This is a genomic window from Micromonospora sp. NPDC049171 (assembly GCF_040648275.1).
Classification (GTDB): domain Bacteria; phylum Actinomycetota; class Actinomycetes; order Mycobacteriales; family Micromonosporaceae; genus Micromonospora.
Genome location: NZ_JBEZDJ010000020.1, coordinates 115,343 through 167,888, shown reverse-complemented (window position 1 = coordinate 167,888; position 52,546 = coordinate 115,343). Strand labels below are relative to the sequence as shown.

52 protein-coding genes (1 of these 52 only partly in view) are annotated in these 52,546 nt (G+C 71.5%); 23 read left to right on the top strand and 29 right to left on the bottom strand.

Features of this window, described 5'->3' with window-relative positions:
• Positions 1–559 precede the first annotated feature (559 nt).
• The 6 genes from AB0B14_RS24760 to AB0B14_RS24735 all read left to right on the top strand — a co-directional run bounded on the left by AB0B14_RS24760 (position 560) and on the right by AB0B14_RS24735 (position 8,354).
• Positions 560–3,628 (top strand): S8 family serine peptidase, encoded by a 3,069-nt coding sequence (locus tag AB0B14_RS24760; RefSeq protein ID WP_357524433.1) that lies wholly within the window; start codon positions 560–562, stop codon positions 3,626–3,628.
• 383 nt (positions 3,629–4,011) lie between these two features.
• Positions 4,012–5,346 carry a transcriptional regulator gene (locus AB0B14_RS24755; protein WP_357063495.1) on the top strand — a complete coding sequence of 445 codons (1,335 nt, stop codon included), beginning with the start codon at positions 4,012–4,014 and terminating at the stop codon, positions 5,344–5,346.
• A 17-nt stretch (positions 5,347–5,363) separates the two neighbouring features.
• On the top strand, positions 5,364–5,738 hold the full coding sequence (locus tag AB0B14_RS24750; RefSeq protein WP_357063492.1) for a hypothetical protein: 375 nt from the start codon (positions 5,364–5,366) through the stop codon (positions 5,736–5,738).
• A gap of 237 nt (positions 5,739–5,975) precedes the next feature.
• Positions 5,976–6,212 (top strand): hypothetical protein, encoded by a 237-nt coding sequence (locus AB0B14_RS24745; RefSeq protein ID WP_357524431.1) that lies wholly within the window; start codon positions 5,976–5,978, stop codon positions 6,210–6,212.
• A 137-nt stretch (positions 6,213–6,349) separates the two neighbouring features.
• Entirely contained in the window at positions 6,350–7,693 is a 1,344-nt protein-coding gene (locus AB0B14_RS24740; protein WP_357524429.1) for a serine hydrolase domain-containing protein, read from the top strand.
• Between the two features lie 46 nt (positions 7,694–7,739).
• Entirely contained in the window at positions 7,740–8,354 is a 615-nt protein-coding gene (locus AB0B14_RS24735; protein WP_357063483.1) for a hypothetical protein, read from the top strand.
• A 45-nt stretch (positions 8,355–8,399) separates the two neighbouring features.
• Here AB0B14_RS24735 and AB0B14_RS24730 read toward each other — a convergent pair whose 3' ends face one another.
• Genes AB0B14_RS24730 through AB0B14_RS24720 form a run of 3 tightly spaced genes read right to left on the bottom strand, consistent with a single transcriptional unit; the run spans position 8,400 to position 10,245 of the window.
• Entirely contained in the window at positions 8,400–8,981 is a 582-nt protein-coding gene (locus AB0B14_RS24730; protein WP_357524427.1) for a DUF4291 domain-containing protein, read from the bottom strand.
• 45 nt (positions 8,982–9,026) lie between these two features.
• A complete protein-coding gene (locus AB0B14_RS24725) occupies positions 9,027–9,263 on the bottom strand; it encodes a pyridoxamine 5'-phosphate oxidase family protein (RefSeq protein ID WP_357524425.1) in 237 nt (78 codons plus the stop codon).
• 49 nt (positions 9,264–9,312) lie between these two features.
• Positions 9,313–10,245, bottom strand: coding sequence for a LysR family transcriptional regulator (locus AB0B14_RS24720; RefSeq protein ID WP_357524423.1), 933 nt, complete (start codon positions 10,243–10,245; stop codon positions 9,313–9,315).
• A 122-nt stretch (positions 10,246–10,367) separates the two neighbouring features.
• Between AB0B14_RS24720 and AB0B14_RS24715 the strand changes: the two genes are divergently transcribed.
• On the top strand, positions 10,368–11,630 hold the full coding sequence (locus AB0B14_RS24715; RefSeq protein WP_357524421.1) for an MFS transporter: 1,263 nt from the start codon (positions 10,368–10,370) through the stop codon (positions 11,628–11,630).
• Between the two features lie 7 nt (positions 11,631–11,637).
• Complete coding sequence (locus AB0B14_RS24710; protein WP_357524419.1) at positions 11,638–12,378, top strand: hypothetical protein; 741 nt, start codon at positions 11,638–11,640, stop codon at positions 12,376–12,378.
• Between the two features lie 24 nt (positions 12,379–12,402).
• Here the strand turns inward: AB0B14_RS24710 and AB0B14_RS24705 are convergent, their stop codons facing one another.
• Positions 12,403–13,305 carry a hypothetical protein gene (locus AB0B14_RS24705; RefSeq protein ID WP_357524417.1) on the bottom strand — a complete coding sequence of 301 codons (903 nt, stop codon included), beginning with the start codon at positions 13,303–13,305 and terminating at the stop codon, positions 12,403–12,405.
• Entirely contained in the window at positions 13,302–13,703 is a 402-nt protein-coding gene (locus AB0B14_RS24700; RefSeq protein ID WP_357524415.1) for a hypothetical protein, read from the bottom strand. The genes AB0B14_RS24705 and AB0B14_RS24700 overlap by 4 nt, the downstream gene beginning before the upstream one ends.
• Positions 13,704–13,775: 72 nt before the next feature.
• On the opposite strand from AB0B14_RS24700, the gene AB0B14_RS24695 reads away from it, so the two are divergent.
• Positions 13,776–16,574, top strand: a complete 2,799-nt coding sequence (locus AB0B14_RS24695) for a CHAT domain-containing protein (protein WP_357524413.1) — start codon at positions 13,776–13,778, stop codon at positions 16,572–16,574.
• A 31-nt stretch (positions 16,575–16,605) separates the two neighbouring features.
• Here the strand turns inward: AB0B14_RS24695 and AB0B14_RS24690 are convergent, their stop codons facing one another.
• The gene (locus AB0B14_RS24690; RefSeq protein ID WP_357524411.1) at positions 16,606–17,748 is read right to left on the bottom strand and encodes a tetratricopeptide repeat protein; all 1,143 of its coding nucleotides are present in this window, start codon (positions 17,746–17,748) and stop codon (positions 16,606–16,608) included.
• Between the two features lie 91 nt (positions 17,749–17,839).
• Here AB0B14_RS24690 and AB0B14_RS24685 point away from each other — a divergent pair, with 91 nt between their 5' ends.
• Entirely contained in the window at positions 17,840–18,652 is an 813-nt protein-coding gene (locus AB0B14_RS24685; RefSeq protein ID WP_357524409.1) for a hypothetical protein, read from the top strand.
• Positions 18,653–18,676: 24 nt separating this feature from the next.
• Here AB0B14_RS24685 and AB0B14_RS24680 read toward each other — a convergent pair whose 3' ends face one another.
• Entirely contained in the window at positions 18,677–19,672 is a 996-nt protein-coding gene (locus tag AB0B14_RS24680; RefSeq protein ID WP_357524407.1) for a hypothetical protein, read from the bottom strand.
• Between the two features lie 219 nt (positions 19,673–19,891).
• On the opposite strand from AB0B14_RS24680, the gene AB0B14_RS24675 reads away from it, so the two are divergent.
• On the top strand, positions 19,892–20,728 hold the full coding sequence (locus tag AB0B14_RS24675; RefSeq protein WP_357524446.1) for an RNA methyltransferase: 837 nt from the start codon (positions 19,892–19,894) through the stop codon (positions 20,726–20,728).
• On the opposite strand, the gene AB0B14_RS24670 is transcribed toward AB0B14_RS24675, so the two are convergent.
• Both AB0B14_RS24670 and AB0B14_RS24665 read right to left on the bottom strand, forming a co-directional pair.
• The gene (locus AB0B14_RS24670; RefSeq protein WP_357524405.1) at positions 20,718–21,254 is read right to left on the bottom strand and encodes an alpha/beta hydrolase; all 537 of its coding nucleotides are present in this window, start codon (positions 21,252–21,254) and stop codon (positions 20,718–20,720) included. The genes AB0B14_RS24675 and AB0B14_RS24670 overlap by 11 nt on opposite strands.
• 51 nt (positions 21,255–21,305) lie before the next feature.
• Positions 21,306–22,886, bottom strand: a complete 1,581-nt coding sequence (locus tag AB0B14_RS24665) for an NAD(P)/FAD-dependent oxidoreductase (protein WP_357524444.1) — start codon at positions 22,884–22,886, stop codon at positions 21,306–21,308.
• A 125-nt stretch (positions 22,887–23,011) separates the two neighbouring features.
• On the opposite strand from AB0B14_RS24665, the gene AB0B14_RS24660 reads away from it, so the two are divergent.
• The 5 genes from AB0B14_RS24660 (at position 23,012) to AB0B14_RS24640 (ending at position 26,637) form a co-directional block, all read left to right on the top strand.
• Entirely contained in the window at positions 23,012–24,268 is a 1,257-nt protein-coding gene (locus AB0B14_RS24660) for a hypothetical protein (RefSeq protein ID WP_357524403.1), read from the top strand.
• A gap of 33 nt (positions 24,269–24,301) precedes the next feature.
• The gene (locus AB0B14_RS24655) at positions 24,302–24,742 is read left to right on the top strand and encodes a hypothetical protein (RefSeq protein WP_357063446.1); all 441 of its coding nucleotides are present in this window, start codon (positions 24,302–24,304) and stop codon (positions 24,740–24,742) included.
• Between the two features lie 68 nt (positions 24,743–24,810).
• A complete protein-coding gene (locus tag AB0B14_RS24650; RefSeq protein ID WP_357063444.1) occupies positions 24,811–25,383 on the top strand; it encodes a GNAT family protein in 573 nt (190 codons plus the stop codon).
• A 29-nt stretch (positions 25,384–25,412) separates the two neighbouring features.
• A complete protein-coding gene (locus AB0B14_RS24645) occupies positions 25,413–25,826 on the top strand; it encodes a type II toxin-antitoxin system Phd/YefM family antitoxin (RefSeq protein ID WP_357063442.1) in 414 nt (137 codons plus the stop codon).
• A gap of 100 nt (positions 25,827–25,926) precedes the next feature.
• Positions 25,927–26,637 carry a helix-turn-helix domain-containing protein gene (locus AB0B14_RS24640; RefSeq protein WP_357524401.1) on the top strand — a complete coding sequence of 237 codons (711 nt, stop codon included), beginning with the start codon at positions 25,927–25,929 and terminating at the stop codon, positions 26,635–26,637.
• Here AB0B14_RS24640 and AB0B14_RS24635 read toward each other — a convergent pair.
• The 6 genes from AB0B14_RS24635 to AB0B14_RS24610 all read right to left on the bottom strand — a co-directional run bounded on the left by AB0B14_RS24635 (position 26,619) and on the right by AB0B14_RS24610 (position 30,976).
• Positions 26,619–27,197, bottom strand: a complete 579-nt coding sequence (locus AB0B14_RS24635; RefSeq protein ID WP_357524399.1) for a dihydrofolate reductase family protein — start codon at positions 27,195–27,197, stop codon at positions 26,619–26,621. The two genes, AB0B14_RS24640 and AB0B14_RS24635, sit on opposite strands and share 19 nt — an antisense overlap.
• Before the next feature lie 154 nt (positions 27,198–27,351).
• Entirely contained in the window at positions 27,352–28,419 is a 1,068-nt protein-coding gene (locus AB0B14_RS24630) for an ABC transporter ATP-binding protein (RefSeq protein ID WP_357524397.1), read from the bottom strand.
• Positions 28,416–29,231, bottom strand: a complete 816-nt coding sequence (locus AB0B14_RS24625) for an ABC transporter permease (RefSeq protein WP_357063431.1) — start codon at positions 29,229–29,231, stop codon at positions 28,416–28,418. The genes AB0B14_RS24630 and AB0B14_RS24625 overlap by 4 nt, the downstream gene beginning before the upstream one ends.
• Positions 29,228–30,013: a molybdate ABC transporter substrate-binding protein gene (modA, locus tag AB0B14_RS24620; RefSeq protein ID WP_357524395.1), complete on the bottom strand. Its 786-nt coding sequence runs from the start codon at positions 30,011–30,013 to the stop codon at positions 29,228–29,230. The genes AB0B14_RS24625 and modA overlap by 4 nt, the downstream gene beginning before the upstream one ends.
• Entirely contained in the window at positions 30,010–30,432 is a 423-nt protein-coding gene (locus AB0B14_RS24615) for a TOBE domain-containing protein (RefSeq protein ID WP_357524393.1), read from the bottom strand. The genes modA and AB0B14_RS24615 overlap by 4 nt, the downstream gene beginning before the upstream one ends.
• A 100-nt stretch (positions 30,433–30,532) precedes the next feature.
• Positions 30,533–30,976 (bottom strand): helix-turn-helix domain-containing protein, encoded by a 444-nt coding sequence (locus AB0B14_RS24610; RefSeq protein WP_357524391.1) that lies wholly within the window; start codon positions 30,974–30,976, stop codon positions 30,533–30,535.
• A gap of 138 nt (positions 30,977–31,114) precedes the next feature.
• Between AB0B14_RS24610 and AB0B14_RS24605 the strand changes: the two genes are divergently transcribed.
• Positions 31,115–31,981 carry an aldo/keto reductase family oxidoreductase gene (locus tag AB0B14_RS24605; protein ID WP_357524389.1) on the top strand — a complete coding sequence of 289 codons (867 nt, stop codon included), beginning with the start codon at positions 31,115–31,117 and terminating at the stop codon, positions 31,979–31,981.
• Positions 31,982–32,083: 102 nt separating this feature from the next.
• Here the strand turns inward: AB0B14_RS24605 and AB0B14_RS24600 are convergent, their stop codons facing one another.
• The gene (locus AB0B14_RS24600) at positions 32,084–32,911 is read right to left on the bottom strand and encodes a hypothetical protein (RefSeq protein ID WP_357063416.1); all 828 of its coding nucleotides are present in this window, start codon (positions 32,909–32,911) and stop codon (positions 32,084–32,086) included.
• Between the two features lie 85 nt (positions 32,912–32,996).
• Here AB0B14_RS24600 and AB0B14_RS24595 point away from each other — a divergent pair, with 85 nt between their 5' ends.
• Positions 32,997–33,578, top strand: coding sequence for a helix-turn-helix domain-containing protein (locus AB0B14_RS24595; RefSeq protein WP_357524442.1), 582 nt, complete (start codon positions 32,997–32,999; stop codon positions 33,576–33,578).
• Positions 33,579–33,764: 186 nt separating this feature from the next.
• Here AB0B14_RS24595 and AB0B14_RS24590 read toward each other — a convergent pair whose 3' ends face one another.
• Together AB0B14_RS24590 and AB0B14_RS24585 are read right to left on the bottom strand one after the other, a co-directional pair.
• Complete coding sequence (locus AB0B14_RS24590; RefSeq protein WP_357063413.1) at positions 33,765–34,220, bottom strand: DUF1772 domain-containing protein; 456 nt, start codon at positions 34,218–34,220, stop codon at positions 33,765–33,767.
• 172 nt (positions 34,221–34,392) lie between these two features.
• Entirely contained in the window at positions 34,393–35,265 is an 873-nt protein-coding gene (locus AB0B14_RS24585; RefSeq protein WP_357524387.1) for an SGNH/GDSL hydrolase family protein, read from the bottom strand.
• Positions 35,266–35,321: 56 nt separating this feature from the next.
• Here AB0B14_RS24585 and AB0B14_RS24580 point away from each other — a divergent pair, with 56 nt between their 5' ends.
• On the top strand, positions 35,322–35,963 hold the full coding sequence (locus tag AB0B14_RS24580) for a TetR/AcrR family transcriptional regulator (RefSeq protein WP_357524385.1): 642 nt from the start codon (positions 35,322–35,324) through the stop codon (positions 35,961–35,963).
• Between the two features lie 106 nt (positions 35,964–36,069).
• Here the strand turns inward: AB0B14_RS24580 and AB0B14_RS24575 are convergent, their stop codons facing one another.
• From AB0B14_RS24575 to AB0B14_RS24565, 3 genes are all read right to left on the bottom strand, one after another.
• The gene (locus AB0B14_RS24575; protein WP_357063405.1) at positions 36,070–36,462 is read right to left on the bottom strand and encodes an SCO5389 family protein; all 393 of its coding nucleotides are present in this window, start codon (positions 36,460–36,462) and stop codon (positions 36,070–36,072) included.
• A gap of 129 nt (positions 36,463–36,591) precedes the next feature.
• Positions 36,592–37,083, bottom strand: a complete 492-nt coding sequence (smpB, locus tag AB0B14_RS24570; protein ID WP_357063402.1) for an SsrA-binding protein SmpB — start codon at positions 37,081–37,083, stop codon at positions 36,592–36,594.
• Positions 37,084–37,113: 30 nt separating this feature from the next.
• A complete protein-coding gene (locus tag AB0B14_RS24565; protein WP_357524384.1) occupies positions 37,114–39,366 on the bottom strand; it encodes a hypothetical protein in 2,253 nt (750 codons plus the stop codon).
• A gap of 151 nt (positions 39,367–39,517) precedes the next feature.
• Between AB0B14_RS24565 and AB0B14_RS24560 the strand changes: the two genes are divergently transcribed.
• The 3 genes from AB0B14_RS24560 (at position 39,518) to AB0B14_RS24550 (ending at position 44,824) form a co-directional block, all read left to right on the top strand.
• Positions 39,518–41,176, top strand: a complete 1,659-nt coding sequence (locus tag AB0B14_RS24560) for an FAD-dependent oxidoreductase (RefSeq protein WP_357063396.1) — start codon at positions 39,518–39,520, stop codon at positions 41,174–41,176.
• Between the two features lie 173 nt (positions 41,177–41,349).
• Positions 41,350–42,807, top strand: a complete 1,458-nt coding sequence (locus AB0B14_RS24555) for an ATP-binding protein (protein ID WP_357063393.1) — start codon at positions 41,350–41,352, stop codon at positions 42,805–42,807.
• 76 nt (positions 42,808–42,883) lie between these two features.
• Positions 42,884–44,824 carry an ABC transporter ATP-binding protein gene (locus tag AB0B14_RS24550; RefSeq protein WP_357524440.1) on the top strand — a complete coding sequence of 647 codons (1,941 nt, stop codon included), beginning with the start codon at positions 42,884–42,886 and terminating at the stop codon, positions 44,822–44,824.
• Between the two features lie 430 nt (positions 44,825–45,254).
• Here AB0B14_RS24550 and AB0B14_RS24545 read toward each other — a convergent pair whose 3' ends face one another.
• From AB0B14_RS24545 to AB0B14_RS24520, 6 genes are all read right to left on the bottom strand, one after another.
• Entirely contained in the window at positions 45,255–45,770 is a 516-nt protein-coding gene (locus AB0B14_RS24545) for an NUDIX domain-containing protein (RefSeq protein WP_357524382.1), read from the bottom strand.
• A gap of 132 nt (positions 45,771–45,902) precedes the next feature.
• Positions 45,903–46,544 (bottom strand): SRPBCC domain-containing protein, encoded by a 642-nt coding sequence (locus tag AB0B14_RS24540; RefSeq protein ID WP_357524380.1) that lies wholly within the window; start codon positions 46,542–46,544, stop codon positions 45,903–45,905.
• Positions 46,544–46,909, bottom strand: coding sequence for a metalloregulator ArsR/SmtB family transcription factor (locus AB0B14_RS24535; protein WP_357524378.1), 366 nt, complete (start codon positions 46,907–46,909; stop codon positions 46,544–46,546). Before AB0B14_RS24535 ends, AB0B14_RS24540 begins: the two co-directional genes overlap by 1 nt.
• A gap of 28 nt (positions 46,910–46,937) precedes the next feature.
• The gene (locus AB0B14_RS24530; RefSeq protein WP_357524376.1) at positions 46,938–49,028 is read right to left on the bottom strand and encodes a xanthine dehydrogenase family protein molybdopterin-binding subunit; all 2,091 of its coding nucleotides are present in this window, start codon (positions 49,026–49,028) and stop codon (positions 46,938–46,940) included.
• The gene (locus tag AB0B14_RS24525) at positions 49,025–50,008 is read right to left on the bottom strand and encodes a xanthine dehydrogenase family protein subunit M (RefSeq protein WP_357524374.1); all 984 of its coding nucleotides are present in this window, start codon (positions 50,006–50,008) and stop codon (positions 49,025–49,027) included. Before AB0B14_RS24525 ends, AB0B14_RS24530 begins: the two co-directional genes overlap by 4 nt.
• On the bottom strand, positions 50,005–50,502 hold the full coding sequence (locus AB0B14_RS24520) for a 2Fe-2S iron-sulfur cluster-binding protein (RefSeq protein ID WP_357524438.1): 498 nt from the start codon (positions 50,500–50,502) through the stop codon (positions 50,005–50,007). The genes AB0B14_RS24525 and AB0B14_RS24520 overlap by 4 nt, the downstream gene beginning before the upstream one ends.
• 125 nt (positions 50,503–50,627) lie before the next feature.
• Between AB0B14_RS24520 and AB0B14_RS24515 the strand changes: the two genes are divergently transcribed.
• Positions 50,628–51,203, top strand: a complete 576-nt coding sequence (locus tag AB0B14_RS24515; protein ID WP_357524372.1) for a nucleotidyltransferase family protein — start codon at positions 50,628–50,630, stop codon at positions 51,201–51,203.
• Here AB0B14_RS24515 and AB0B14_RS24510 read toward each other — a convergent pair.
• Both AB0B14_RS24510 and AB0B14_RS24505 read right to left on the bottom strand, forming a co-directional pair.
• Positions 51,190–51,858 (bottom strand): TMEM175 family protein, encoded by a 669-nt coding sequence (locus AB0B14_RS24510; protein ID WP_357524370.1) that lies wholly within the window; start codon positions 51,856–51,858, stop codon positions 51,190–51,192. The genes AB0B14_RS24515 and AB0B14_RS24510 overlap by 14 nt on opposite strands.
• A gap of 121 nt (positions 51,859–51,979) precedes the next feature.
• Positions 51,980–52,546, bottom strand: partial view of a GH1 family beta-glucosidase gene (locus tag AB0B14_RS24505; protein WP_357524368.1) — the end only. 831 nt of this gene lie beyond the right edge of the window; 567 of the gene's 1,398 nt are visible here — the last part of the coding sequence; the start codon falls outside the window, past its right edge — the gene reads right to left on this strand; its stop codon occupies positions 51,980–51,982.

Below are 52,546 nucleotides of genomic sequence, written 5' to 3'. Positions count from 1 at the left end.
GACCGGCACCACCTACAACGAGACCACCGCCTGGACACATCACCCCAACACCGCCACTGCTTGACACCTAAGCACCTGGGATGTCTTTGCTCTGCACCCGCGGATGCGACGGCCACGGTCCGTCACTGGCGCGTATCGGGGTGCAGAGCAAAGGCAGTCAGGAGCCGTCCGGCGATGTGCCCTGATGTTCGCTCAGGCGATCGTCTCTGCCACGAAGATCCCTCTGCCGGCGCGGCCGACGGGCTCACCACTTTCGATCATGGTGTCGACGCTTGCACAGGCAGGGCTGTTTGCCGCGTACCCCTCGGGGTTCTTTCGGTCGTCCTGCTGGCGGTGGGGGAGTGCCCGCGAGGCTTTGCCCAGGTGTTCGCCCTGCTCCGGGGGCATCGGGAAAACTTGATCTAGGCGCGGCCGACAGATCGTGATCTTATACGCACCGGCGATCCGTAACACCGTGCAAACCGTCGATTAACCGTCGGCGGCTTAGGTGGGGGAGCGCTCCCATGAGCGGGTCGCGATCGAGGAACAGCTCCACAAGGGAGCCATTGAAAGGAGCCTCGTGGCTACAGGCACGAGCGGAAGCAGGCTGCGGAGACTGGCGATACCGTCGCTGGTCGTCGCGCTGATCACCGGCACCACAGGCGTTGCGGGACCGGCATCGGCGGCCCCAGCGGGCAGCGGCACCAGCTACTTCACCGCTGGGCACGACAAGAAGGTCACCCTGACCGACGGGGCTGATCGCCGACCCGGCGGCCGGAACGCGGCCAGCCAACGGGCCGCGGTGGACGAGACCGGTTCGGGCATGTACGTCGTCGAGCTGGCCGAGGACCCGCTGACCGCGTACACCGGCGGTGTGGCCGGGCTGGCGCGGACCCGTCCGGAGGCCGGCAGCCGGCTGGACGCGACGTCGTCGCCCTCGCGGGCGTACCGCGGACACCTCGACGCGCAGCGCAAGGCCGTCGCGGACGCCGCTGGCGTCACGGTCAAGGCGGCGTACACCGCCGCCTTCAACGGGTTCTCGGCGAAGCTGACCGCACGGCAGGCGACCACCCTGCGGGCGGACAAGCGGGTCCGCGCGGTGACCGCCGCGCGGGCCCTCGGCACCCCGACGCCGCCGCCCACCGCGCCGTCGCCGACCGCCCCGAGCGCCGGTGCCCCGGCCGCCACCGCTCCGGCCGCGCCGGAGCGCGCCCCGGCGGGAGGTCCCGCCGGCAAACCGGCCAAGCCTGGCCCCGGTACGGGCGCGGGCATGGTGATCGGTGTCCTGGACACCGGCATCTGGCCGGAGAGCGAGTCGTTCGCCAAGAAGATGACGGCCCCCTCGACCTGGCACGGCACCTGCCAGACCGGTGTGGCCTTCGTGGCCGAGCACTGCAACGGCAAGATCGTCGGAGCCCGGTACTTCGCCGACACGTGGCTCGCGGACGGCGGCTCGGTGCCCGACGGCGAGGTGCTGTCCCCCCGTGACATGTCCGGGCACGGCACGCACACCGCCTCCACGGCCGCCGGTCTGCCGATTCCGAACGTCACGATCGACGGTCGGCGCTTCGGCCCCGTCTCCGGGGTGGCGCCGGACGCCCAGATCGCCGTCTACAAGGTGCTCTGGGGCGGCATGGGCTACGACGCCGACATCATCGCCGGCATCGACGCCGCCGTCGCCGACGGCGTGCAGGTCCTGAACTTCTCGATCGGCAGCGAGCTGGGTGACTGGGAGGCCAACACCCCCATCGGCACCGCCTTCCTCAACGCCACGTTGGCGGGAGTCTTCGTGGCGGCGTCGGCCGGCAACACCGGCATCGTGAGCGGGGCGATCAGTAACGCGGCACCCTGGGTGACCACGGTCGGCGCGGCGGTGACGAACCTCGACGAGGCCACCGTCAAGCTGGGCGACGGCACGAAGCTCGTGGGTGGTTCGCTGGACGCACTGCCCGGCGGCGCCTCGCGGTCGATGGTCTTCGGCGAGCAGGCCGGTACGCCGGATCTGGGTGCGGTCTACTGCGAACCGGGCAGCCTCGACCCCGCCAAGATCAAGGGCAAGGTCGTCGCCTGCGCGCTGTCCGACATGTTCGGTTCCGCAGCCGAGATCAAGGCCAAGGGCGGAGCGGCGATGGTGGTCTTCGACCCGGTCGGCAACTACCGGATCAACTCCATCTTCAACTTCCCGGTCGTCTACCTGCCGACCGAGAAGCAGGCCGGCACGCTGTTCAACTACCTGATGCGCCACCCCACCGACGCGACGGTGTCCCTGCGCACCGGCGGTGACGGCTCCAGCGTCCCGGGCGTGCCCAGCGTCGCGGACTTCTCCTCCACCGGCCCGGACAGCGTGGCCGTCGGCGTCGTCAAGCCGGACCTGGTCGCGCCGGGTTCGGACATCATCGCCGCGGTCTCACCGGCGGGCAACTTCGGGCGGGCGTACGACGCGTACTCCGGCACCTCGATGGCCTCACCGTACGTAGCCGGCGCGGCCGCCGTTCTGCGTGCCACGCATCCGACCTGGTCCCCGGGCCGGGTCGCCTCGGCGCTGCGCACCACCGCCACCGACACGGTCGGCACCAGCAGCCCCCTGGACCAGGGCAGCGGTTTCATCAACCTGGCCGGGGCCACCGATCCCGGGCTGGTCATCGAGCCGACCGTGGCCGACCTGGTCGCCTTCAGCGAGACGGCCGTGCCGGACGGCAAGGAGCTCAACCTGCCGGGCATCTCGCTGCGCGAGTACGACGGGACCCGCCCGGTGACACTCACCCGCACCCTGACCAACGTGGGCAAGGAGCGGGAGACCTACCGTTCGTCGGTGTCCGGCCTGAAGGGCATGAAGGTCACCGTGTCGCCGGCATCGGTGACGGTGGCGCCCGGCAAGTCCGCGACCGTGACCATCACGCTGCGTCGCGGCAGCGCGCCCTGGGACCGGTACGTGACCGGGTCGATCGGCTGGCGCGGCAAGGCCCACAGTGCCCGGATCCCGGTCACCGCCCGTCCGTGGGGCATCATGCCCCGACCGTACGGTGACGACGGGGAGGAGTTCGGCCGGATGACCAGCGGTGCGTTCGGCTTCGTCCAGCCCGGCTTCAGCGGACCGCTCGCCGGTCGCAGCACCGGTTACGCGCCGATGCAGCGCGAGTCGTACTCGATCCCGGCGGGCGTCTACGGCGGCGTGTTCGACCCGAAGGCCGCTGGCGTGAAGAAGTTCGACTTCACCGTGCCGGCGAACACCGCCGGCATCATGGTCGAGACCAACGCCGACGACCCGAACACCAACCTGGACCTCTACCTGTACCGGGGCGACACCCTGGTCTACAGCAGTGACAGGTACTGGACCAGCACGGAGCAGGCGTACAAGTTCCTGCCCGAGCCGGGGCGCTACACCGCGTACGTGTTCGCACAGTACCCCGGTGGCCCGGTCGTCGACTTCCAGTTCGGTCACGCCATCATCGGCCGCAACGCGAAGTACACGGGTGCCACGCTGACGCTTCCCCACACGGTGGAGCGCGGCTCGTCGCAGCAGTTCAACCTCAAGCCGAACAAGCCGCTGCCCGCTGGCGACTTCTGGGCGTACACCGAGTACAGCAGCACCAACGGAACGGTCATCCCCGGCAACCTCGTCTACACCCAGCAGAGTGCCTGGGAGTAACGGGTAGCTGAGCGTGGGGCGGTGCCGAGCGGCACCGCCCCACGGTCCTTTCCGGCACCCGGCCCACCGGTTAGGTCATGACGTACGCCGGCCGGCGTCGGTCACTCATTGGTCGAGCCCGCGCCGCACCATCGACGCGTCTTGTGGTCAGCCCCTCGTACTGGCATTCTGACGTGGCATTCCGGCATTCCGGACCACCGCGTATCCGTCGGGTGCGGGTAGGGCGCGCAGGTAGCTTCTCTTACTGTTGGCGTGCACGTCGGCGAGGCTCGGTGGGCGGTGAGGGGATCATCATGCCGCGGTCGGTTGATCCGGTTGACCCCAACACGTTGCTCAGCGACGCCCGACGCCGACTCCTGTCACCGAGTGGTTCGGGGCGGCGGATGTCTCGGCAGGAGGTTGCCGAGGCGGTCAACAACTACCTGTGGGTTACCTACGGCATACGAACCTGCCTGGACGGCAACCACGTGGGAAAGCTTGAACGTGGGCAGTATCGATGGCCGCAAACCGCGACCCGGGAGGCCTTCCGGGCGGTATTGAACGCAGCTCACGATGCTGACCTGGGCTTCTACATCAACCGTAGAGAACGTCACGCTGACAACTTCGGGGGCGGGATGCCCCCAGGTGTGGCCGCCGTGGCCGATGAAAACCGCGATGCCGGGTCGCCGGCAGGCGCGGAGATCACGGACACTGGCGATATGAACCGCCGTGAGTTGCTACGCCTGCTTAGCCTGACGGGAACGCTCCTCGCCGCGCCCGTTCCTGGCGGCCAGCTCGATTGGGCGCGCATCGAATCTTCCAGGGACGGATCCAAGCGTCTTTCTTCAGCCACTCTGCGCGAGTTTGAAGGGCTGAACGCCCACCTGTGGACGGTCTTCGGCGCAGCCGGCTCCAAGACGGCAGTGGCACCGCTGGTGAACAGTCAGCTCAGCACGCTCACGGCCAACCTACGTCGCCCTCAGACGACTGCCGTACGCCGACGGCTCTGCGAGATCGCTGCCGATTTGCTTCAGTTGGCCGGTGAGATCGCCTTCGACGCAAGCGCGTACGACGAGGCGGCCCACTGCTACACCTTGGCCGGGGCGGCTGCTAGGGAGGCGGGTGCCTACGACCTCTGGGCGTGCGCGATGATTCGTCACGCTTTCATCAGCGTCTACGAGCGCGACTTCCGGCAGGCCATGCCGATGCTTGAGGCTGCGGCTGGCTTGGCGGTCAACGGTGACAGCGGGTTGTCGACCCGTCAGTGGGCACATGCCGTGCGGGCGCAGGCGTTCGCGGGCCTGGGAAACCTTGGTGACTGTCGACGGGCGCTCGGCCAGGCCGAGGAAGTCGAGGCCCTACCTGGGCGGGTCCACAACGGTGGATGGTTGCGCTTCGACGGGTCGCGGCTCGCCGAGGAGAGCGGAGCCTGCTACGCCGAACTGGGGCACCCGGACCTGGCTGAACCGATTCTGTCCGCCGCGCTGTCGCAAGAGCTCTCCGTACGGCGGCGTGGAACCGTTCTAGCGGATCTCGCGCTGGTCGGGATCCAGCGGGGCGACGTGCATCAGGTTGTGCTATACGGTGGCGCCGTTCTTGATGTTGCCCGGCAAAGCCGCTCGGGTGTGGTCGCGGCCAAGCTGAGTCGGCTTCAGCACCACCTGCGGCCGTTTCTTCGTGACAGTCATGTTCAGAACCTCGACAGACAGATCAGTGTCTTGACAAGGGCATCTAACTGATCGACCAGGGGGACCAGGTGCAGGTTGAGGAAGCGGGACGAGTCTTCCGCGAGGCGTGGGTTGCTGGAGTCCACAGGCACTACCCCGGCGAGCCGAAGCCGGGCTACACCGCGCCCTGGGAGGATATGCCCGAGTGGGAACGGGAGAGCGCTGCGGCCTGCTTCGAGCAGGTCCGCCACTTCATCGAGTTGGCTCGGGGAGCAACCGCGAACCTGACCCGCGAGCAGAAGAGCCGTTTCGTCGCCCTGTGCTGGATCGCGCAGATTTTCAGGCACTTTCCAAACCCCAAGGCTTCTTATGTCGCCGACTGGCCCGACATGCCGGTGTGGCAGCGAGAGACAGACGCGGACATCTTCGAGCACATCGAGCGACTGGTCAGCTCCTCGTCCTGACGTCGCGACGTGCCCCGCATCGTCTTGTTCGCGTCTTGCGATTCTCCCGCCGACCGATAAATCTCCCCGCAACCCTCCCCCTTGATCGACGTTCCCGACACGTCCACGATCCGTGATGGTTGACGTGCCGTCAGCGATGTTCCGGTGCGCCGGTGCGCGGCATGAGCGGTGACGGGACGTGCCTCAGCGAGGGGTGTTCGTGATTACCCGTCGGCGAGAACGAGAGGAACTGCGGCGATGACCGAACCGTCGATGCCCGAGATCCCAACCGTTGTCGTGGCGCAAGTGCCACAGGTCTTCATCCTCATCAGGGAAGAGGCGACAGTCGGATACCTGTTCGACCTTCCTTCCGGCGCGGTGGCGCTCCTGGACGGCGCCAGGGAGATCTTCCGATCGGACTCCCTGGCAGACTTCACCAGGTTCTTCGGCCCGTTGCTGGACCTGAACATTGCGAGAGTCCGACAAGACCTCTAGACGTAGCATCTCGGATGGTCTGGGCTATGGACGGTGGCGGACGTGTCGATTGCCCGCCCGCCACCGGTCGCCTCGACGGGCGTGCCGCTTGTTCGAGTCTCTTGAACCATCCGTGTAACTGGTCAAGAATCGGCGCGGTGGACGACGTGGACTTCTCGTACGGCTGGGCCCCGTTGCTGGGCCACCTCGACCGGCAGGTGTCCTCCGGGCTGCTGTCGCCGGACACGGCGGCGTTGACCGATCTGATGAGCAGCTACCAGGTGCCGGGGGTCAGCATCGCCGTCGGGCACCTGGACGGGCAGGTGTGGGCTGCGGGGTACGGCGTCACCGGTGGCGCGACATCGACCCCGGTGACCGCCGGCACCGCGTTCGCGGCCTGTTCGATAAGTAAGCACGTCGCCGCGTTCGGCGCACTGCGACTGGTCCAGGACGGTGTGCTGGCTCTGGACACCGACATCCGCGCGTACCTCACCTCCTGGCGACTGTTCGACCGCGCGGGCCGGCAACCCGCGGTCACCGTACGGCAGCTGCTGGCGCACACGGCGGGCCTGTCCGACACCTGGTACCGGGGCTATGCCGCGGATCGCGCCCCTTCGCTGTTGCAGGTCCTGGACGGCAGCGGCCCGACGATCACCGCACCGGTCCGGTCGACCCTGTTGCCGGGGAGCCGTTTCCGTTACTCGGGCAGCCACTACTGCGTGCTTCAGCAGTTGCTGGTGGATGTGACAGGCACGGCGTTCGAGGACCTGATGCGCACGCTGGTGCTGGACCCGGTGGCGATGGCCGACAGTAGCTTCGACCAGCGGTTTCCGCACCAGCGGCCGGATCTGGTGGCGCGGGGCCACCACGGCGGCGGCACCGCGGTCCCCGGCGGGTGGCGTACGCAACCGGAGCTGGCGGCGGCGGGACTGTGGAGCACACCGACCGACCTGCTCCGGCTCGACCTCGAGATCGCCCGAGCGGTCTCGGGAGACTCGCGGCTGCTCGACCGCGACCTGGCCACCGAGATGTGCAAGCCGCAGATCCCGGGCGGCGCCTACGGGCTCGGCACCGAGGTCGAGGACCGCGCCGGGTGCCGGCGATTCGGACACACCGGGTTGAACGTCGGCTACACCTGCTTCTCGTACGTGTGGCCGGACAGCGGCATCGCGGTCGCGGCGATGACCAACTCCGAGGACGGCTGGGAGACGCTGGTCAGCATCCGCGCCGCCGCGGACCGTCGGTACGCCACAGGTGTCACCACCGCACCGCCGGGTGACGTGTCGGGCCGCTACGTCCTGCGCGACGACTATCCGATCGACGTCGCGGTCTCCGACGGTCACCTGACCTTCTCCGCGGCTGGGCAGCAACCGGTGGTGCTGCGCGCGGAGCCGGACGGTCGCTACCTCCACCCAGGACTCGACCTGGCGATCCGGTTCCTACCGGCCGACGTCCTGGAACTGCGGCAGGAAGGAATGACCCAAACCGCGAAACGGTCGTGACGGTGACGGATAGCGATTCGATCTTGGTTGCACTACTCTTCCCGCCATGGCCCTGAGTCCAGACCAGTTCTATGACCACGCGATCTCCGTCGCGGACGGCGAACGGCGGCTTCCGCTGGCGGCGGGCATGACCGGATGGGACATCAGCCCATTCGACCAGGACGGGCTACGCGCCGCGCCGCTGCGCCCCCCGGTGGTGCCCGACCCCGCCCGACACGGCGAGGATCCGGCGGAGTGCCGCAACTGCCAGGAGCGTGACGAGGGAATCTGGTTCAACGATCACTGGCGGCTGGCCCGTATCACGGGCGTGGGCGTGCCGCTGGCCCTGATGCTGTACCCGCGCGACCACTACGACATGGCCGACCTCCCCGACGATCTCGCCGCGGAGCTGGGCCTGCTGAGCACGCGGATCGTCCGCCACGTGCAGGCCCTGCCGCACATCTCGCGGGCGCACGTCTACCGCGTCGGAGACGGCGCCGCCCACCTGCACGTCTGGTTCTTCGCGCGGCCCGAGGGCCAGGCGCAGCTCTTCGGATCCTGGCTTGTCGTCTGGGACGACCTCCTGCCGGAGTATCCCGCCGACATCGCCGAGGCGGACGCCGCGATCGTGGCCGACGCCCTGGTCGCCTCGCACGGGGGCCGTCGAACGGCCGCCCCGTGACCGCCCGCCCGCCCGGCTGATCCGGCCGGAGGGCCAGCGCGGTCCTTACTGTCGCTCGGGCACGTCTATGGCGGTGGCGTGCGGGTCGATGTGCAGACCTGCGGCAGCCGCTTCGTCGCCACCGCGCAGCAGGTCTCTGACGCGGTGAACGGTGGGGGTGATGTCCGTGACGGCAACCGTCCACTCGTCGACGTACCGGTCGACAGCCTCGTCGGACAACCCAACCTGTAGCGACCGGTACGGCAGCGCCTTCAGGTGCAGTGACCGTTCCAGATCCCACTGCACCCGTACCGGGCTGGCCTTCAGTTGCCGGCTCCAGGTCGCCCTGTCACCGTGCAGGTCTCGGTCGTAGTGGCTGAGGCAGGCTCGTGCCAGCGCCCACTCGAACCCTTCCCGCGTGATGTCGATCGACAACACGCGTTCCTGCCCTGGCTTGGTGGCCCAGCCGCAGCGGTACATCATCCACAGGAATGACGGCTTGATCCACGTCATCCGGTCCCGCTTGAAGGGGGCCACGAGACGTCCGGCCGCCACCGCTGGCAGCGCGATCTGCGGAGGGTACGCCTGGTACACGGTGATGGTGTCGGCCGAGTGGCGTGCGCGGATCTGCCGGGTGGGGACGGACACGGCCCGATCGTCACCGACCGAGAGTTGACCGCGCAACCGAGATAGCTACTGCGCGGTGCCGGCGAGCAGCCACCGCCGGACGGGGATCTCCAGAAGCACCCGGTCGCTTCCCGTGCTGACGTCCCAGCCGCAGCCGATCCACCAGGTCTCGTCGGCGTAGACGAACCAGACCGGCGTCAGGTGCGGGGAGCCGTCGCGCCGCAACGTACACAGCCAGACGTTCCACTCCCGCGACAGGCGTAGCGCAACGTCCGTCGATGGCATGGTGCGGGGCTCGGTCACCTGGCAAGTCGATCACACCGAGGAGCCGGGGTGCCGGGCACCCGCGCCGTCAGGTGGTCGGTGCCCAGGAGGGGCGCCAGGTCGTCGCGGGGAGCGCAGCCAGGCTTGCGACGTGGTCGATGACCGCCCGCAGGCCGGGGTGCGGGTTCGCCCGGGGGAGGAGAAGCGACAGCGGGTACGCGAGCGTCGGATTCACGATCGGGATGCGGCGTAGGTCGTGGTTCGCCGGCCAGAGGTACCTGTCGCGCGAGCCCACCAGGGTTGCCACGTCGGCGGAGTCCGCGAGGATGTCGAGGAGCACCTCGTCGCCGAAGTGCGGGCCCGCCGCGTCGATGCGCAGGTCGAAGTGGGTTGCGAGCTGGTCGTAGAAGTCCGCCCATTCGCTGCGCGGCGCGATGCCCGGCACCCAGATCCGATGCCCGCGCAGCCGCTGCGGTGTCAGTGATCGGGCGGAGGCGAGCGGGTGCCTCGGGCCGACGAGGAGTTCCAGCGGGGAGTCGAACGCGGGGACCATCCGCACGTCGCGCGGTAGGGCGGCGGGGTCGGTGACCGAGCGGAACGAGGCGTCGATGTCGCCGGCCTGGACGGCGGCGGCCGCCTCGCGCGGGTCGGCGACCCGCAGGGTCACCACGTCGAGGTTGGTCTCCGGATGTGACCGCCAGTAGTCGTGCAGGACGACGGCCTGCGCGGATCGCAGGCCGAGCACGTCGATCCGCAGGGCCCGCGAGCCCGGCCTGATCGCGGCGACGGCACGGTCGACCCCGGCGACGACGTCTCGGGCGTGCGGGAGGAACGCCTGGCCGTCGAGTGTCAGCTCGACTCCTCGGGCGGTACGGGTGAACAGCCGGACGTCGAGCTCACGTTCGAGGGCGGCGATCCGCTTCGACACGGCCTGTTGGGTCACGCCGAGCTCGTCGGCAGCCTGTTGCAGCTGCCCGAGCTCCGACGCCCGGACGAACGATCGCACCGCCTCGGTATCCACGCACCCATTATGCGCACGCACAACCGGCGGTTGTGGCTCGCCCGGGAGTCGGTTGTTTGCTCCCACGGCGGTCGAAGCGGTGGGATGCCCGGATCCGAACACGCTTGTCAGGAGGGAGCCGCATGCGCGTGCGATTGGGGCCCGACTTCGGCTGGCTGTGGTCGGCGTACGGGGTCAGCGCGTACGGCACGTGGCTCGCCTTCGGCGCGTTTCCGCTGCTCGCGGTGCGAGTGCTGGACGCGTCGGCATTCGCCGTGTCGCTGCTGGAGGCGGCGGGGCTCGCCGTCGCGGCGATCGTCGCCGTCTCGCTCGGGCCGTGGGTCGAGCACCGGGCCAAGCGCCCCGTGATGATCACGATGGACCTGGTCCGGTTCGCGGCGATGGCCAGTGTCCCGGTCGCGTACCTTCTCGGCGTGCTGTCGTACGGCCAACTGTTGGTTGTCTCGGTGGTCTGCGGGACGGCGAGCATCGCGTTCACCGCGGCGTCTGGCGCGTACCTGAAATATCTGGTCCGTGGTGAGCATCTCCTGGTGGCGAACGGGAGGTTCGAGGGCACGACCTGGACGGCGATCGCGGCGGGCCCGCCGCTGGGCGGTGCGCTTGTCGGGTTGCTCGGCCCGGTCGTCACGGTCCTGGCCGACGCGCTCAGCTATTTGCTGTCCGCGCTCGCGGTCCTGCGCATCCGGGGCGGCGACGTCGCGGCGCCCCGTGACCGGGTCACCCGGCTGCGCCCGGCCGACCTGCCGCACGGCTGGCGACTCATCCTCGGCGACCGCGTCCTGCGGGGTCTGTTTCTCAACTCGGTGCTGGTCGGCGGCCTCATCATGGCCACCGCCCCGCTGTTGGCCGTTCTCCTGCTCGGCGAGTACCACACGCCGGCCTGGCAGTACGGTCTCGCGTTCGGCATCCCGGCGCTCGGCGGGTTCCTGGGTGCCCGCCTGTCCGCGCGTCTCGTGCGCCGCCACGGCCGACGCCGCGTCATGATCGTCTCCGGGTGGCTGCGCTCGGTGTTCCCCCTCGGTCTCGCGTTCGTCCAGCCCGGCATCCCCGGGCTGGTCACCGTGGTCGTCGTCGAGAGCCTGCTGATCACCTGTATGGGCATCTTCAACCCGATCTACGCGACCGAACGACTGCAACGGACTCCGGTGTCGCACACCGCCCGGGTGCTCAGCACCTGGACTGCCAGCAGCAGACTCCTGCAGGCTGTCCTGATGGTGATCTGGGGTGTGCTCGCCACCCGCACCAGCCCGCTTGCCGCGATCGCCGTCTCCGGCGTACTCCTGCTCGCCACCCCGCTGCTGCTGCCCGACCGGAAGGACTGGTCGGCCCCGGAGCCCGTCGGGCCGGCCGAGCCCGTCCGCGTCGGCCGGGGCGTCAGTGAATGATGGGCGGATGGAGGGACGGGCGTACCTGGAGAAGTACATTGTCGATCGACTGCCGGCCGGAGCTGGTCAGCCGCCGCACGGGCGGACGGTGGACCGTTCGGAGATCCGCGGCGTGGCGGTGGGACTGGTGGCGGCCGGTGCCCTGGCTCAGGAGGAGATGGAACGCATCCTCGCCGACCTGGATCGGGAGTTGGAGCGACGTGGCCGGTTCACCCGCGTCGTGAGGCACATGGCGACCGAGAAGCGCATGTCGACCGAGGGTCGCCTGACGCCCGATCACTGGGCGCCGCTGTCGGTCGAGGCCCGGCAACAGTTGGTGTTACAGCACGGTCGTGACCGCGCGCGGTGGCAGCAGCCGGTTGTCGAGCCTGCCCGGTTGCGGGAGGTGATCTCGCTGGCCGGTCGCACGCTGACGCTTGACGCGGTGCCCGCCACGCTGATCAGCCTGGAACGCTGGTCGACGATGGTCGTGGTGCGGCTGGCGTACGCCGGCACCGACGCCCGTGATCCGGGTTCGCTGGACGGCATGCACGCCCGACTGGGGCGGTGGCGCGGGTGGGACGACGCGGGAACGCAGTACCGGGCCGGCGGCGGCAGCGGCGAAGGGCGCGGGGGCCTGTTCGTGGAGACGGTGGTCTTCGAACCCGGCCCTCCGGACGAGGCGCGCACGCTGACGCTGGCGTACGACCGGGACGGTGGGTCGGAACGCTGCACAGTCGCCCTCGGCGACCCGACGACGCCAGCCTGATCGGGAGCACTCCCGGCTCCGGGATCACCGGTCCTTGCGCAGCAGGACCGTCACCGCCTGTCCGTCGGCCGTGCCGAAGGTGCCGTCGGTGGGATGCCCCAGCGCGGCGCCGAGGGCGCGGACGTGCAGATCGACAACCGCCTCCACCAGGTCGGCCAGCACCGACACCGTGCCGCGGCCCTGTCGCCAACCCGCCACGCCCAGACCGAGGCCGATGACCGCCGCGGGCCACCACAGCAGGCCGAGCGCCAGGTACAGCAGCCCCCAGCCCACCCGTCGGGCGGCCGCGGTGAAGTCGGCCTGGGCGAGGGCGAGCGGGTCCCGGGTCTCCTCGGGCAGCAGCAACCACAGCCGGGGCCAGGCGGCGGCCAGGTCCAGGTCGTAGCAGGCCCGCACCCGTACCGCCGTGGCGAGCATGCGGTCACCGATCCAGGTCGGCCGGTCCGGCTCGGTCAACGCGATCCGGTCGCAGGCGCGGGCGAGCGCCTGGGTGTCCGGCAGCGGCCCGGTGGCGCCGTCGGCGGACCGCAACCGGCGTGCCTTGTCCCGCAGGGCGGCCTCGTAGCGGGCCACGGCGGCGTGCCACCGGCGCCGCCGCCGGCGGGTCACCGCCTCGCCGGCCCGGCCCCAGCCCTGGGTCCACAGGGCCACGACCAGGCGTTCCAGGCTCTGAGCGGCCGTCGCGGCGACGACGCTGGCCAGCACGACACCGAGGACGATCAGCAGCGCGGAGCCGGTGCCCGGGGCCGGTGACCCGAGGGCGAGCCGGTCGATCTCCCGCGCCAGCAGCCACAGGTCCCACCAGTGGGCGTGGCCGAGTCGCACCGCCACGGCGGCCACCGCCACGAACACCACACCGGGCAGCGCCAGGCCGGCGAGCCACCGCTCCGCCAGCTTTCCGCCGAGCGAGGCGATGACCGCGTTCACCGGTCCATCCGAAACGTCGGCAGCGGGCAGTCCCACACGGCGCAGCGCGGCGGCGGGCCAGCGTACGGCCGGGGGATCTCCACCCGGTCGCACAGGTCACCGGGGCACACCTGGACGACCTCCGGGCGGCGGCCGTGGACGCCGGCCAGCGGCAGGTAGTGGTGGCCCCGGACGGCCGTGTCGCCACCGACCAGCCCGCCGAGGCGCATCAACTCGGTCACCTCCGCGAGCACCGCGTCCACGCCCGGGTCGGACACCGGCCCGTCCCGCAGCCGCGCCAGGGCCTGGGCTGGTTCCGGCCCGAGCAGGTCGCCCACCTGCGCGATGTCCGCGCAGATCCGGGCCAGCCGGGCCGCCCGGTCGCCGTCGAGTCGCCTGTCCGGCGCCGATTGACTCATCGGCTGATTATCTCCTGTCGATGTGGCGCGCGGCTGGCAGGCTGGGGGCAACCGCGACGGGGAGGTGCGCCGGTGGGTCGCTTTTCGAGAGACGCCGTCGACCAGTGGCGTCGTGCCGCGGCCAGGCAGCCGCGCGGCGACCGGCGGTGGGCCGAGGCCCAGGTCGAGCTGGGGGCCGCGCTGCTCGACCGGTACCACGCGGGCCAGGCGCGGCAGGACCTGATCGAGGCCACCGTCGTGCTGGAGGCCGCGATCCGCACGATGGCCGACTCCTTTCTGGCCGAGGAGTTGGGTACGCCGCACGGTGTGCGCGCGCTTGCCACGTACACCGACGTGCTGCTGGCCAGAGCCCGGATCGAGAGTGAGCCGCAGCTCCTGGACATCGCCGAGCGGTATCTACGGTTCGCGGAGGACGCCTCGGCCGACCTCGGCAACAGCGCGGTGCTGGGGCTGAAGACCTGCCAGGTCTATCGGGTCCGGCACGACTTCGACGGCTCGGTCGACACGCTCTACCGGCTCACGGCCATCGCCAAGATGGCCGAGCGGTGGATCAGCGAGGAGCAGCTGCCCGTGTTGCGGGGCATCCACGCGGAGGCGCTGTTGCGCGCCCACCAGCTCACCGGTGTGGAGGACTACGTCGACGAGGCGTTGGAGCTGGTGTCCTCGGTGGATACCACCGGGCCCAATCAGGACCAGATCGTCATGCTGCGAGCCCGGTGCCTGCTGGCCCGGGCGGCCGGGACCACCCACACGGCAGATGTCGAACGGGCCGTCGCGATGCTGCGCGACCACAGCCCGCAGAGCATCGACGCACGGTTCCTGGCCGGGCAGACGCTGCTCACCCTGGTCGACCGCACCGGCCGCGCCGAGCTGCTCGGCCAGGCCTGGGAGGAGTTCGCCGCCGCGCTGAACACCGTCGGTGAGCGGCATCCGCACCATCGGACGGCGCTCGCCAGCCTCTCCACCGTCGGCATGAAGACGCACCAACTGACCGGCGACCTCTCCGCCCTGGAGACGGCGATCGGCCTGCTGCGCCGGGCGCTCGCCCTCTCCGTGCGCGGGGAGCCCAACCATGCGTTGTACTCAGACCAGTTGGGTTACAGCCTCCGGTTGCTCTACGACGCCACCGGGGAACCCGCCTACCTGGAGGAGTCGCTCGTCCTGCTGCGGCGGGCGCTGGACGCTCTGCCCGCGCGTGATCCGCACCGCGCCGAGACCGGGTTGTCCATCGCCCAGGCGTTGCGGGCGACCTATCTGCGTACCGGTGAGAAGGCACTGCTCACCGAGGCCGCCGAGCGGGCGCGCGCCGCCGGCCGCGTCGACTCCGGCGCCGTGCCGGTCCGGATCCAGGCCTTCGACAAGGCGGCCTACACGCTGACCGCGCTGGGCCGGTGGAAGGAGGCGACGGAGGCCTTCGACGAGGCCATCACGCTGCTGCCCCGGCTGGCCTCCCGGGGGCGCACCCGACGCGACCAGTACGCCGACCTCGGCTCGACGGCCGGGTTGGCGGCGACGGCCGCCTCCTGCGCCATCGGCGCCGGGCAGCCGGAGCGGGCCCTGGAGCTGCTGGAGCGTGGCCGGGGCCTGCTGCTGCACCAGCGGTTGACGGCGGACGGCGAGTGGGCGGCGCTGCAACGCGCCGACGGGCGTCTGGCGGGCGACTTCCAGCGGATGCGCCGGGACTTCGAAGCACCCGCCCCCGAAACGCCGCGGCCCACCACCTTCGGCCGGGACCGGGAAACCGAGTGGAACGTGCTGCTGGCGACGATCCGGGAGCTGCCCGGCCTGGGCGACTTCCTGCGCCCGCCCAGCGCCCGGCAGTTGCTCGACCAGGTCGACGGCACCGTGATCGTGCCGATCGTGAGCGAGTTGCGCTGCGACGCGCTCATCCTGCGGCAGCACCGCGTGACGGTGCTGCCGCTGCCGGATCTGACGCTGACCGAGGCCATGACGCAGCTGCGCCTGCTCCAGGAGGCCACCACCACGGCCTACGATCCGGCGGCGGACGCGCGGAGCCGGCTGCGCGCCCAGTCGGTGCTCACCGGCGTACTGGAATGGTTGTGGCATGCCCTCGTCGGGCCGGTCCTGGAGCACGTGGACGCGCCCGGGGCGGCCGGCGAGCTGCCGCGTGTCTGGTGGTGCCCGGTCGGCCCGCTGGCGTTCTTCCCCCTGCACGCCGCCCAGGCCGGCGCCGGCCGGTCCGCCCTCGACCGGGTGGTCTCCTCCTACACCCCGACCGTGACCGCGCTCGCCCGCAAACGCACCGGGCCGCGCAGAGCCCGGCCCGACGCCCGGTCCTGCGTCGTGGCGATGCGCGCCACCCCCGGCGGCCCGGGAGCGCTGCCCAGCGCCGAACGCGAGGCCGCGTCGGCGGCGCGGGCGCTGCCCCGAGCGTGGCTCGGGCTGGACGCGACAGCCACCCGGCAGCAGATCCTGGACCGGCTGACCGACTCGGCGTACGCGCACTTCGCGTGCCACGCGGTGGCCGATCCGCACGACCCGGCGCAGGGCCGGCTCCTCGTCCACGACCACCAGGACAACCCGCTCACCGTGACCGACGTGTCCCAGCTCGACCTGGACGCGGAGTTCGCCTTCCTGTCGGCCTGCGCGACCGCCCAGGCCCCGCCGACCCTTGTCGACGAGTCGCTGCACATCACCGGCGCCTTCCAACTCGCCGGGTTCCGGCACGTCATCGGCACCCTGTGGGAGATCGACGACGCGGTCTCCCTCGCCCTGACCACCGCCTTCTACCAGCACGCCGACCCGACCGGGGCGGCGGCGTACGCGCTGCACTCGGCCGTGCGAGGGCTGCGGGACCGCTACCCGCTGGCGCCGACGCTGTGGGCGGCGCACATCCACACCGGCGGCTGAACGCCGCGCACCGGGCCACCGCCCGTCGGCGTCAGCGGGTGAGCCGGACCAGCGCCCGGGCCTTCTCCGTGTGGGGATGAGTCGGGCCGTGTACGCGTTCACATGCGGCAAGCGCGGCCCGCGCCTCCCGACCCGCCCGCGGGTCACCCTGCTCGACCAGCAGCAGGGCGAACAGCGTCCGCATCTCCAGGGTCGCGGGATGGTCGGCGCCCCGGCCCCGTTCGCTGTCCGGCAGCGTGTCGGCCAGCAACCGGATCGCCTCGGCCCGCCGGCCCACTCCGTCCAGCGCCCTGGCCAGGGAGTGCTGGGCGTGCAGGCGTACACCGTCGGTGTTGCTCAGGGCGCGCCCGGCGTCGTCCGCCAGCGTCCGGGCGGCGTCGACCGCCTCGGCCGCCCGGCCGTTGTCGAGCAGGACGACGAGCAGGTTGCTGCGGGCCTGGAGCGACACCGGGCTGATGGGCCCCAACGTCCTGGTCATCCGCTTGACCACGTCCCGTAGGGCCTGCTCGGCCTGCTGGCTGCGGCCCTGCAGGTGCTGGATCCCGGCAAGCTTCAGCTGGCAGGTCAGGGTGTCCGCGTCGTCCCTGCCCAGCGTCCGGGCCATGCCGTCGGCGACCCGCCGCAGCAGCGGCTCGGCCTCGTCGAGGCGACCCAGCTCGATCAGCAACCAGCCGAGGTTGTTGCCGCTGCGCAGCGTCTCGGCGTCCTCGTCGCCCAGCACCCGGCGCCGGGCCGCGTAGACGTCTCGTTGCACCCGCTCCGCCTCGGCGTGGGAGCCGCGCTGCCAGAGCGCGAAGGCCAGGCTGTGCTTGCTGCGCAGGGTGTCCGGATGCTCCGGCCCCAACGCCGAGCTGCGCAACCCGACGATCTCCTGATAGACGGCCACGGCTTCGGCGACGTCGTTGCCGCGCATCAACTCCTGCGCGTAACGGGACCCCGCCTCCAGCGTGCGGGTGTCGGTCGCGCCGTACTGCTCGTGGTAGGCGTGGTATTGCAGCCCGAAGGCGACCGGACCACCGACCGTCTCGGTGGTCGAGCGGCCGCCCTGGGTGACGGTGATCTCGATGACCGGCCCGGACGACGTCGCTTTGGGCGGTGGCTCGTCGTCGCGTTTACGGCTTCGGTTGAACCATCTGCCCACCGCACGGACCTCCCGCAGTGTCGACAACTTCACGACCCGTCATCGACAGCAGACTACGTGTAGACGTCAACCGATATCGGCGGCGGCGAGGGAGTATCGACGCTCGCACGTCAGGAGGTGGGGAGTGCACGTCAGTCTGGCGACGAGCGCGGGTAGGGCCGACCGGCCGAACGAGGACTTCGTCGGTGCGGTGCCCGGCGCTGTCGTCCTGCTCGACGGCGCGGGCATCCCCGGAGCCGAGTCGCTCTGCCACCACGGGGTCGCCTGGTACACCCACCGCCTCGGCGGTGCGCTGCTCGGCCACCTGTCGCCCGACGACGGGCGGGACCTCGGTGACATCCTCGCCACCGTCATCGACGAGATCGCCGCCGAGCACCGCGACACCTGCGACCTCGCCGACCCCAGCAGCCCGCAGGCCACCGTCCTGCTGGCCCGCGCCCACCGGGGCCGCCTGGACTATCTGCTCCTCGCGGACTCCTTCCTCGTCCTCGACCAGGCCCACGGTGCCCCGCAGGTGATCACCGACGAGCGCGAGGCGCTCGCTCGGCGCGACTGCGCGGCCCCCCTGAGCGGCATTGCCCGGGGAACGCCGGAGTACGACCGCGTGCGCGCCTCCTGCGTCACCGCGCTGCGTGCCCGCCGGAACCGACCGGGCGGTTACTGGATCGCCAAGGATGACCCGCGCGCGGCGCGGGAGGCGGTGACCGGCAGCCGGTCCCTTGCCGACCTGAACGGCGTCGCGCTGCTCAGCAACGGCGCCAGCCGCATCGTCAGTCCGTACGGTCTGACCGACTGGCCCGGCGTGCGGGACGTGCTCGCCACCCACGGCCCGTCCGAGGTCGTCCGCCGCGTCCGGCAGGTCGAGGCCGACGGGGGCCCCGACGCGCAGTCCCCGGACGACGCCACGGTGGCGTACTGCACGCACCTGTCGCGCTGACGGTCAGCCGCGAAGCGGACCCGTCTACGGCTGGGAGCGAGGTGCGCACTCGGGTGTGGTCTGGCTGACGTACGAACTGGTGGCCACCAACAGGCCCAGGCCCCACAGGGTGTAGGCCGGCAGCACGATGGCCAGGAACCACCTCGCCCCGTCCACGTTGTTGCCGGTGGCCCAGGCGGTCATGCCGCCGATGCCGAAGTAGGTGGTGAGGCCGGCGCCGAGGAAGAAACCGGGGCCGGCCACCAGCCAGCGCGGGACCTGACGGCCGGCGAGCGGCAGCACCCATCCGGGCCAGATCCGACCCCAGCGGTGCACCAACGCCAGCGGCAGCAGCGTGCCCGCGAGGAGCAGCAGGACAATGAAGGTGATCATGAAGGCCCAGGGGATCTCCGGTGCCTTGCTCGACACGAAGCCGTGCACGATCTCGGCGACGAAGCGTGCCAGACAGGCGGCGACAGTCAGGTATGCGGCGAAGAACGCCCACGATGGCGCAGGAGCGGCCCGCCCCTCGGGCCGGCGACCGTGGACGCGACCGCAGCTCCGGCAGCCGCCGCGGGCCCGCCGCTGCTCCCCGACGGCGACGGCGATGGTCACGGCACCGCCGAGGGCGCCACTGCCCCTCGCCAGCAGGGTCACCCAGTCCAGCGCGTCCAGATCCATCCCGAACAGGCCGCCGAGGATCATCAGGAGGCTCAGCGGGAACATGAACGAGTACAGGACCAGGGCCACGCCGGACACCCAGCCGAGGGCGGCCAGCGCCCATCGGACCCGGCGGCTCCAGTCTCGTTCGGCACCCGACCTGATCAGCAGGATCGCCGTCGTCGACAGCACCGCGGGCACCACGGGAAGCCACCCTCCGGGAAAGAACGACTCACCCGGCTCGGCGAACCGCGGCGCGCCCCGGACGGCCCACCAGGCGTGGACGACCGCGTACGCCGTGACCCACGCGGCGGTGCCCGCGGGAACCCACCTCCGCCAGCCGGCGGTGGTGCGCACGGGCCGTTCTGTCCAGCGGATCATGGACCGATCATCGCTGGCGCCGGCCGGCTCCTCCTCCCCGCCGAAGGGGAACGCCGTGCCTCCGCCGGGGGAGCCGGGGAGGACCGTCACCGGGGCGACTCGTCGCGGAGCGCGCGCCGGGTGCGGTGCCCAGCCACGTAAGCTCGGCGGGTTCTGGTGCGTCGTGGCTGGCCGCACGGCGTGCCGAACAGCGAACGGGCAGACGCGATGGAGGCGGGGTTGGTGGCAGTCCTACGGGTGACGACTCGCAATGCACGGTTCCAACAGTGGGAGGCGCTGCTGGGCAATCGCACCAAGCGCCAGCGCAGCGGCGAGTTCTTCGTTCAGGGCGTCCGACCCATCAAGCTGGCGATCCACCTCGGGTGGCAGGTCCGCCAACTTCTGTATAACGCGGACGCCCACCTGTCGACCTGGGCGCAGGAGACCCTCGACGCGGCCGGCGCGACCAGGGTCGCCGTCGCCGGCGAGTTGATGGTCGAGCTGGGCGGCAAGGTGGAGGGCGCCCCGGAGCTGCTTGCCGTGGTGGCGTTGCCCGACGACGACCTCGGTCGCATCCCGACCGGCCCCGACCTGCTCCCGGTCGTCTTCGACCGGCCGACCAGCCCCGGCAACATCGGGACGCTGATCCGGTCGGCGGACGCCTTCGGCGCGAGCGGCGTCGTCATCACCGGCCATGCCGCCGACGTCTACGACCCCAAAGCCGTACGCGCCAGCACGGGTTCGCTGTTCTCGGTGCCCGTCGTGCGCGTGCCCGGACACCGGCCGGTCCTCGACTGGGTCGCCGCCATCCGAGCCGACGGCGTCGAGGTGCGGGTGGTGGGCACCGACGAGAGCGGGGCGGTCGAGGCGACCGAGTACGACTTCACCCAGCCGACCCTGCTGGTGATCGGAAACGAGACGTCCGGGCTCAGCTCGGCGTGGCGCGACGCCTGCGACCACCTGATCCGGATCCCCATGGTGGGCATGGCCAGCTCCCTGAACGCCGCCACCGCCGGATCCGTCGTCCTGTACGAGGCGGCACGCCAACGAACCGGCGGGGGGCGCGTCAGGCGATGAGTCGGTCGAGCAGGTCGAACTGGTCGTACGGCTGGTCGTAGTCGCCGAAGTGCCCGTCGTCGCGGACGATCTGGGTGCCGCCGAGGCGTTCGAACATGGCACGTCCCTGGCGGTCGTCGCAGCCGTACGGATCCTGGCGCGAGTTGATGAAGGAGATGTCGCGCACGTGCGACCGGATCGCGGCCCAGTCGTAGCTCTGCTGCAGGACCGGCTCCGCACTGGTGTTGGGCGGGGTGCAGTAGCCGGCGACCAGGATCGCCTGGGCAACTGTCACCTCGACGTGCTCCAGGAGCGCCAGGAGGAACGCCGCGCCGCCGGAATGGCCGACCAGGACCGTGTCCTCGTCGAAGCGGTGCGCGCCCAGCACCTTCGGCAGGAACGTGGCGATCGGCTCGACGTTGAGGTCGGGGAGGTGCGGCACCTCGACGGTGTAGCCCCGGGCCGCCAACCGCCCGGCCAGCCAGCGATACCAGCAGACGTCCGGGTTGCCGCCGGTCCCGTGGAAGATGATCGCTCTGCGCCCCACCGTGCCCCCCTCGGATCGAGGGTCTGATCAAACCACGCCCCGCCGACACCGTCAGGCCAGCGGCACCTGCTCGGCCCGGTCGCCGTCGCCCCCGGAGCGGACCCCGACGGGCGTGACGATCGGGGCGGTGACGATCCGGCTGGGCAGCACCGGCGCGTCCCGGCCCGTGCCGCGCCGGTCGCCGCCGGAGGACTGCTCGTGGTAGTCCTGCTCGACGTTGACCGTCCAGACGTCATGCGTACTGCCGGTGGCGATGTTCTCGACGGTGAGCATCGCGGTCAGCATCGAGTGGTCCTGGTTGTTGTAGCGGTGCATGCCGTTGCGCCCCACCGGGTGCACGTTCGGCACCGCCTCGGCCAGCCACGCCCGGATCACGTCCACGTTGTGCTGGTAACTCTCGTCGTACACCGGGTAGGCCTTCGGCATCCGCACGACGTAGCCGGCCTCCACCACGCCGGGCCGGGCCAACCCCAACCCCTCCAGCTCCGCGGTGCCCAGGGCCACGAGGTCGGCATCCGGGGTACGCCACATCTCGTCGTCCTCGAACACGAAGTACTCCAGGCCCAGGCAGGTGCGGCCGTCCTTGACCAGGTACGGCGACCAGGAGCCGAAGTTCTGGATCCGACCCACCCGCACCCCCGGGTCGTGCACGTAGATCCAGTTGTCCGGGAACGAGAACTCCGCCGGCACCACCAGCGCGACCGTCAGGAAGTCGCGGTAGCGCAGGTCGGCGGCGCAGGCCAGCACCTCCGGCGGCGCCGCCGGACGCAGGACGGACACCAGCTCCGAGATCGGCATCGACGAGATCACGTGGTCGGCCGGTTCGGTACGCTGTCCGCCCGCGCCGTTGACCGTCACGCTGGTCGCCCGCCGTCGCGCCGGGTCGCGGTGCACCGCGGTGACCCAGGTGCCCGTCGACACCTGCCCACCCCGGTGGCACACCTGCTCGGCGCAGCGCTCCCACATCATCCCCGGCCCGTACTTCGGGTACTGGAACTCCTCGATCAAACTTGTCACGTCCGTGCGTCGGCGGCTCGGCAGCAGCGCGTTGCGGATCGCCGTGGCCAGCGACAGGTTCTTGATCCGCTGCGCGGCCCAGTCGGCCTGCAACCGGTCGGCCGGCATTCCCCAGACCTTCTCCGTGTACGTCTTGAAGAAGATCGAATACAGTCGCCAGCCGAACCGGGCCGACACCCAGCCCTCGAAGTGCGACTGGTCCCGGGGTGGCCGGAGGCGGGCGCGGGCGTACGAGCCGAGGCAGTGGACCGCCTCGGTCAGCCCCAGGTTGCGCAGCGCGTTCATCGCGCTGAGCGGGTAGTTGAACAGCGCACCCCGGTAGAAGATCCGGCTCATCCGGGGCCGGGTCAGGAAGTCCTCGTCGGGCAGGATCTCGTGCCAGAACGCCTCCACCCGAGGCACCTTGGTGAAGAACCGGTGCCCGCCGATGTCGAACCGCCACCCGTCGCGTTCCACGGTCCGGCTGATCCCGCCGACCACCTCGTCGGCCTCGAAGACCCGGACCGTCCGGCCGTGCCGGAGCAGCTCGTACGCCGCCGTGAGCCCCGCCGGCCCCGCACCGATGACCACCGTGCCGTGCTGCTCGCTCCCGCTGCCGATGTCCCCGCTCCCCACCGTCGTGGGAAACGCCCCGCCTACCCGCTCTGCGTCGAATGTCACTCCTGGTCAACGATCGATTCCGCTCCGGAGTGGCGTCTGGCGGCGGACAACCGGTTGGACCACACTCCGGTGCGGCGGAGATGGACCGGCGGATGGGGGAGCGGGGGCGGATGCACAGGTGGCGCAGCGGCACGGCGAACCTTGCCGTCCGGTTGGCCGTGGTCGGCGACGCCACGGCGCGCGCGGCCCGTCGGGTGCCGGAACCCTGGCCGTACGTCATCGGCCTGTTCCTCGGCGCGAAGCTGCTGCTGACCCTGCTCGGGCTGCTGGTCCTGCACGCCTGGGACGGCGTGCCGGGTGCGCCGCCGCCGGACGAGGCGATGATGTGGGCGCAGCAGCGCGAGATCACCGGGCAGCGGTGGATCTCCTTCTGGTTCGCCTGGGACGGGCTGCTCTACCTGCGGCTGAGCGAGCTGCCCCTGAACCAGCCCTGGAACGACTTCGGCTTTCCGCTGCTCTACCCGTTTCTGGCCCGGCCGGTCGGTGCGCTGCTCGGCGGCGACAACGCGCTGGCCCTGCTGTTGATCAGCAACGTCGCGTTCCTGCTGGCGCTCTGGTACGGCTACCGGCTGGCCGAGCTGCTGCTCGGCGACGCGCCCGCCGCCCGCCGGTTCACCCGGTACCTCGTGCTGTTGCCGACCGCGTTCCTGTTCCAGGCCGCGCTCACCGAGTCGCTCTTCGTCTGTCTCGCGTTGGCCGCGTTCTACCACGCCGAGCGGGGGCAGTGGGTGCTGGTCGGTGTGCTCGGCTACTTCCTGGCGATGAGCCGCTCCGTCGGCCTGCTCGTCGCACTGCCGCTGGCCCTGATCCTGCTGCGCCAGCACGACTGGCGGCTCGGCCCGCGCGCCCTGCTCGGCTACCTGCGGATCGGCTGGCCGTTGCTGCTGCTGCCCGCCGGGTGGTTCACCTTCATGGCGTTCTGCCGGTGGCGCGGCGGGGACTGGTTCGCCTACCAGCACGCCCAGCGCATCGGCTGGGGCATCGAGGTGCAGAACCCGGTGCCGGTGCTGCTGAACGGGCTGACCGGGGAGCCGCACGACGCCGCCCGGGCCCTCTTCGCCGGGGCCGTGCTGGCCGTGCTTGTCGCCGGGTTCCGCCGCCGGGACCTGGCCTACCTGGTGTACGGCGTCCTCATGGTGCTGGTGCCGCTGTCGATGGGCCCGGCGGTCTACCGGAGCCTGCTGCGGTACCTGCTCGCCGCGTTCCCGGTGGCCCTGGTGCTGGCCCGGTGGGCCCGGCACGCCGGCGTCGACGTGTGGCTGACCGCGACGCTCGCCGTGGTGCAGGGCGTGCTGTTCGCGCTCTGGCTCAGCTACTGGACCCACACGATCATCTGATTGGCGCGGCCGTCGGCGGGGCAGGATGAGGCGATGACCGAGCCGCGCGTGCGCCTCGACGACCTCGGGGCCTGGCTGATCAAGGGCAACGCCGACCTGGTCGACCTGACCTCCCGCTTCGCCCGGGATCCGCGGGTGACCAACTGGTGCGTACGCCCCGGCTACCGGGCGCGGTTGATGCGCGCCGGACAGGCGATCGTCTTCTGGGCCAGCGGCAGTCGCGGCCGACTGCCCTACGGCGTGTGGGGGATCGGTCGGGTCACCGGGCGAGCCGAGCCGGGGCCGCCGGGCCAGGCCTGGTCGGTGCCCCTGGACCTGCCCATCCTCGCCGAGCAGGACCGGGTGCCCCGGCTGCGGCTACGCGCCGACGAGCGGCTCGCCGCCCTGGAGGTGTTCCGCCAACCGCAGGCGGCCAACCCGTCGTACCTGACCGTGGCGCAGTTCGCGGCGCTGCGTACCCATCTGCCGAGCTGAGCTGTGCCCGGCGCGCGCACCCGACGGGCCTGTGCGAGGCTGCTTCTCCATATCTCACTGGAGGCCCGGTGTTCGCCCTGCCGCTGACCGAGGACGTCGAGTTGCGCCCGCTGAACCCGTGGCGGGCCGAGGAGTTCCTCGCCAACCTGGATCGGGCGCGGGAGCACATCCAGCCCTGGGTGTCGCCGTCGTTCGTCGCCACCGACCTGCCGTCGGCCCGCGCGGTGTTGCAGCGCTACGCCGACCGGTGGGCCAGCGACACCGGCGGCATCTGGGGGCTGTGGTGGCGCGGCACGCTCGTCGGCGGCGTCATGTTCGTCTCGTTCGACGTGACCCGGGGCGTCTGCGAGGTGGGTTGCTGGGTGGAGCCGGCCGCACAGGGCAGGGGAATGGTCGCCCCGGCGATCCGCCGAATCGTCGACTGGGCGGTCCGCGAGCGCGGCATCCAACGGGTCGAGTGGCGTACCACCGCCGACAACGTGCGCAGCAGGGCCCTGGCCCGGCGACTCGGCCTGCGCCTCGACGGCACCCTCCGCCAGGTCAGCCCGGGCCCGCACGGCCGCATCGACCTGGAGGTCTGGTCGGTGTTGGCTGACGAGTGGCCCGCCGCGCACGCACCGTCCACTGGCGACCGCGAATAGTTGTCATACCCGTGCGGCACCATGCATCCATGGCCGTCCCCGCGCTCACCCCCCGTCCCGACCCGCCGCGTTCCGTGCCGCTGCGTGAGGCGCGCACCCGGTTCAGTCAACTTGTCGCGCTCGCCGAGCTGACCGACGCGGTCACCGTCGTCACCCGCGACGGCGATCCCCGCCCGGTCGCCGCGATCGTCCCCGCCGCAGCCGCCCGCAGCGGCGCACAGGCCCGCGCCGACGCCGACCGGCTCGCCACGGTCACCGCCGGCTGGGCGCGGCGCCTGGAGGAGCAGCACCGACGCAGCGGTCAGCGGCACGCCGCCGAGCTGGGTGCGATCCGCGCGGCGCTGGCCCAGGCCTGGGCCGAGCTGGATCGCCGGGTCGTCCCGGGCAGCGACCCCACGCTGGCCCGGCTGCGCGCGGCGCACAACGACCTGCTCGCCGGCTGATCACCTCCACGCCGCCGGGGTGGCCCGCCTGTCGCAACGGGTGCACGCCCCGCCTGGCCGGGCGAGCCACGCCGACCACGCAGCGACGTATCCTTCGCCAGTGGGACTGCGGTTTACGACACGCGGATCGGACTCGCCATGGGTGGACACCGTGTGGACCTGCACGAGCGACCAGGTCACCACGATGACGTCCGTCGCCGGGGTGCGTTGGGGCCTGGTGTTCTGGGAGCAGGCCGGCCGGGCGCAGACGGCCATCAGCGGTCCGGAGACCCGGTCCGGCACGGCTCCGGTGCCGGAGGGCGCGACCTTCACGGGCATCGAGTTCGCCGTGGGCACCTCGTTGCGGTCCGTGCCCACCGCGGCGCTCACCGACGGTGGCATCGAGCTTCCCGACACCACGCGGCGGACGTTCCGGCTGGACGGGGAGCGCTGGGAGACGCCCTCTCCCGACGACACCGAGGCTCTGGTCGACCGCCTCGTCCGGGCCGGCACCGTGGTCCGTGACCCGCTCGTCAGCGACGTGCTGCGGGGTCACCGTCCGGCCGTGTCGGGGCGCACTGTCGAACGCCGGTTCCGCGCGGCGACCGGTCTCACGCGGAGTGCCGTCCGGCAGATCGAGCGTGCCCGCACGGCGGCGGAGCTACTGGCTGCCGGCGACCCGGCCGCCGACGTCGTCGTCAAGCTCGACTACTTCGACGAGCCGCACCTGGCCCGAGCGCTGCGCTCCTACGTCGGCCGCACCGCCCGGCAGCTACGCGAGGGCGCCGGCGGCGCGATCGCCCTCGACCTGGATCACCGCCGGACGTCGTAGACCAGCTTGAGGATCCCGTTCGGGTAACTCTCCGACTCCCGCAGCGTCAGCATGTGCTTGTCCCGATCGGCCCGGCCGAACAGGCTCTTGCCGGCACCGAGCAACACGGGGAAGACGAGCAGGTTGTACTGATCGATCAAGCCCGCGTCGGACAGCCGCCGAGCCAGCTCCGCGCTCCCGTGGATGAAGATCGCACCGCCGTCGCCCTCCTTGAGCGCGGCGATGTCCCCGCTCGAGCGCAGGATCGTGGTCGGCCCCCACCCATCGACGATGGCGTCGTCCGACAGTGAGGTCGACACCACGTACTTGGGCAGCTCCTTGTAACCGGCGTGATCCTGCGAGCCGGGCCAGACCGGCGCGAACGCCTCGTAGCTGCGACGGCCGAACATCAACGCCGTCGTGTCGGCGAGCTCCTCGCTCTTCAGCGACCAGGCTTCCGGGACGAACTCGAGGTCCTTGAACACCCACCCACCGCTGCGGTGCTCCTCCGTTGGCCCGCCCCCGGGCGAGTCGACGACGCCGTCGAGCGACATGAAGCCGGTGTAGACCAGATTGCGCATCGTGCTGTCTCCTCATGCTGGGGCGAGCTGCCGGGTCCACGCTAGATCGTGCCCGCGGCGGTCGTCTTGGACGAAAACGACAGCGCCAACAACGCCGTGGCCGGCTCCTCGGTCACTGTCCTGGTGATCCGAGCGTGATCTGGCCGCCCGACATTCAGCCGGTGGCCGGGTAGGCGTGCGTCTCGGCCGCCTTGAGCGCCACCCAGACCCGTTGACCGGGGAGCAGTCGCAGCTGGGCGGCGGCGGCCGGCGTGACGTCGGCGGCCACCCCGATCGGCCCGTCCACCTGCACGCGCACGTTGTCGCCGTGCCGCTGCACGCCGACCACGGTGCCCGCCCAGGTGTTGCGGGGGCTGCCCTGCGGTCGGCTCGGGTGCAGGGCCACCGCCGCCGGGCGGAACGCCACGAACGCCTCGCCGTCGAGCCGGTCGGCGACGGTGAGGGTCAGCTCCGGCGCGACGCGTACCCCGTGCCCCTCAGCCCTTCCTCGATAGAGATTGAGCCCGACGAGCCGGGCGACGTAGTCGGTGCGCGGGCGGGCGGTGACACTCGGCCCGTCGCCCTCCTGCACCACCCGGCCACCCTCGACGATGACCAGCCGGTCGGCCAGCGCGAGGGCGTCCAACGGGTCGTGGGTGACCAGCAGCGTCGCGCCCGGGTGCGCGGACAGGTGGCGGTGCAACTCCGCGCGGGTGTCCAGCCGGGTGCGCGCGTCCAACGCGGCGAGCGGCTCGTCCAGCAGCAGCAGTGCCGGTGCCACGGCCAGCGCGCGGGCCAGCGCCACCCGCTGCGCCTGCCCGCCGGAGAGCTGCCGGGGCCGGCGCTGCGCCTGTGCGTCGAGCCCCACCCGGGCGAGCCAGTCCCGGGCCGTGGCACGCGCGGCCCGCCTGTCGACGCCGTGCCGGCGCGGCCCGAAGGCCACGTTGTCCAGGGCGCTGAGGTGCGGAAAGAGCAGATAGTCCTGGAAGACCACACCGATCGACCGGCGTTCGGTGGGCACCCAGCCGCGGGCCGCCGGCCGATCCAGGTCGACGCCGTCGAGCGTGACGTGCCCGGCCGTGAGGGGATGCAGCCCGGCCAGCGCGCGCAGCGCGGTGGTCTTGCCGGCGCCGTTCGGGCCGAGCAGCGCGACCACCTCGCCGGGAGCCACCCGCAGCGCGGCGTCGAGCTGGAAGGCGCCCCGGTCGACGACGAGCCGGGCGTCCAGCAGCGGAGGCGTCATGCGCCGGTCATCCAGCGATCCCGCAACGCGACCAGGATGCCCACCGACACGACGAGCAGCACCAGGCTGAGCACGATCGCGGACTCCAGGTCGGTCTCCAGTGCCAGGTAGACGGCGAGCGGCATCGTCTGGGTGCGACCGGGGTAGTTGCCGGCGAAGGTGATGGTGGCACCGAACTCGCCCAACGCCCGCGCCCAGCAGAGCACCGCGCCGGCGGCCAACCCGGGCGCCACCAGCGGCACCGTGACGTGGGTGAAGGTGGTCCACCGGCCGGCGCCCAGCGTGGCGGCGGCCTCCTCGTAGCGGTGGTCGGCGGCGCGCAGCGCACCCTCCACGGCGATGACCAGGAACGGCATGGCGACGAACGACTCGGCCACCACGACACCCGTGGTGGTGAAGGGCAGGGTGACGCCGAACGTGGCGTCCAGCCAGCCGCCGAGCAGCCCCCGCCGGCCGAAGACCAGCAACAGCGCCACGCCGCCGACCACCGGCGGCAGCACCAGCGGCACGGTGACCAGCGCGCGGACCAGTCGGCGGCCGGGAAACTCGACCCGGGCCAGCACCCAGGCCAGCGGCACCCCGAGCAGCAGGCAGAGCACGGTGGCCAGGGTCGCGGTCTGCACCGACAGCCGCAGCGCGGTCAGCGCCCCCGGCGCGGTGAGCCGCTGCGGCAGGGTCGACCAGGGCGCCCGGATCACCAGACCAGCCAGCGGCAGGACGAGGAAGAGCAACCCCAGTGCGGCGGGGATCAACAGCGCCGCCGGCACCCGCCCGCGCCGTCGGGGGGTCACCTGGTCGAGGACCCGACTCATGGCGCCTGGAAGCCCGCCTCGGCGAGGACGGCCTGCGCCGGCGCCGAGCGGACGTACGCGACGAGGGCCCGCGCGCCGGCCGGATTCGGTGCGTCCTTCAGCGCGACGATCGGGTAGTCGTTGACCGCCCGCGCCGACTCGGGAAACTCCACAGCTGTCACGTCGGCGCTCGCGGCCCGTGCGTCCGTGCGGTAGACCAGGGCCGCGTCGACCTCGCCGAGCCGCACCTTGGCGAGCGCGCCCTTGACGTCCTGCTCCAGGGTGACCGGGGTCAGCGCGACGCCGGCCGCGTCCAGGGCGGTGCGGGCGGCCGCCCCGCAGGGCACCTGGTTGGCGCAGAGCGCCACCTTCACACCAGGCCGGCCCAGGTCGGCCAGCCCGGTCACCCTGGCCGGGTTGCCCCGGGGCACCGCGATCACCAGCTGGTTGCGGGCGAAGACGCTCGGTGCGCCGTCGGCGTTGCCGGCCCCGGTGACAGTGGCCATGGTCGCCGGGGCGGCCGAGGCGAACACGTCCGCCGGCGCACCCTGGTTGACCTGGTTGGCCAGTGCGGAGCTGCCGGCGAAGTTGAGAGTCACGGTGCTGCCCGGGTTGGCGACCTCGAAGTCCCTACCGATGCGGGTGAACGCCTCGGTCAACGAGGCGGCCGCGAACACCGTCACCGGGCCGGTGACCCGCCCGTCGGCGGCGCCACCGGAGGCCTGGTCGCCGCCCGTGCCGCAGCCGGCGATGGTCAGCGCCAGGACCACGACCATCGCCGTACGCGTCGCCCGCGCGCTCATCCGCCCGACCTTCCCCCGCTCGGGGCGGGTGCGGCCCGCTCCACCACCACCGTGGTCGACTTGATCACCGCGACGGCGACCGAGCCGACCCGCAGATCCAGGGCGTCGACCGCCTCCCGGCTCATCAGCGACACGACGCGGAACGGGCCGGCCTGGATGTCGACCTGGGCCATCACCGTGTCCTTGCGGACGTCGACGACGATGCCGCGCAGCCGGTTGCGGGCCGAGGAGAACTCGGCACCCGCGTCCGGGTCGGCGGCCTGGGCCCGGGCGAACGCGGCCAGGTCGACCCCGTCGATCACCCGGTGGCCGTGCTCGTCGCGCCCGGCCGTCAGCCGCCCGGCATCGACCCAGCGGCGGATCGTGTCGCTGCTGACACCGAGCAGGTCGGCCGCCGCACCGATCCGGAACATCGTCACCGGCTCACCCTAGCTGCCGCAACTACGAGCCTGGAAGGTCGGATCGTGCTGTGGCTGCGTACTCGCGTGGGTCTTTTCGGCCGCAGGTGCGCGGGGCGGCTCAGCCGGCGTGGTCGTCGTACGTCGCGCGGTTGGCGAGCACGTCGTCCATGTGCGTCTCGGCCCAGCCCTTCAGGCCGCGGACCACCTCGTGCAGGGAGACACCGAGGTCGGTCAGCTCGTAGGTGACGGTGACGGGCACGGTCGGCACCACGGTGCGGGTGAGCAGACCGTCGCGTTCCAGGGAGCGCAGCGTCTGGGTCAGCATCTTCTGACTGACCCCGGCCAGGAGGCGCGACAGCTCCGAGTACCGCAGCGGTCGGGGCTCGCCGGCACAGTCGGCGCCGAACTGGTGCGAGCCGTCGCTGCGCAGCGCGGCCAGCACCAACGTGACCCACTTGTCCGCGATGCGGTCGAGCAGCTTGCGGCTCGGACACTGCGCCAGGAAGGCGTCGTATTCCACCTTGGTCTGAGCCCTCTTCCGCGCCGCCGTCGTCGTCGTCATCGAACCGCTCCTCCCGCCGCTGGGGCGTTACGCACTTTCAGGTGCCTACTTCCCGTAGTGAAGTTACATCCCGATAGTGGAGCGGGTAGGCGATGCACCGGCACGGCTCGGTGCGACACGAGAGCCAGAGGTAAGAACATGGTCTCCACCTCCCTTCCCGGCGGCACCTGGACGCTGGGAGACCTGACGGTCACCCGGTTCGGCTACGGCGCCATGCAACTGGCCGGCCCCTGGGTCATGGGGCCGCCGGCCGACCACGACGGCGCGCTCGCCGTCCTGCGCGCGGCCGTCGAGCGTGGCATCACCCACATCGACACCTCCCAGGCCTACGGGCCGCAGGTCACCAACCAGCTGATCCGGGAAGCGCTGCACCCGTACCCCGATGCGCTGCACATCGTGACCAAGGTGGGCGCGAACCGCGACCAGCAGGGCGGCTGGCCCCCGGCCCGTGACCCGGCAAGCCTGCGCCGGTCCGTGCACGAGAACCTGGAGACCCTCGGTCTCGACGTGCTCGACCTCGTCAACCTCCGGCTCGGCGATGCCGCGGGGCCACAGCCCGAATCCCTCGCCGAGGCGCTCGAGACACTTGTCGACCTTCAGCGGGAGGGCCTGATCCGGCACCTCGGAGTGAGCAACGCGACGCCGGAGCAGGTCGCCGAGGCACAGGCCCTCGCGCCGATCGTGTGCGTGCAGAACAGGTACAACCTCGCGCACCGCCAGGACGACGAGCTGATCGACGCGCTCGCCGAGCAGGGCATCGCCTTCGTGCCGTTCTTTCCGCTCGGCGGCTTCAGCCCCCTGCAGTCCTCGCTGCTCTCGACCGTGGCCGCCCGGCTGGGGGCGGCACCGATGTCGGTCGCCCTGGCCTGGCTGCTGCGGCGTTCGCCGAACATCCTGCTGATTCCGGGCACCTCGTCCACGACACACCTGCACGAGAACGTCGCGGGCGCCGCACTGCCCCTCACCGACGACGACCTCGCCGAACTGGACAAGATCGGCCACTAACGAACCGGGTGGACCCGCCGACGTTCCGACGGATCCACCCGGTGTCGTCGGCAGTTGCCAGGAACGCCGCGCCGCGCCGGGTGTCGGGGTGTCGGCGGATGCCTATGCCTGCGCGCTCTCCGGCGGTTCGACGCGTTGCTGTGCTGGATGGCGACGCTGGCCGTCGGGTAGATCGGCCTGCCGATGGTCTGATCGAAATGACTCAACGGGACCGGTGCGTCGGTTCTTCGGTATCGCCTGGATGGGAACGGATGTCGGGCGGATCAGGGTGATGCCGTAGGCGACGACCCACACGACCCAGATCAGCCAGCCGACAAGGCCGAGGAGACCGACCGTACCGGGGTCGTCGATGGCCAGAGGGCTCAGCACGGCCGAGCCGAACTGGAGTGCGGCGGCAAGCAGACCGATCCCGCTGTGCCAGCGGCGGATCAGGCCGGCGCGTCGGCCGCTGATGGACAGGCCGGTCATGGCCAGTGCCAGGAAGGCGCCGTTGAAGACGAACAGCGCGTTGTGTAATGCCCAGAGTCCGGCGATCGTGCTGCTGTCCTGCGCGGTCGTTGACGCGAGCGCGAGCCGGGTGGCCATCACGCCGGTGAAGGTGATGTTCTGCATGATCACCCCGGCGAACCCGACCAGGGACCAGGCTGTGCCTTGCTCGAGGTCGGAACGCCACAGCACGGCGACCGCGCCGGCGGCGAACAGGGTGGCCAGCACCCAGGCGATCGGGGCGAGTGCTGATGCGAGGCCGACGGTGTTCTGTTGGGTGGTGAAAAACTGGACAACGTCGTTGGTCTCAGCGCCGGTGTGGGGCAGGCCGGCTGGCACCAGGAAGGCGTTGGTGGAGGCGATCAGGATGGCGAAGCCGAGTCCGGCGAGTCCGGCGATCCGCGAGAACGTCCAGGTGCCTCCGACGCCGAGTTTACGCAACATATATTCAATATAAGGGCCGAAAACTGAAGGAGGCAAGCCATTGACCGCCGAGACAGGCAGCCGGAGGTACGAATCACTGCGCCGGGTGGCGCAAGCGGCAGAGACGAGGGGTGAGATCGCCAGCGCCGCTCGTCGACTGTTCCTCTCCCGCGGCTGGGCGGCGACCACGGTGCGTGACGTGGCACGGGAGGCGGGGGTCTCGGTGCCGACCGTCTACGCGGTGTACGGGAACAAGACCGGGCTGATCCAGGCCCTGGCCGACGCAGCAGACATCGCCGCAAATCCATCGCAGTCGCTCGCCGAACTGGAAGGGGCCGAGAACGATCCGGTGCGGCAGCTCGCGGCGATGGCCGGCTACGACCGGCGGCTCTTCGAGCGTGCCGGTGACATCATCGCGCTCGTACGCGAGGCGGGCCGCACCGAGCCTGCGCTGGGAAGCGTCTACCGCGACGGCCGTCAGCGGGGGGACGAGACCAGGATCCAGGTGTTCTCGTCGTGGCCGGGCGGCGTTCTCCGGCAAGGACTAGACATACGGTCGGCCGTCGACATCTATGCGGCGATCTGCAACATCGACGTCTACACCACACTGACCGGCGAACGCGGCTGGCAACCCGATCAAGTCGAGCGCTGGTGGACCGAGGCCCTGGCCCGCGAACTCCTGACCTGAAGTGTCATGAGGCGCCTCATGACGGGCCGTCCTGGTACGGAAGATTACGAGGTAGACGACGACCACGAAGACCACGCCACCTCGTCCCAGCCGGTCGCATTTGATCCGGTATCCGCTTCTGTAATCCCTACACCACAACGGATCCCGTCAACTCACTTCACGTGGTCAACGGGTAACCCAACACTCTCAGCCGACCGTGGCGACCGAGAGAACGACGAGCAGGAAGGCCGCGAGATAGGCCCACGAACGGTATCCCTGAAACCACTCCCAGCGGTTACGGCGCTCTTGCCAGCGCTCCGGAGGGAAATCCTTGTCCCAGCGCAGTGTGGACAGGTTGATCGGCACGTTCACGACCACGGTCGTGACGATGCCCGTGGCCCAGGTCGCGGCCGCAACCCAACGCAACACCTCGGGCAACCCCGCCCCATCAGGGCGGGCCGCGTAGCTGATAGCCAGCACGAGCGAAGCCGTCATCAGCACCGGCATGACAATCCCGAAGGTACGCAGCAGACCCTGTTCGACCAGGATGTGGTCACGCGGCGCCAGACGCCTGACCACCGGATGCACAAAAGCATAGGAGCCGAACTCGGCGCACGCCGTGAACCCCAGCACCGCGACGGTGGCGAACATCAGCACGTCCATACCCGGTCCTCTCATCGCGCCGGACTGCACAGTGTTGTGTCCCATCGGTGAGTTTTGCCGCAGCATCCGCGACGTCACACCGCACATGAGAAAGCACGGCTGGAGCCGATCGCGCGATCGCCGGCGCTCACGCTGATCGAGTATCCGGATCTGCCGCCGTCCGCGCGCGCCATCACGAGCCGGAGTTGTCACGCTCCGTGGCAGACCTCCCGTGTCGGGCGACGTCCGGAACTGCCGATGTGCGGATGTTGCCCGCCGGCCACCTCCGGCCGGCTTCTTCTGCAGTTGCGCCCCGCGGGTGGCCGTCACGCTGACTGGCAACTCTCGGTTCCACGGTCATAGGCAGGACTGCATCGACGATCGTGGCCGTCTGTGCACCAAGCGTTCGGCCCCACACGCGGTATCCGGCTGGGCCGGGATGGAAGCCATCCGAGGCGAAGAAGTCGTCTCGTTCGATGGGCAGGTGCCCGACCGGCAGGTGGAACACGCCCGTGTCCCGTCGAGCCAGGCGCGTGAGTTGACGGTCCAGCCGGCGCGCGTGGCTCCCAAGCAGCAGCCGCACCGGCGCAGGCAGGGCGGGAAAGCGGTGCACGGGGGGCAGCCCAGCCAGAAGCACAGGGATCGGGGCACCGAGCCGACGCCGAATCACCGCCACCAGATGCTCGACGTCGCGCCGAAACCGGCCGGGTCGCCGCAACCGGACCGCGTCGTTGACCCCCACAACCACGAGGACCAAGTGTGGGCTCCAGCGCGTGTGTGGATCCGTGATGCCGTCCACCAAGTCTCGTCGGATCGTTCTGGCCGTGGCTCCCGATCGTGCCACGACCCGCCAAGACAGGTGCCGCCCGGTCAGCGCGGCGAGTGCAACCGCAGTCTGACCGGCCAAGGCCGCCTGATGGTCGGGAGCACCGACCCCGGCCGCTGCGGAGTCGCCGAGCACGGCCAGCCGAAGTGGCTCTCCGCCGCCGGCCACCGTTCCCCAGTCATCTCCGTGCGCTTCGGCAAGTCGCGGGATCCGTGCTCGGATCCGTCGTGGCCCCAACATCCAATCGCCTCCCCCTCATAACACCGTTATGTCAATAACACCGTTATGATGAGCTCATGTCAAGGGCAAGCAGCGGTCCGCGGCAGGAACTCGTCGAAGTCGCCGCTCGGCTGCTGACCGAGCAGGGACCCCGGTCACTGTCCGCGCGAGCACTAGCACGCGAGACGGGCACCTCCACAATGGCCATCTACACGTACTTCGGCGGCATGCCAGGTCTGGTCCGGGCCGTCATCCGGGAAGGCTTCGCCCGGCTAGCTGACCGGCTGGCGACGGTGCATGCCAGCGACGACCCGGTCGCCGACAGCTTCCAGTTGGCCATCGCGTACCGGCAGTCCGCGCACCTGGCACCCCACCTGTACGCGGTGATGTTCGGCGGCCCAAGCATCGCCGGGTTCCAACTTTCAGAAGAAGACCGGCGCATCGGCCTCTACACGCTGCGCGTAGCTAGGGATACCGTCCCCCGATGCATCCAGGCAGGCCGGTTCCGTCCCGCAGACCCCTGGTCCATCACCCGGCGCATGTGGTGTCAGCTGCACGGACTAGTCAGCCTCGAACTCGCCGGCTACCTCACCTCAAGCCACCCGTCTGATGACGAGTTCCGCCAGTACCTACGGGACCTTGCGGTTGGAGCCGGCGACACGCTCGAGCAAGCCCAGGCATCGATAGCGCTAGCCCTGGACAGAGCGAACAACACCTGACGACAGCCCGCCGCGCCAAACACGACCCGCGCGCACCCGGGGCAGGAAAGGCGGGGCCGCAGGCTCGGGGCGGGCCGGGGGGCTCCCGCCCGCCCCGAGCCCACCGTCAGCAGTTGCGCAGCTCCGGCGACTGGTTGAGCAGTTGCCCACGGGTGGACACGAAGCGGCGGTAACGCTCCCCGTCGACGGCCGACGGGCGGAACGCGGCGACGCGGTGGCAGTTCTGGAAGGCCAGGCGTACGCCGAAGTGCCGTTCCAGACCGGCGCGGATCGCGTCGCTCGCCAGTGCCCGCAGCAGTTGCCCCCGGTCGTCGTCGGTGGGCGGCGGGACGACGTTGTCGGCGAGGTCGGCGTCGCCGGCCTCCAGTTCGGCCACCACCCGGCTGACGGTAGCCCAGGCGTACGGGAGTGACTCGCGGACGCAGGCGACGAACGCCTCGTCGTCGACGGGACCGCGTTCGGCGGCGTCGAGCAGGGCGGGCGGGACGGTGAGCGACATGGGTTCTCCTCCACTTTCAGCTAATGATTACCGTTTTCATTAACGGCGTCGACTGAGCAGACCACGTCAGCGCGGGGACGTCAACGACCCGCGGGCGCGCCGCGGGAAAGAACTGCGATCCGACGGCGGTCAGGGGCGGCGGGGGTGGCCCTTGAGGTGCCTGCCCAGCTCGCGGGCGATCTCCCGGTTGGCATCCCGCTCGGCCAGCGTCTGCCGCTTGTCGTAGGAGCGCTTGCCCTTGGCCAGGGCCAGCTCGACCTTGGCGTAGCCGTTCTCGAAGTACATCGACAACGGGACCAGGGTCACCCCGCCCTCGCGGACCTTGTCCAGGATCCGGTCGATCTCGGCCCGGTGCAGCAGCAGCTTGCGGTTGCGGCGGGGGGCGTGGTTGGTCCACGTGCCGTACGCGTACTCGGCGATGTGCAGGCCGTACAGCACGATCTCGCCGTCGCGCTCGTGCGCGAACGCGTCGACAAGCGAGGCCCGCCCCTCGCGCAGCGACTTCACCTCGGTGCCGACCAGCACGATGCCCGCCTCGTAGGTGCGCAGCACGGTGTACTCGTGCCGGGCCTTCTTGTTCGAGGCGATCAACCGGCGCTCGGGCTTCTTGGACGGTGTCACCCGGCGACGATATCCGGCCGCCAGGTCGGGTCAGTCGACCGCCGGGCGGTCGCGGTGCAGCCGTGCGGCCAGATCCCGCACCGCCTGCCCGAACGCCTCCTCGGACTCGCACGGCCAGTGCCCCAGGATCGGCGGGGGGACGCTGTCACTGGGCGGCGGCACCACGTCCTGCGGATCGGTCAACCGACGATCCACCATCGCCGCCGGCCCGGTCAGCGTCTCGGCCTCGCCGGGCCGGTGAGAGGCGAAGATCCAGCCGCCGATCGGGTCCGTGTCGCGCCACAGGTTGACCCACCGCCAGCCGACCCGCTCGCCCACCTCCCGCAGCGTCGACATGTCGACCGAGGCGGGAAACAGCCGCGAGTACAACCGGCCCAGGGGCGACCCGTAGGTCAGCAGAGCGACCCGGTCGGTGACCCGGGCCGGCAGCTGGAGCACCGTGGCGGCGAGCAGCACCGAGCCGTGGCTGTGCCCGGTCAGCAACACCCCCTGCCCCTGGTCCACCAGGTAGGTGATGCGCTTGGCCAACTCCGGCACGGCCCGCTCGGCGTAGCAGGGCGGGGCGAACGGGTGCGCCGCGCGGGGCCAGAAGGTGCCCAGGTCCCACAGGACGCCCACGTACCGGCGAAACCCGGCCGTGCGGTAGGCGAAGAGGCCGCCGATCACGAGTCCGAGAATGATCGCGGCGATGACATAGCTGCCCATGCCGATGAAGAAGTTGACGAAGTCGTCGGGTACGCCGAGGAACCGCTGGGTCATGTCGCCGGGATAGATCTGGAACAGTCCGACCGCACTGGTGGCCAGCCCCAGCGCGGCCAGCCCCGCGTACACCACGGTGAGCGGCTCCAGTCGTTCGGTGAACCGTGCCCGGGCCACCGCCCGTTCGACCTGGCGCAGTCGGTCGGCCGCCTCCGGGGGCGCGTGCGGGAAGTCCGCGGCCACGATCGCCCGCGCGGCCCGCCACCGACGGCGTCGGGTCAGCACCGTGACCAGGGCGGCCACCAGCAACGCGCTCAACACCGCAAGGAAAAAGCTGAAGATCGCCCATTTGTACGCCAGCGGCGGGCTCGTCGCGATTCCGTCGGCGGTTGTTCCCTCCCGGTCCAGGAGGTCCGCGGTCCGGTAGACCAACTCGGCGGAGAAGGCCACCGCGAGTCCGGCGGCGATCGTGACGAGGACCGGCGAGCCCAGTGCGCGCAGCCTCGCGGGCCGCGGTCCTCCGACGCGCTGCTGACGACCCCGCCGCGAGATCACCACGGCGGCGAGGACCGTGATCAGCACGGTCTGGCTGACGAACAACCCGGCCACGGTGGCGCCGTACCCGGGCAGTGCGCGGCTCTGCGGCCACGGCGCCGGGCTGACGAGGACGTGCACGATCACCAGGATCGTCAGCCCGCAGGTGATCGTGCGCAGTCCGCGGGTGAGCCCGTCCACCAGGGGTGCCGGTTCGGTCCGGTCGAAGCTCCGCACCGCGCTGACCAGGACCAGGCAGGCCAGCAGCACCGCGCCGACGGCCACCACCAACACCACCATCACCCAGGTGCGGTGCTGGCTGGACTCGGCGAGCAGCAGGCTGCCGTCCAGCGTGGCGAAGGCGGCGGCGACGTGCACCGACCGCAGGCGACCGACGAGCGGTGCCCCGTCCCACTGGCCGACCGCGCTCAACCGATGCCGTGAGGTCGCCGGCCCGCCGGTGCGGAACGCGTCGAACGAGTGGCTCAGGCGGGTACTCAACCACCAGAGGACACCGACGGCGGCGATCGCCACCAGCGCCAGCACGCCCAGGCGCACCCCGACCGGGCGGCCCCCGAGCCAGGACAGCCAGCTCCGGCCCGCCAGGCAGGACGGGTCGCCCATGCAGCGCCAGGCGATCAGGTCCAGCACCACGCCGACGATGGAGAGCACGTAGAGCATGGTGAGGCTGAGGGCGAGCGCCCTACCGAGGGCGACGACGACGCTCTTCGGGGCCTGGGGCACCGGGTGCATCCAGATCGCCACGTTGCAGAGCATGAACGGCAGCAGGAACACCAGTGACAGCGTCCGCACGGCCGTGCCGGACGGCAGGTCACTCCAGCGGTACGCCTCCAGCGTCACCCCGTCCGTCGCGGCGGACCCCGGATAGCCGGGCTGGGGGCGGTAGAACCCGCCGTTGCGGTCCCCGGCGACCTGGTGCACGTACGGCCGGTCCAACACCTGGTCCGCGCCCGCACCGGAGACGCCGTGCACCCGCAACTGAACGATCCCACCCGACGTCGTCTCTCCGGTCGGCGACACGTCCGCCATGGGCCCCCCGAGGTGTGCGCGGCAGCGGGGCGTGTCGTCGACGGACGACCACCCACGCGGCTCCCCGGCTTACCCATCCCGAACCCGGTCAACCGTGCCGCGCGGCTCGGGCCAGGTGCGGCCGAGTGGCAGGAGGTGATTTCATGGCGCCATGGCGAACCCGGTGATCCTGACCGTCGACGACGACCCCGTGGTGTCCCGTGCGGTGGCCCGGGACATCCGCCGCCGCTACGGTGACCGCTACCGGGTGCTGCGGGCCTCCTCCGGGCCGGAGGCGCTGGACGCGCTGCGAGAGGTCAAGCTGCGCGGCGAGCAGGTGGCGCTGCTCCTGGCCGACCACCGGATGCCGGAGATGACCGGGGTGGAGTTCCTGGAGGTCGCCATGGACATCTTCCCGGCCGCCCGCCGGGTGCTGCTCACCGCGTACGCGGACACCGAGGCCGCGATCGAGGCGATCAACGTCGTCGACCTGGACCACTACCTGCTCAAACCCTGGCATCCGCCGGAGGAGAAGCTGTACCCGGTGGTCGACGGGCTGCTGGAGGCGTGGTCGATCACCCCGGACGCGGCGAGCGCCGAGATCCGGGTCGTCGGGCACCGCTGGTCGGCGCCGTCGTTCAAGGTCCGTGACTTCCTGGCGCGCAACCTGGTGCCGTACCGGTGGATGCTCTCCGACGACCCGGAGGGCGCCCGCCTGCTCGACGCGGCCGGGGCCACCGAGGCGGACGTACCGCTTGTGGTGACGCCGGAGGGCAAGGCGCTTGTCGCCCCCAGCGAGGCCGAGTTGGCCGCGCTCGCCGGGTTGACAGTGGTGCCGGCGTGTGACTTCTACGACCTGGTGGTGATCGGCGGCGGCCCGGCCGGCCTGGGCTCGGCGGTGTACGGCGCCTCGGAGGGGCTGCGCACGGTGCTCGTCGAGCGGCGGGCGACCGGCGGGCAGGCCGGGCAGAGCAGCCGGATCGAGAACTACCTGGGCTTTCCCGACGGCGTCTCCGGTGCGCAGTTGACCGATCGGGCCCGGCGGCAGGCGGTCAAGTTCGGTGCCGAGTTGCTCAGTGCCCGGGAGGTGGTCGGTCTGAGTGAGGCCGGCGGCGCCCGGCTGTTGCGCTTCGGTGACGGCTCTGAGATCGCGGCGCACACCGTGGTCCTGGCCACCGGGGTGTCGTACCGGGTGCTCGACGCTCCCGGGTTGGCCGACTTCACCGGTCGGGGGGTCTTCTACGGTGCCGCCGCCACCGAGGCGCCGAGCTGCGTCGAGCAGGACGTCTACATCGTCGGCGGGGCCAACTCCGCCGGCCAGGCGGCGGTGCACTTCTCCCGGTACGCGGCGCGGGTGCACCTGCTGATCCGGGGTGCGGACCTGACCGCCTCGATGTCGCGTTACCTGATCGACCAGCTGGAACGGATCGACCGGATCACCGTGCACCCGCACACGGCGGTGGTCGGCGGGGCGGGTGATGATCACCTGGAGCGGCTCACCCTGTGCGACACCCGCACCGGGGAGTCCCGCTCGGTCGACACCTCCTGGCTGTTCATCTTCATCGGCGCCGAGCCCCGCACCGACTGGCTGGACGGGGTGCTGGTCCGCGACGGGCGCGGCTTCATCGTCACCGGCCCGGACCTGCTGTCCGGCGGACGTCGGCCGGCCGGCTGGTCGCTGTCGCGCGACCCGTACCACCTGGAGACCAGTGTCCCGGGGGTGTTCGCGGCCGGGGACGTACGGGCCGAGTCGGTCAAGCGGGTCGCCTCGGCGGTCGGCGAGGGCGCGATGGCCGTCTCGCTCGTGCACCGTTACCTGGAGGCCCAGTGAGCGCGAGGAGTGAGCCGGTTTTGCGAGCCCCGCAGTCGCGAGCGAAGGAGGCCCAGTGAGCGCGAGGAGTGAGCCGGTTTTGCGAGCCCCGCAGTCGCGAGCGAAGGAGGCCCAGTGAGCGCGAGGAGTGAGCCGGTTTTGCGAGCCCCGCAGTCGCGAACGAAGGAGGCCCAGTGACCACCGAGTCCGATCGACTGACACCGGCGCAGTTGCGCACCCTGTTCCTGTTCGAGTCTCTCGACGACGCGCAACTCGACTGGTTGGCCGAGCGCGGCCGGGTCGAGCAGCGTGCCGGCGGCACCCTCGTGTACGCCGAGGGTGAGCCCGGGACCTGCTTCTTCGTGTTGGTGCGCGGCGCGGTGGCGTTGAGCCGACAGGTGCGCGGCGACGACGTCGAGATCAGCCGGACCGACCAGCGCGGGGTGTACGGCGGTGCCGTCCAGGCGTACCTGGGTGACCAGGTCGACCAGATCTACCGCAACAGCATGCGGGCGCTTGTCGACTCGGACTTCTTCGTGCTGCCGGCGGAGGACTTCGCGTACGCCCTGCGGTCCTGGTTCCCGATGCCGATACATCTGTTGGAGGGGCTGTTCCTCGGCCTGCGCAACAGCCAGGCCATCGTCGGCGAACGGGAGCGGCTGTTGGCGCTCGGTTCGCTGTCGGCGGGCCTGACCCACGAGCTGAACAATCCGGCCGCGGCGGCGGTGCGGGCCACCTCGGTGCTGCGGGACCGGGTCGCCGGGATGCGACACAAGCTCGCGATGGTCGCCGACGGCCGGCTCGACGGTCGCGCCCTGCACGGCCTCGTCGCGTTGCAGGAGGAGGCCGTCGCCCGGGTCGCCACCGCACCGAAGCTGACCCCGATGGCCACCGCCGACGCCGAGGACACCCTCACCGACTGGCTGGAGGAGCACGGGGTCGGTGGGGCCTGGGACCTGGCGCCGATCCTGGTCGGCGGTGGGCTCGACGCGGCCTGGTTGGCGCAGGTGAAGGCGGCGGTCGGCGCCGCGGACCTGGAGGCGGCGGTGCGCTGGCTCACCTACACGGTCGACACCGAGCTGCTGATGCGCGAGATCGGCGACGCGGTCACCCGGATCTCCGGCCTGGTGGATGCCGCCAAGCAGTACTCGCAGCTGGACCGGGCACCGCACCGGGTGGTGGACGTGCACGACCTGCTCGACGCCACGCTCGTGATGTTCAAGGGGAAGGTCCCCGCCGAGGTCAAGCTGGTCCGCGAGTACGACCGCGACCTCCCGCACATCCCGGCGTACGCGGCCGAGCTGAACCAGGTGTGGACCAACCTGATCGACAACGCGTTGGGCGCGATGGGGGAGAAGGGTGTGCTGACCGTCCGCACCGCGATGGTCGGCGACCTGCTGGCGGTGGAGGTCACCGACACCGGTCCGGGTATCCCGCCCGAGGTGCGTCCGCGCATCTTCGAGCCGTTCTTCACCACCAAGCCGGTCGGCGCGGGCACCGGGTTGGGGCTGGACATCTCGTACCGGATCGTGGTGCACAAGCACCACGGCGACATCCGGGTGGAGACCGAGCCCGGACGGACCACGTTCCGGGTGCTGCTGCCGATCACGGAGGGCTCGCCGGACCAGCCACGCGACGCGCCGACTACCTAAGGACATCGGGTGGTTGCGGGCAGTAGTCTCGGGCGGCGTTCGTGATCCCCGCCCCGAGGAGGGTCCCGTGGAGTCGATGGCCCGCCAGCGCACCTCCGTCGAGAACGACGACCAGCCGGACGATCCACCGGGCACGATGCTGCCGGAGTTGGAGGACCGCGACTGGCTGCACCACGCGCAGGAGTTCGCGCACACCAGCTTCTGGGCGGTGGCCCGTCGACTGCCGCGGCTGGTCCGCGAGGCGGTCGGCCTGGCCTGGGCCACCAACCGTCGGGACACGGTCGCCTCCATCGGCCTGAACATCGCCGCCGGGGTGATGACCACGTTCGGGCTGCTCGCCACGACCAGCGTGCTGCGCGAGTTGTTCGCCGCCGGCCCCACCCCGGACCGGGTCCGCTCGGCCCTACCGGCGCTGATCGTGGCCGCGGCGGCGGTGTCGGCGCGCGGCGGCCTGACGATCGCGGCCGGCTGGGCCCAGGCCCGGCTGACCCCGCAGATCAACTATCAGGTGGAGCTGCGGCTGTTCGAGGCCACCACGGCGGTGGACCTCGCCGCGTTCGACGACGCCGGCTTCGCCGAGGAGATGGACCGCGCCCGCGACCGGGGGATGGCCGAGGCCGCCTGGATCGTCGACCACACCGTCAACCTGGTCACCGGCGTGGTCGGGATACTCGCCACCGCCGTCGCGGTGACAGTCATCCAACCGCTGCTGCTGCCCTGCCTGCTGCTCGCCGCGGTGCCCCAGGCGGTCACGGCGGTGCGGATGGCCCGCCGGGAGTACCTGGCGATGCTGGCCCGGATCACCAGGCGGCGTCGGATGTGGATGCTGGCCCACCTGATGGCCAACCGGCACACCGCCGCCGAGGTGCGCGCGTACCAGATGCGTGACTTCCTGCTCGCCGAGTACCGCGGCGTGATGGCCGTCGAGACCCGCGCCCAACTGCGGCTGGTCCGCTCGCAGACCGGCACCCGGGTGGTCGGTGCCACGGTGGCGGGGTTGGCCACCTTCGGCGTGTACGCGGTCCTCGGCGGCCTGCTGCTCGCCGGGATGGTCGCCCTCGCCGCCGCGGCCACCGCCCTGCTCGCGCTGCAGTCCGCCCGAAGCAGCCTGGGCGTGGCGGTCGTCGCCACCAACTCGCTGTACGAGGACGCCCTCTACTACCAGGACTACCGCGACTTCCTGGCCCGCGCCCACGCCCGGGTGCCGATCGGGGGCAACCGGGTGACCGACGGCGTCGACGTGATCGAGCTGGACGACGTGAGCCTGCGCTACCCCGACACCGACGCCCCGGCGGTGGACCGGGTCAGCCTCACCATCCGGCGCGGTGAGGTGATCGCGCTGGTCGGCGAGAACGGCTCCGGCAAGACCACCCTGGCCAAACTGATCGCGGGGCTCTACCAACCGACCGGCGGGGTGATCCGTTGGGACGGGGTCGACGCCGCCGAGTTGGACCCGCGCGCCCTGGGCGCCCAGGTCGCCGTGATGACCCAGGAGTGGTGGAAGTTCCCGTTCACCGCCGGGCAGAACATCCGCGTCGGGCGGCACGACCGCCCACCGGACCGCTCCGGCCCGAGCGTGCAGGAGGCCGCCGACGCCGCCGCCGCGCACGACATGATCGTCAGCCTGCCGCACGGCTACGACACGCTGCTCGACCGGGAGTTCAAGGATGGCCACGAGCTGTCCGGCGGGCAGTGGCAGCGGCTCGTCGCGGCCCGCGGCCTCTACCGCGACGCCGCCCTGCTGATCTGTGACGAACCCTCGGCCGCCCTGGACGCGCGTGCCGAACACGCCCTGTTCCAGCACCTGCGCCGTCGCCCCGACCGCGCGGTCGTCCTGATCACCCACCGGCTGGCCAACGTCCGGCACGCCGACCGGGTCTTCGTGCTGGAGCGGGGCCGACTCGTCCAGCACGGCGGTCACGACGAGCTGATGGCGGCCGGCGGCCTCTACCGCGAGCTGTTCGACCTGCAGGCCAGCGGCTACCTGACCGGCGCCAACGACGCCCGGCCCAACTGACGCCCCGCGCCGCCCTCGCCCCGCGCCGCCCTCGCCCCGCGCCGCCCTCGCCCCGCGCCGCCCTCGCCCCGCGCCGCCCTCGCCCCGCGCCGCCCTCGCCTCTCCCTCGCGCCGTCAAGATCGTGCTCGATCCTGGTTGTCAACACCGCTGCGTTAGGGCTGTAGCCGGCGGGTCAACCCGGGACAGGAAGTGCCCGATCGGGAAGCGGGTTGAGCCCGGCTTGGCGATCATGGAGTTGTGGTGCCGACTTTGGGGGTTTTACGGGCGTTCTGTTATCCACCAGAACTCCATGATCGGCGAGGCAGTGCTGGTTGACGGACAGCCGTTCCACCTAACGCAACGGCGTTGATAACCAGGATCGAGGACGATCTTGGCGGTCGGGTGCGGGTGACGAGGCGAACGGTGGCGGGGCAGCGCAGAGGCGGGGGTTCAGGCCCGGCGGTTGGGGTTCAGGAAGTCGGCCAGGACCTGGGTGTGGGTGGAGAAGGCCAGCTCGATCGGGTCGGTGAGTACCAGCCACTCGGTCGCCTCCTCGGTGGGCGCTGAGGGTGGCAGATCCTCGGCCGCCTGCTCGGGCAGCACACCGAAGATCATCATCGTGCCGCCGGTCGGAGCGCTGTGCACCGCGAACAGTCGGGCGTCCTCGGCCGCCGCGACTAGTCGGGTCTCCTCCCGCAGCTCACGGACGAGGGCGTCGGACCAACTCTCGCCGTACTCGATGAAGCCGCCGGGCAGCGCGAGCAGGCCGCGGGCCGGCTCGATGTCCCGGCGGACCACCACCACACCCAGGCTGTCGGGGGTGCGGACCGGCAGCACCGCGACCGCCACCGGCAGCGGGTTACGCCAGACGGTCTCGCCGCAGACCGCGCAGACGCGCGGCCACCCGGCCGCCGCCGGGTAGGCCGCGCCGCAGTAGGAACAGTGCGAGTACGGCGTGCCGGTCATGCCGCAGCACGTTACTCCGCGCCGCCGCAGCGCCTCGGCCGCCGCCACCGCGCCGCCCGGCCGCCGCCACCTGACCGCCGCTGCCGCGCCGCCCGCCCGCTGGCTGCCGCAGCGCCGCTGCGCTGGTTGCGCTCAGACTGCCGGTGCGCCGGTGTAGAAGGCGGTGGTGCGCGCGGCGGCGGCGTTCGCCTCGTCGGCGTCGGTGCCGGCGGCGATGCTCGCCGCACCCCACAGTCGGCTGCTCAGCTCCATGGCCTGTCGGCCCTCGGCGGAGGCACTCCACTCGGCGCTCTGCTCCGGGGTGACCCCGCTGCCGTCGCCGGCCAGGTGGGCGGCGAGGCCGAGCAGCCCGAGATCCCAGCCGACGCCGACGGCGCCGGGCCCGAACTGGGCCCACCGGTCCTGGTCGACGTGCGCGATGTGGTCCAGGTCGAGGCGGGCACGCTCGTCGTCGATCCCGGTGATCCGCACCTCGATCCAGCTCACCTCGTCGCCGTACTCCCAGGTGGCGGTGAACCGGTGCGGCGGCTCGCAGCTCTCGATGACGCCGTGGGCGTTGCCCTGCAGCTCGTACTTGCCGCCCAGCCGCAGGTCGCCGGAGATCGGCAGGAACCAGCGGGGGATGCGCTCGGCGTTGGTGCAGGCGTCCCACAGATCCTCGGCCGTCGCCTGGTAGGTCTGGCTGATCGTGGTCACCCGAGCCTCGCCGGCCTCCAGGGTGCGGCTGCCGACCGCGCGCTGTACGGCGTTGATCTGCTCGGTTGCGTCGAACATCAGGTGTCCCTCTCGTCGGGTGAGTCGGCGGGCTCGCGCAGCCGACGTTCGCGTCGGCCTCGGGCCAGCTCGGTGGCGAGTGCCGCCAGGGGTGGGGTCCAGAACCGGCGGAAGTGCTCCAGCCAGCCGTCGACCTCACGCAGTGGCCGTGGGTCGACCGCGTAGAGCCGCCGGGTGCCCTCCGGCCGCACGGTGGCGAAGCCGTTGTCCCGTAACACCTTCAGGTGCTGGGACACGGCGGGCTGGGAGATGCCGAACTCGTCGCGGATCACCGCGCTGACCGCGCCGGCGGTCTGCTCGCCGTCGGCGAGCAGCTCCAGGATGCGGCGCCGGACCGGATCGCCCAGCACGTCGAAGGCGTGCACGACGACATTTGTATCACCACTGGCTTATTTAAGCCAGCCCTGATGCTCCGATGAGTTTGTCCAACCGGATCGGCAGGTCCCGGATCCGCACGCCGGTGGCGTGGTGCACCGCGTTGGCGACCGCCGCCGCCGCACCGACGATGCCGATCTCGCCGAGGCCCTTCACCCCGGCCGGGTTCAGCTCGTCGTCCCGCTCGTCCAGCCAGTACGCCTCGATGGACTCCACGTCCGCGCAGCCGGTGATGTGATAGGTCGCCAGGTCGTGGTTGACCCAGTCGCCGTACCGCTCGTCGAGCAGACCCTCCTCGTGCAGCGCCATCGACAGCCCCATCGTCATGCCGCCGACGAGCTGGCTGCGGGCCGTCGTCGGGTTCACCACCCGCCCGGCCGCGAACACCCCGAGCATCCGGTTCAGCCGTACCTCGCCGGTGTCCGCGTCCACCCGCACCTCGGCGAACTGCGCCCCGTACGCGTACCGGGGCAGGACGGGCTGCTCGCCCACCTCGTCGGTGGTGTCCGCGGACGCGCTCACCTCCCGATCCGGTGGCACGCCCGCGCGCAGTTTCCCGCCCAGCGCCTGACAGGCGCGGATCACCGCCCAGCTCCAACTGGCGGTGCCTGTCGAACCCCCGGCCAACGCCGCGGCCGGCAGGTCGCTGTCCCCGATGTGGATCTCCACCCGCTCCGGCGGGACCCCGAGCGCGTCGGCGGCCACCTGCCAGAGGGCCGTCCGGGCGCCGGTGCCGATGTCGGTGGCGTTGATCCGAACCAGGAAGCCACCGTCGGGTCGGGCGGTGGCGGTGGCCGACGACGCCCTGGCCCGCGCCGGGTAGCTCGACCCGGCCACCCCCGTGCCGATCAGCCAACGCCCGTCGCGCCGGGCGCGGGGCGTCGGGTCCCGACCGGCCCAGTCGAAGCGCCGCGCGCCCTCGCGCAGGCAGGCCACCAGGTTGCGGCTGGTGAACTGTCGCTCCTGGTCGGGGTCGACCCGCGCGTCGTTGCGGACGCGCAACTCCACCGGGTCGACGCCGACGGCGGTGGCCAGCTCGTCCATCGCCGACTCCAGGGCGTACGCGCCGGGGCACTCGCCGGGTGCCCGCATCCAGAACGGCGTGGGTACGTCGAGGCGGACCAGCCGGTGCGTGGTGCGGCGGTGGGGTGCGGCGTACATGCTGCGGGTGTAGACGGCGGTCTGCTCGGCGAACTCCCGGATGGTCGAGGTCTGGCTGATCGCGTCGTGGCAGATCGCGGTGAGCCGCCCGTCGGTGTCCGCGGCGAGGCGGACCCGTTGGATGGTGGGGGTGCGGTACCCGACCGGCCCGAAGAGTTGCTGACGGGTCAACGCCAGCCTGACCGGCCGGTCCACGTGTCGGGCGGCGAGGGCGGCCAGCACCACCGAAGCCTTCGCGTACCCCTTGCTGCCGAAGCCGCCACCGACGTGCTCGGCGATGACCCGGATCGCCTCCGGGGGCAGCGCGAACAGCTCGGCGAGGGTGGCCCGCACCGGCGACGCGCCCTGGGTGGAGTCGTGCACCAGCAGTCGGCCGTCGCGCCACTGCGCCGTCGTGGCGTGCGGCTCCATCGGGTTGTTGTGGTAGGCGGGCGTCCGGTACGTGGCGTCCACCCGGACGGGGGCGGCGGCGTACCCGGCGTCGAAGTCGCCCTCGGCGGTGTCGGTCGGATAGCTGGGGTTGACGTGCTCCGGCCGGTACCGGCCGGGGTGGTCGGTGGTGAGCACGGTGCTGTGCGGTCCGGTGTCGTAGTCGATCCGGACCAGCCGGGCGCCCTCGCGGGCCGCCTCCAGGCTGGTGGCCACCACCACCGCGACGAACTGCCCCCGGTAGTGCACCGCCGGCTCCTGCAACAGCCACAGCTCCGGCGGCCCGCCGGCGGCGAGGCGGGGCGCGTTGCCGTGGTGCACCACGGCCAGCACGCCCGGCGACGCCATCGCCTCGGTCGAGTCGATCCGGGTGATCCGGCCCCGGACCACCGCCGAGGGCACCGCCCAGCCGTAGGTGACGCCGTCCACCGGGTACTCCACCGCGTACCGGGCCGTGCCGGTGACTTTCTCGGGGCCCTCCAACCGGGGGTACGCGCGGCCGACCGCCCCGGTGCTCACGACGACGCCAGCTCGCTGAGCGCCCGCACGGTGATGGCCCGGGTCAGTGGCACCTTGAAGCCGTTGTGCCGCAACGGACGGGCCTCGGCCAGCTCCGCGTCGGCGGCCCGCCCGGCGAGCTCGGGGCTGAACGGCCGACCCCGCAGCTCCTCCTCGGCCCGGTAGGCCCGCCACGGCCGGTGCGCCACCGCCCCGTACGCCAGCCGCACGTCGCGGACCACGTCGCCGTCCAGGTCCAGCACGGCGGCGACCGAGCCGGCGGCGAACGCGAACGAGGCACGGTCACGGACCTTGAGGTACGTCGAGCGGTGTGCGGCCGGCAGCGGCGGCAGCCGAACGGCGGTGATCAGCGTGCCTCGGGCCAGGGTGGTCTCCCGCTCTGGGTGGGTGCCGGGGGAGCGGTAGAGGGTGGTGATCGGAAGCTCCCGGGCGCCGTCGGCCTCGTGCACCTCCACCACCGTGTCGAGCGCGGTCAGCGCCACGGCCAGGTCGGACGGGTGGGTGGCGACGCACTGTTCGGACCAGTCCAGCACCGCCAGGTCGCGGTTCTGGCCGTGCAGCGCGGCACAACCGCTGCCCGGCTCCCGCTTGTTGCACGCCTTGCCGGTGTCCTGGAAGTAGACGCAGCGGGTGCGCTGCAACAGGTTGCCGCCGGTGGTGGCCATGTTGCGCAGCTGTCCGGACGCGGCGGCGAGCAGGGCGCGGGCCAGCACCGGGTAGTCCCGGCGGACCACCGGGTGGGCCGCGAGGTCACTGTTGCGCACTGTCGCGCCGATCCGCAGTCCGCCGTCGGGCAGCTCGTCGACGGTGTCCAGCGCAAGCCCGGTCACGTCCACCAGCACGTCGGGGCGCTGCACCCCGAGCTTCATGAGGTCCACCAGGTTGGTGCCGCCGCCCAGGTAGGCCGCGTGTGGCTCCGCGCCGAGCACGGCGACCGCGTCGGCCACGTCGGCGGGCCGGTGGTAACGGAACGCCCTCATCGCGTCGCCGCCGTCTCGCGCACCGCCGCGACGATGTGCGGGTACGCGGCACAGCGGCACAGGTTGCCGGCCATTCGCTCGCGGATCTCCGCGTCGGTCAGGTTGGCCGGCGCGCCCAGGTCGGCGGTGACCGCGCTGGGCCATCCCCGGGCGACCTCGTCGAGCATGCCCCGGGCGGAGCAGAGCTGCCCCGGTGTGCAGTAGCCGCACTGGAACGCGTCGTGCGCGATGAACGCGGCCTGTAACGGGGACAGCTGGCCCGGCTCGGCCAGCCCCTCGACGGTGACCACCGACCGACCGTCCACCGTGACCGCGAACACCAGGCAGCTCTTCACCCGCCGACCGTCCAGCAGCACCGTGCAGGAGCCGCACTGGCCGTGGTCGCAGCCCTTCTTCGCCCCGGTCAGGCCGAGGTGCTCGCGCAGCGTGTCGAGCAGGGTGGTGCGGTTGTCCAGGGTCACCTCGCGTGCCGCGCCGTTGACCTCGAACGCCACCCGGGACGAGTGCCGCTCGTCGGTCGTCGTCGCGTTCTCTCCTCCGCCCTGCACCGGCCCAGACTAGCTTTGTCGGTATATCTCGGGGCGAATAACGCAAAGCCCTTCGCGGGGAGGTGAGGACGGTGACCGCCGGGCTGCTGCTGGCCGCCGGGGCCGGGCGGCGCTACGGCCGGCCGAAGGCGCTTGTCGAGCTGGCCGGCGAGCCGTTGGTGCGCCGTGGCGTCCGGCTGCTGCGCGACGGCGGCTGCACGCCCGTGCACGTGGTGCTCGGCGCGGGCGCCGACGAGGTGGCCGACCTGCCCGGCGCGGTGCCGGTCCGGCACGACCGCTGGTCCGAGGGGCTGGGCTCGTCACTGCGCCGGGGCCTGGCCTCGCTGCCGGCCGACGTGCCGGCCGCGGTCGTGGTCCTCGTCGACCAGCCGCTGCTGCACCCGGTCGCGGTCCACCGGGTACGAGCGGCGTACGCCAGCGGTGCGCTTGTCGCGGTCGCCACCTACGCCGGCCGGCCGGGGCACCCGGTCCTGCTGGGGCGGGACGTCTGGCCGCTGCTGGACCGGTACGCGATCGGTGACCGGGGTGCCCGCGACCTGCTCCGCGACCGGCCGGACCTGGTGGTCGAGGTGCCCTGCGACGACGTCGGCTCACCGCTGGACGTGGACACCCCCGCCGACCTGCCCCGGCTGGTCAGCGACGGGTGAGCCACCGGGGCAGCCCCTCGCTCGTCACCGCGTGATAGGTGATCATGAAGATGACCGCGAGCAGGCCCAGCAGCGGATTGACGAACCAGCCGAGCAGGCCGCCGAGCGCGTACAGGACCAGGCCGGTGATCGGCCGCAGCCGCTGCCTGCGCGCGTACTCGGGACTGATCCCGGGCCGCAGCAGCACCGGGTGCCGCCGCAGGTAGCCGAAGAACACCAGCCAGGGGGCCGACATCAGGGCGGCGGACAGCGCGTACAGGGCGACGGCCGCGCGCTTGTCGTCGGTGTCGCCCTGGGTGAACGCCGACGCCAGCACGGCGGTGGGAAACGGAATGATCACCGCACCGAAGAGCACGCCGAGGTTGATCCAGCTCAGCGTGAGCGTCGTGCCACGGATCAGCCGCAGCAGCGCGTGGTGGTTGAGCCAGAGCACCCCGACGTAGACGAAGGACACCACGAACGCGAGGTACGTGGCTCCCTCGTCGAGCAGGTCGGTGAGCAACTCGCCCTCGTGGTACTCCGGCACCCGCAGGTCGATGACGAGCAGCGTGATGACGATGGCGAAGACACCGTCGCTGAAGGCCGTCATCCGGTCGGTGCCGGAGACTCGCGCCCCGGCGTCGGGCTGCTCGACCTCGTCAGGTGCTGCGGACATTGCCGCAGGTTAGCCACCGGGCACGACGGTCGGTGGCGGTTTCGTCCGATCGGGACCGAAACGGCCGCCCGGGGTCGCCACGACGGCGTGCCCGGGCGGCCGGTCGCACCGCCGGTGGTGGTCAGGCCACCGGCGCGGCCGTCCCGGTCGTGCGGGCGAGACGCCGGTGGGCGCTGATCAGCTCGGCGTAGCGCAGACCGCTCGCCTTCATCGTCCGGCGCTGCGTCGGGTAGTCCACGTGCACCAGCCCGAAGCGCTTGTCGTAGCCGTACGCCCACTCGAAGTTGTCCAGCAGCGACCAGACGAAGTAGCCGTCCAGGGGAACCCCCCGGGCCACCGCCGACGCGCACGCCGCCAGGTGCTGCTCCAGGTGGTCGGTGCGCTCCTTGTCCTGCACCGTGCCGTCCGCGGTGACCTCGTCCGGCCAGGCCGAACCGCTCTCGGTGACGATGATCCGACCCGGCCGGTACTCCTCGTGCACGTCGACGAGCAGCCGCTCCAGCCCCGCCGGGTACATCTCCCAACCCATCGCGGTCTCCACCGAGCCGGGCACCGGCACCTGCCGGGCGTACGGTGCCGCGCCGGTCGGGTCGTCGACCACCAGTTGACGGAAGTAGTAGTTCACCCCGAGGAAGTCGGTGGGCGTGGCGATCACCGTGAGGTCGTCGCCGCGTACCGGTGGCTCGAC

Bases quoted from the DNA above. Each gene is read 5' to 3' on its own strand.
- AB0B14_RS24715 (WP_357524421.1), top strand. From the start codon at position 10,368: ATGCGCGTGCGATTGGGGCCCGACTTCGGCTGGCTGTGGTCGGCGTAC.
- AB0B14_RS24700 (WP_357524415.1), bottom strand. From the start codon at position 13,703: ATGAGTCAATCGGCGCCGGACAGGCGACTCGACGGCGACCGGGCGGCC.
- AB0B14_RS24610 (WP_357524391.1), bottom strand. From the start codon at position 30,976: ATGACGACGACGACGGCGGCGCGGAAGAGGGCTCAGACCAAGGTGGAA.
- AB0B14_RS24745 (WP_357524431.1), top strand. From the start codon at position 5,976: ATGACCGAACCGTCGATGCCCGAGATCCCAACCGTTGTCGTGGCGCAA.
- AB0B14_RS24510 (WP_357524370.1), bottom strand. From the start codon at position 51,858: ATGTCCGCAGCACCTGACGAGGTCGAGCAGCCCGACGCCGGGGCGCGA.
- AB0B14_RS24540 (WP_357524380.1), bottom strand. From the start codon at position 46,544: ATGTTCGACGCAACCGAGCAGATCAACGCCGTACAGCGCGCGGTCGGC.
- AB0B14_RS24590 (WP_357063413.1), bottom strand. From the start codon at position 34,220: ATGGACGTGCTGATGTTCGCCACCGTCGCGGTGCTGGGGTTCACGGCG.
- AB0B14_RS24565 (WP_357524384.1), bottom strand. From the start codon at position 39,366: ATGGCGGACGTGTCGCCGACCGGAGAGACGACGTCGGGTGGGATCGTT.
- AB0B14_RS24580 (WP_357524385.1), top strand. From the start codon at position 35,322: ATGTCAAGGGCAAGCAGCGGTCCGCGGCAGGAACTCGTCGAAGTCGCC.
- AB0B14_RS24560 (WP_357063396.1), top strand. From the start codon at position 39,518: ATGGCGAACCCGGTGATCCTGACCGTCGACGACGACCCCGTGGTGTCC.
- AB0B14_RS24550 (WP_357524440.1), top strand. From the start codon at position 42,884: ATGGCCCGCCAGCGCACCTCCGTCGAGAACGACGACCAGCCGGACGAT.
- AB0B14_RS24655 (WP_357063446.1), top strand. From the start codon at position 24,302: ATGACCGAGCCGCGCGTGCGCCTCGACGACCTCGGGGCCTGGCTGATC.
- AB0B14_RS24635 (WP_357524399.1), bottom strand. From the start codon at position 27,197: ATGCGCAATCTGGTCTACACCGGCTTCATGTCGCTCGACGGCGTCGTC.
- AB0B14_RS24755 (WP_357063495.1), top strand. From the start codon at position 4,012: ATGTCTCGGCAGGAGGTTGCCGAGGCGGTCAACAACTACCTGTGGGTT.
- modA (WP_357524395.1), bottom strand. From the start codon at position 30,013: ATGAGCGCGCGGGCGACGCGTACGGCGATGGTCGTGGTCCTGGCGCTG.
- AB0B14_RS24660 (WP_357524403.1), top strand. From the start codon at position 23,012: ATGGACCGGCGGATGGGGGAGCGGGGGCGGATGCACAGGTGGCGCAGC.
- AB0B14_RS24630 (WP_357524397.1), bottom strand. From the start codon at position 28,419: ATGACGCCTCCGCTGCTGGACGCCCGGCTCGTCGTCGACCGGGGCGCC.
- AB0B14_RS24625 (WP_357063431.1), bottom strand. From the start codon at position 29,231: ATGAGTCGGGTCCTCGACCAGGTGACCCCCCGACGGCGCGGGCGGGTG.
- AB0B14_RS24600 (WP_357063416.1), bottom strand. From the start codon at position 32,911: ATGTTGCGTAAACTCGGCGTCGGAGGCACCTGGACGTTCTCGCGGATC.
- AB0B14_RS24710 (WP_357524419.1), top strand. From the start codon at position 11,638: ATGGAGGGACGGGCGTACCTGGAGAAGTACATTGTCGATCGACTGCCG.
- AB0B14_RS24735 (WP_357063483.1), top strand. From the start codon at position 7,740: ATGGCCCTGAGTCCAGACCAGTTCTATGACCACGCGATCTCCGTCGCG.
- AB0B14_RS24525 (WP_357524374.1), bottom strand. From the start codon at position 50,008: ATGAGGGCGTTCCGTTACCACCGGCCCGCCGACGTGGCCGACGCGGTC.
- AB0B14_RS24585 (WP_357524387.1), bottom strand. From the start codon at position 35,265: ATGTTGGGGCCACGACGGATCCGAGCACGGATCCCGCGACTTGCCGAA.
- AB0B14_RS24645 (WP_357063442.1), top strand. From the start codon at position 25,413: ATGGCCGTCCCCGCGCTCACCCCCCGTCCCGACCCGCCGCGTTCCGTG.
- AB0B14_RS24575 (WP_357063405.1), bottom strand. From the start codon at position 36,462: ATGTCGCTCACCGTCCCGCCCGCCCTGCTCGACGCCGCCGAACGCGGT.
- AB0B14_RS24680 (WP_357524407.1), bottom strand. From the start codon at position 19,672: ATGATCCGCTGGACAGAACGGCCCGTGCGCACCACCGCCGGCTGGCGG.
- AB0B14_RS24545 (WP_357524382.1), bottom strand. From the start codon at position 45,770: ATGACCGGCACGCCGTACTCGCACTGTTCCTACTGCGGCGCGGCCTAC.
- AB0B14_RS24605 (WP_357524389.1), top strand. From the start codon at position 31,115: ATGGTCTCCACCTCCCTTCCCGGCGGCACCTGGACGCTGGGAGACCTG.